Annotated in this window: 58 protein-coding genes, 22 tRNA genes, 2 rRNA genes, 2 riboswitches and 1 other annotated feature (1 of these 85 cut by a window edge); of the genes, 52 read left to right on the forward strand and 30 right to left on the reverse strand. The window is 41.5% G+C overall.

Annotation, left to right across the window (positions count from 1 at the left end; translation table 11 throughout):
* The 24 genes from ES017_RS03000 to ES017_RS03115 all read left to right on the forward strand — a co-directional run.
* A 23S ribosomal RNA gene (locus ES017_RS03000) occupies window positions 1–234 on the forward strand; the annotation flags it as partial.
* A gap of 118 nt (window positions 235–352) precedes the next feature.
* Window positions 353–469 (forward strand): 5S ribosomal RNA (gene rrf / locus ES017_RS03005).
* A 10-nt stretch (window positions 470–479) separates the two neighbouring features.
* Window positions 480–555 (forward strand) — tRNA-Val (locus ES017_RS03010).
* Between the two features lie 11 nt (window positions 556–566).
* A tRNA-Met gene (locus ES017_RS03015) sits at window positions 567–643 on the forward strand.
* A 5-nt stretch (window positions 644–648) separates the two neighbouring features.
* Window positions 649–724: transfer RNA gene (locus tag ES017_RS03020), tRNA-Asp, on the forward strand.
* 158 nt (window positions 725–882) lie between these two features.
* A tRNA-Phe gene (locus tag ES017_RS03025) sits at window positions 883–958 on the forward strand.
* A gap of 168 nt (window positions 959–1,126) precedes the next feature.
* Window positions 1,127–1,202: transfer RNA gene (locus tag ES017_RS03030), tRNA-Thr, on the forward strand.
* 9 nt (window positions 1,203–1,211) lie between these two features.
* Window positions 1,212–1,287 (forward strand) — tRNA-Lys (locus tag ES017_RS03035).
* A 4-nt stretch (window positions 1,288–1,291) separates the two neighbouring features.
* Window positions 1,292–1,372 (forward strand) — tRNA-Leu (locus ES017_RS03040).
* Between the two features lie 4 nt (window positions 1,373–1,376).
* A tRNA-Gly gene (locus ES017_RS03045) sits at window positions 1,377–1,451 on the forward strand.
* Between the two features lie 10 nt (window positions 1,452–1,461).
* Window positions 1,462–1,547, forward strand: a tRNA-Leu gene (locus ES017_RS03050).
* A gap of 5 nt (window positions 1,548–1,552) precedes the next feature.
* Window positions 1,553–1,629 (forward strand) — tRNA-Arg (locus tag ES017_RS03055).
* 20 nt (window positions 1,630–1,649) lie between these two features.
* A tRNA-Pro gene (locus ES017_RS03060) sits at window positions 1,650–1,726 on the forward strand.
* A gap of 7 nt (window positions 1,727–1,733) precedes the next feature.
* Window positions 1,734–1,809: transfer RNA gene (locus ES017_RS03065), tRNA-Ala, on the forward strand.
* A gap of 12 nt (window positions 1,810–1,821) precedes the next feature.
* Window positions 1,822–1,895: transfer RNA gene (locus ES017_RS03070), tRNA-Met, on the forward strand.
* 8 nt (window positions 1,896–1,903) lie between these two features.
* Window positions 1,904–1,980: transfer RNA gene (locus ES017_RS03075), tRNA-Ile, on the forward strand.
* A gap of 14 nt (window positions 1,981–1,994) precedes the next feature.
* Window positions 1,995–2,087: transfer RNA gene (locus ES017_RS03080), tRNA-Ser, on the forward strand.
* Window positions 2,088–2,170: 83 nt separating this feature from the next.
* Window positions 2,171–2,243: transfer RNA gene (locus ES017_RS03085), tRNA-Thr, on the forward strand.
* Between the two features lie 8 nt (window positions 2,244–2,251).
* A tRNA-His gene (locus ES017_RS03090) sits at window positions 2,252–2,327 on the forward strand.
* 173 nt (window positions 2,328–2,500) lie between these two features.
* Window positions 2,501–2,571, forward strand: a tRNA-Gly gene (locus ES017_RS03095).
* 5 nt (window positions 2,572–2,576) lie between these two features.
* Window positions 2,577–2,650: transfer RNA gene (locus ES017_RS03100), tRNA-Ile, on the forward strand.
* Window positions 2,651–2,814: 164 nt separating this feature from the next.
* Window positions 2,815–2,889: transfer RNA gene (locus ES017_RS03105), tRNA-Asn, on the forward strand.
* Window positions 2,890–2,892: 3 nt separating this feature from the next.
* Window positions 2,893–2,984: transfer RNA gene (locus ES017_RS03110), tRNA-Ser, on the forward strand.
* 11 nt (window positions 2,985–2,995) lie between these two features.
* A tRNA-Glu gene (locus ES017_RS03115) sits at window positions 2,996–3,067 on the forward strand.
* A 38-nt stretch (window positions 3,068–3,105) separates the two neighbouring features.
* Here ES017_RS03115 and ES017_RS03120 read toward each other — a convergent pair.
* Window positions 3,106–4,062 carry a cation diffusion facilitator family transporter gene (locus ES017_RS03120; RefSeq protein WP_042534687.1) on the reverse strand — a complete coding sequence of 319 codons (957 nt, stop codon included), beginning with the start codon at window positions 4,060–4,062 and terminating at the stop codon, window positions 3,106–3,108.
* Between the two features lie 241 nt (window positions 4,063–4,303).
* Between ES017_RS03120 and glgB the strand changes: the two genes are divergently transcribed.
* The 5 genes from glgB to ES017_RS03145 are packed head-to-tail and all read left to right on the forward strand — an operon-like array spanning window position 4,304 to window position 12,205.
* Complete coding sequence (gene glgB, locus ES017_RS03125) at window positions 4,304–6,250, forward strand: 1,4-alpha-glucan branching enzyme (protein ID WP_035063427.1); 1,947 nt, start codon at window positions 4,304–4,306, stop codon at window positions 6,248–6,250.
* Window positions 6,198–7,370, forward strand: coding sequence for a glucose-1-phosphate adenylyltransferase (locus tag ES017_RS03130; RefSeq protein ID WP_021095523.1), 1,173 nt, complete (start codon window positions 6,198–6,200; stop codon window positions 7,368–7,370). The genes glgB and ES017_RS03130 overlap by 53 nt, the downstream gene beginning before the upstream one ends.
* The gene (locus ES017_RS03135) at window positions 7,358–8,380 is read left to right on the forward strand and encodes a GlgC family sugar phosphate nucleotidyltransferase (RefSeq protein WP_021095524.1); all 1,023 of its coding nucleotides are present in this window, start codon (window positions 7,358–7,360) and stop codon (window positions 8,378–8,380) included. The genes ES017_RS03130 and ES017_RS03135 overlap by 13 nt, the downstream gene beginning before the upstream one ends.
* On the forward strand, window positions 8,377–9,831 hold the full coding sequence (gene glgA / locus ES017_RS03140; protein WP_171334766.1) for a glycogen synthase GlgA: 1,455 nt from the start codon (window positions 8,377–8,379) through the stop codon (window positions 9,829–9,831). Before ES017_RS03135 ends, glgA begins: the two co-directional genes overlap by 4 nt.
* Window positions 9,818–12,205, forward strand: a complete 2,388-nt coding sequence (locus tag ES017_RS03145) for a glycogen/starch/alpha-glucan phosphorylase (protein WP_021095526.1) — start codon at window positions 9,818–9,820, stop codon at window positions 12,203–12,205. Before glgA ends, ES017_RS03145 begins: the two co-directional genes overlap by 14 nt.
* Before the next feature lie 37 nt (window positions 12,206–12,242).
* Here the strand turns inward: ES017_RS03145 and ES017_RS03150 are convergent, their stop codons facing one another.
* A complete protein-coding gene (locus ES017_RS03150; RefSeq protein WP_021095527.1) occupies window positions 12,243–12,965 on the reverse strand; it encodes a yteA family sporulation protein in 723 nt (240 codons plus the stop codon).
* 86 nt (window positions 12,966–13,051) lie between these two features.
* Window positions 13,052–13,987, reverse strand: coding sequence for a 1,4-dihydroxy-2-naphthoate polyprenyltransferase (locus ES017_RS03155; protein WP_021095528.1), 936 nt, complete (start codon window positions 13,985–13,987; stop codon window positions 13,052–13,054).
* A gap of 157 nt (window positions 13,988–14,144) precedes the next feature.
* Between ES017_RS03155 and ES017_RS03160 the strand changes: the two genes are divergently transcribed.
* The 5 genes from ES017_RS03160 to ES017_RS03180 are packed head-to-tail and all read left to right on the forward strand — an operon-like array spanning window position 14,145 to window position 20,352.
* On the forward strand, window positions 14,145–15,500 hold the full coding sequence (locus tag ES017_RS03160; protein ID WP_021095529.1) for an isochorismate synthase: 1,356 nt from the start codon (window positions 14,145–14,147) through the stop codon (window positions 15,498–15,500).
* Window positions 15,497–17,230: a 2-succinyl-5-enolpyruvyl-6-hydroxy-3-cyclohexene-1-carboxylic-acid synthase gene (menD, locus tag ES017_RS03165; RefSeq protein ID WP_021095530.1), complete on the forward strand. Its 1,734-nt coding sequence runs from the start codon at window positions 15,497–15,499 to the stop codon at window positions 17,228–17,230. Before ES017_RS03160 ends, menD begins: the two co-directional genes overlap by 4 nt.
* 2 nt (window positions 17,231–17,232) lie before the next feature.
* The gene (gene menH, locus ES017_RS03170; protein ID WP_035063429.1) at window positions 17,233–18,060 is read left to right on the forward strand and encodes a 2-succinyl-6-hydroxy-2,4-cyclohexadiene-1-carboxylate synthase; all 828 of its coding nucleotides are present in this window, start codon (window positions 17,233–17,235) and stop codon (window positions 18,058–18,060) included.
* Window positions 18,050–18,868 carry a 1,4-dihydroxy-2-naphthoyl-CoA synthase gene (gene menB, locus ES017_RS03175; protein WP_021095532.1) on the forward strand — a complete coding sequence of 273 codons (819 nt, stop codon included), beginning with the start codon at window positions 18,050–18,052 and terminating at the stop codon, window positions 18,866–18,868. The genes menH and menB overlap by 11 nt, the downstream gene beginning before the upstream one ends.
* A gap of 56 nt (window positions 18,869–18,924) precedes the next feature.
* Window positions 18,925–20,352, forward strand: a complete 1,428-nt coding sequence (locus tag ES017_RS03180) for an o-succinylbenzoate--CoA ligase (RefSeq protein ID WP_021095533.1) — start codon at window positions 18,925–18,927, stop codon at window positions 20,350–20,352.
* Between the two features lie 23 nt (window positions 20,353–20,375).
* Here the strand turns inward: ES017_RS03180 and cydB are convergent, their stop codons facing one another.
* From cydB to ES017_RS03195, 3 genes are all read right to left on the reverse strand, one after another.
* Window positions 20,376–21,404 (reverse strand): cytochrome d ubiquinol oxidase subunit II, encoded by a 1,029-nt coding sequence (gene cydB / locus ES017_RS03185; RefSeq protein ID WP_021095534.1) that lies wholly within the window; start codon window positions 21,402–21,404, stop codon window positions 20,376–20,378.
* The gene (locus ES017_RS03190; RefSeq protein WP_021095535.1) at window positions 21,394–22,743 is read right to left on the reverse strand and encodes a cytochrome ubiquinol oxidase subunit I; all 1,350 of its coding nucleotides are present in this window, start codon (window positions 22,741–22,743) and stop codon (window positions 21,394–21,396) included. The genes cydB and ES017_RS03190 overlap by 11 nt, the downstream gene beginning before the upstream one ends.
* Window positions 22,744–22,921: 178 nt before the next feature.
* Window positions 22,922–23,077, reverse strand: a complete 156-nt coding sequence (locus ES017_RS03195; protein ID WP_069201719.1) for a DUF1540 domain-containing protein — start codon at window positions 23,075–23,077, stop codon at window positions 22,922–22,924.
* Window positions 23,078–23,252: 175 nt separating this feature from the next.
* On the opposite strand from ES017_RS03195, the gene ES017_RS03200 reads away from it, so the two are divergent.
* Both ES017_RS03200 and ES017_RS03205 read left to right on the forward strand, forming a co-directional pair.
* Entirely contained in the window at window positions 23,253–23,552 is a 300-nt protein-coding gene (locus ES017_RS03200) for a DUF2325 domain-containing protein (RefSeq protein WP_021095537.1), read from the forward strand.
* Between the two features lie 13 nt (window positions 23,553–23,565).
* Window positions 23,566–24,012 carry a hypothetical protein gene (locus tag ES017_RS03205; RefSeq protein WP_021095538.1) on the forward strand — a complete coding sequence of 149 codons (447 nt, stop codon included), beginning with the start codon at window positions 23,566–23,568 and terminating at the stop codon, window positions 24,010–24,012.
* Between the two features lie 27 nt (window positions 24,013–24,039).
* Here the strand turns inward: ES017_RS03205 and ES017_RS03210 are convergent, their stop codons facing one another.
* The 8 genes from ES017_RS03210 to yidD form a co-directional block, all read right to left on the reverse strand.
* Window positions 24,040–25,077, reverse strand: coding sequence for a ribonucleotide-diphosphate reductase subunit beta (locus ES017_RS03210; protein ID WP_021095539.1), 1,038 nt, complete (start codon window positions 25,075–25,077; stop codon window positions 24,040–24,042).
* Window positions 25,031–25,522: a flavodoxin domain-containing protein gene (locus ES017_RS03215; RefSeq protein WP_021095540.1), complete on the reverse strand. Its 492-nt coding sequence runs from the start codon at window positions 25,520–25,522 to the stop codon at window positions 25,031–25,033. The genes ES017_RS03210 and ES017_RS03215 overlap by 47 nt, the downstream gene beginning before the upstream one ends.
* Window positions 25,523–25,533: 11 nt before the next feature.
* Window positions 25,534–27,813 carry a ribonucleoside-diphosphate reductase subunit alpha gene (locus ES017_RS03220; RefSeq protein WP_021095541.1) on the reverse strand — a complete coding sequence of 760 codons (2,280 nt, stop codon included), beginning with the start codon at window positions 27,811–27,813 and terminating at the stop codon, window positions 25,534–25,536.
* 111 nt (window positions 27,814–27,924) lie between these two features.
* A riboswitch (cobalamin riboswitch) is annotated at window positions 27,925–28,125 on the reverse strand.
* A gap of 94 nt (window positions 28,126–28,219) precedes the next feature.
* Complete coding sequence (locus tag ES017_RS03225) at window positions 28,220–29,257, reverse strand: cytochrome d ubiquinol oxidase subunit II (protein ID WP_021095542.1); 1,038 nt, start codon at window positions 29,255–29,257, stop codon at window positions 28,220–28,222.
* Window positions 29,258–29,271: 14 nt separating this feature from the next.
* A complete protein-coding gene (locus ES017_RS03230) occupies window positions 29,272–30,600 on the reverse strand; it encodes a cytochrome ubiquinol oxidase subunit I (protein WP_171334767.1) in 1,329 nt (442 codons plus the stop codon).
* Window positions 30,601–30,695: 95 nt separating this feature from the next.
* Window positions 30,696–31,703 (reverse strand): metal ABC transporter substrate-binding protein, encoded by a 1,008-nt coding sequence (locus tag ES017_RS03235; protein WP_021095544.1) that lies wholly within the window; start codon window positions 31,701–31,703, stop codon window positions 30,696–30,698.
* Between the two features lie 89 nt (window positions 31,704–31,792).
* A complete protein-coding gene (locus tag ES017_RS03240) occupies window positions 31,793–32,974 on the reverse strand; it encodes a GTP-binding protein (RefSeq protein WP_171334768.1) in 1,182 nt (393 codons plus the stop codon).
* A gap of 77 nt (window positions 32,975–33,051) precedes the next feature.
* Window positions 33,052–33,276 (reverse strand): membrane protein insertion efficiency factor YidD, encoded by a 225-nt coding sequence (yidD, locus tag ES017_RS03245; RefSeq protein WP_009361626.1) that lies wholly within the window; start codon window positions 33,274–33,276, stop codon window positions 33,052–33,054.
* A gap of 128 nt (window positions 33,277–33,404) precedes the next feature.
* On the opposite strand from yidD, the gene ES017_RS03250 reads away from it, so the two are divergent.
* Window positions 33,405–33,878, forward strand: a complete 474-nt coding sequence (locus ES017_RS03250) for an S-ribosylhomocysteine lyase (protein WP_009361625.1) — start codon at window positions 33,405–33,407, stop codon at window positions 33,876–33,878.
* Window positions 33,879–33,896: 18 nt separating this feature from the next.
* Here ES017_RS03250 and ytzI read toward each other — a convergent pair whose 3' ends face one another.
* Entirely contained in the window at window positions 33,897–34,037 is a 141-nt protein-coding gene (ytzI, locus tag ES017_RS03255; protein WP_081957620.1) for a YtzI protein, read from the reverse strand.
* A gap of 109 nt (window positions 34,038–34,146) precedes the next feature.
* On the opposite strand from ytzI, the gene ES017_RS03260 reads away from it, so the two are divergent.
* From ES017_RS03260 to ytkD, 3 genes are all read left to right on the forward strand, one after another.
* Complete coding sequence (locus ES017_RS03260) at window positions 34,147–34,584, forward strand: Dps family protein (protein ID WP_171334769.1); 438 nt, start codon at window positions 34,147–34,149, stop codon at window positions 34,582–34,584.
* Window positions 34,585–34,713: 129 nt separating this feature from the next.
* Window positions 34,714–35,022: a hypothetical protein gene (locus ES017_RS03265; RefSeq protein ID WP_021095550.1), complete on the forward strand. Its 309-nt coding sequence runs from the start codon at window positions 34,714–34,716 to the stop codon at window positions 35,020–35,022.
* A 63-nt stretch (window positions 35,023–35,085) separates the two neighbouring features.
* Window positions 35,086–35,559 carry an RNA deprotection pyrophosphohydrolase gene (gene ytkD, locus ES017_RS03270; RefSeq protein WP_021095551.1) on the forward strand — a complete coding sequence of 158 codons (474 nt, stop codon included), beginning with the start codon at window positions 35,086–35,088 and terminating at the stop codon, window positions 35,557–35,559.
* 30 nt (window positions 35,560–35,589) lie between these two features.
* Here ytkD and ES017_RS03275 read toward each other — a convergent pair whose 3' ends face one another.
* From ES017_RS03275 to ES017_RS03295, 5 genes are all read right to left on the reverse strand, one after another.
* Window positions 35,590–36,396, reverse strand: a complete 807-nt coding sequence (locus ES017_RS03275; RefSeq protein WP_021095552.1) for an ABC transporter permease — start codon at window positions 36,394–36,396, stop codon at window positions 35,590–35,592.
* Complete coding sequence (locus tag ES017_RS03280; RefSeq protein WP_075039526.1) at window positions 36,383–37,153, reverse strand: ABC transporter ATP-binding protein; 771 nt, start codon at window positions 37,151–37,153, stop codon at window positions 36,383–36,385. The genes ES017_RS03275 and ES017_RS03280 overlap by 14 nt, the downstream gene beginning before the upstream one ends.
* A 5-nt stretch (window positions 37,154–37,158) precedes the next feature.
* Window positions 37,159–38,139 (reverse strand): ABC transporter substrate-binding protein, encoded by a 981-nt coding sequence (locus tag ES017_RS03285; RefSeq protein ID WP_021095554.1) that lies wholly within the window; start codon window positions 38,137–38,139, stop codon window positions 37,159–37,161.
* A 164-nt stretch (window positions 38,140–38,303) separates the two neighbouring features.
* The gene (locus ES017_RS03290; protein WP_021095555.1) at window positions 38,304–38,735 is read right to left on the reverse strand and encodes a type II toxin-antitoxin system HicB family antitoxin; all 432 of its coding nucleotides are present in this window, start codon (window positions 38,733–38,735) and stop codon (window positions 38,304–38,306) included.
* Window positions 38,736–38,762: 27 nt separating this feature from the next.
* The gene (locus ES017_RS03295; protein ID WP_209428834.1) at window positions 38,763–38,966 is read right to left on the reverse strand and encodes a type II toxin-antitoxin system HicA family toxin; all 204 of its coding nucleotides are present in this window, start codon (window positions 38,964–38,966) and stop codon (window positions 38,763–38,765) included.
* A 121-nt stretch (window positions 38,967–39,087) separates the two neighbouring features.
* On the opposite strand from ES017_RS03295, the gene ES017_RS03300 reads away from it, so the two are divergent.
* The 4 genes from ES017_RS03300 to ES017_RS15860 all read left to right on the forward strand — a co-directional run bounded on the left by ES017_RS03300 (window position 39,088) and on the right by ES017_RS15860 (window position 40,190).
* On the forward strand, window positions 39,088–39,606 hold the full coding sequence (locus ES017_RS03300) for a polymorphic toxin type 50 domain-containing protein (protein WP_253263347.1): 519 nt from the start codon (window positions 39,088–39,090) through the stop codon (window positions 39,604–39,606).
* Window positions 39,585–39,779: a hypothetical protein gene (locus ES017_RS03305; protein WP_021095557.1), complete on the forward strand. Its 195-nt coding sequence runs from the start codon at window positions 39,585–39,587 to the stop codon at window positions 39,777–39,779. Before ES017_RS03300 ends, ES017_RS03305 begins: the two co-directional genes overlap by 22 nt.
* A 131-nt stretch (window positions 39,780–39,910) precedes the next feature.
* Complete coding sequence (locus ES017_RS03310) at window positions 39,911–40,054, forward strand: hypothetical protein (protein ID WP_021095558.1); 144 nt, start codon at window positions 39,911–39,913, stop codon at window positions 40,052–40,054.
* Window positions 40,044–40,190, forward strand: a complete 147-nt coding sequence (locus tag ES017_RS15860; RefSeq protein WP_235045449.1) for a hypothetical protein — start codon at window positions 40,044–40,046, stop codon at window positions 40,188–40,190. Before ES017_RS03310 ends, ES017_RS15860 begins: the two co-directional genes overlap by 11 nt.
* 268 nt (window positions 40,191–40,458) lie before the next feature.
* Here the strand turns inward: ES017_RS15860 and ES017_RS03320 are convergent, their stop codons facing one another.
* Window positions 40,459–40,701 carry a DUF2584 domain-containing protein gene (locus ES017_RS03320; RefSeq protein ID WP_035063434.1) on the reverse strand — a complete coding sequence of 81 codons (243 nt, stop codon included), beginning with the start codon at window positions 40,699–40,701 and terminating at the stop codon, window positions 40,459–40,461.
* Between the two features lie 243 nt (window positions 40,702–40,944).
* Between ES017_RS03320 and desB the strand changes: the two genes are divergently transcribed.
* Complete coding sequence (gene desB / locus ES017_RS03325; RefSeq protein ID WP_021095560.1) at window positions 40,945–42,030, forward strand: Delta(10) desaturase DesB; 1,086 nt, start codon at window positions 40,945–40,947, stop codon at window positions 42,028–42,030.
* 22 nt (window positions 42,031–42,052) lie between these two features.
* On the opposite strand, the gene ES017_RS03330 is transcribed toward desB, so the two are convergent.
* The 5 genes from ES017_RS03330 to pckA form a co-directional block, all read right to left on the reverse strand.
* Window positions 42,053–42,781 (reverse strand): energy-coupling factor ABC transporter ATP-binding protein, encoded by a 729-nt coding sequence (locus tag ES017_RS03330; protein ID WP_035063435.1) that lies wholly within the window; start codon window positions 42,779–42,781, stop codon window positions 42,053–42,055.
* Entirely contained in the window at window positions 42,778–43,515 is a 738-nt protein-coding gene (cbiQ, locus tag ES017_RS03335) for a cobalt ECF transporter T component CbiQ (RefSeq protein WP_021095562.1), read from the reverse strand. The genes ES017_RS03330 and cbiQ overlap by 4 nt, the downstream gene beginning before the upstream one ends.
* Window positions 43,512–44,474: an energy-coupling factor ABC transporter permease gene (locus tag ES017_RS03340; protein WP_021095563.1), complete on the reverse strand. Its 963-nt coding sequence runs from the start codon at window positions 44,472–44,474 to the stop codon at window positions 43,512–43,514. The genes cbiQ and ES017_RS03340 overlap by 4 nt, the downstream gene beginning before the upstream one ends.
* Before the next feature lie 50 nt (window positions 44,475–44,524).
* Window positions 44,525–45,496, reverse strand: coding sequence for an N-acetylmuramoyl-L-alanine amidase (locus tag ES017_RS03345; RefSeq protein ID WP_021095564.1), 972 nt, complete (start codon window positions 45,494–45,496; stop codon window positions 44,525–44,527).
* 113 nt (window positions 45,497–45,609) lie between these two features.
* Window positions 45,610–47,196, reverse strand: a complete 1,587-nt coding sequence (pckA, locus tag ES017_RS03350; RefSeq protein WP_171334770.1) for a phosphoenolpyruvate carboxykinase (ATP) — start codon at window positions 47,194–47,196, stop codon at window positions 45,610–45,612.
* A gap of 175 nt (window positions 47,197–47,371) precedes the next feature.
* Window positions 47,372–47,480, forward strand: a riboswitch (SAM riboswitch).
* Between the two features lie 120 nt (window positions 47,481–47,600).
* Here pckA and metK point away from each other — a divergent pair.
* Window positions 47,601–48,806, forward strand: coding sequence for a methionine adenosyltransferase (gene metK / locus ES017_RS03355; protein WP_021095566.1), 1,206 nt, complete (start codon window positions 47,601–47,603; stop codon window positions 48,804–48,806).
* A gap of 46 nt (window positions 48,807–48,852) precedes the next feature.
* Here the strand turns inward: metK and ES017_RS03360 are convergent, their stop codons facing one another.
* The gene (locus ES017_RS03360; protein ID WP_021095567.1) at window positions 48,853–49,371 is read right to left on the reverse strand and encodes a phosphatase PAP2 family protein; all 519 of its coding nucleotides are present in this window, start codon (window positions 49,369–49,371) and stop codon (window positions 48,853–48,855) included.
* Between the two features lie 73 nt (window positions 49,372–49,444).
* A complete protein-coding gene (locus tag ES017_RS03365) occupies window positions 49,445–49,975 on the reverse strand; it encodes a gamma carbonic anhydrase (RefSeq protein WP_021095568.1) in 531 nt (176 codons plus the stop codon).
* A gap of 82 nt (window positions 49,976–50,057) precedes the next feature.
* Here ES017_RS03365 and ES017_RS03370 point away from each other — a divergent pair, with 82 nt between their 5' ends.
* The 3 genes from ES017_RS03370 to ES017_RS03380 are packed head-to-tail and all read left to right on the forward strand — an operon-like array spanning window position 50,058 to window position 52,529.
* Entirely contained in the window at window positions 50,058–50,876 is an 819-nt protein-coding gene (locus tag ES017_RS03370; RefSeq protein WP_021095569.1) for an alpha/beta hydrolase, read from the forward strand.
* Entirely contained in the window at window positions 50,851–51,921 is a 1,071-nt protein-coding gene (locus ES017_RS03375) for a tetraprenyl-beta-curcumene synthase family protein (protein ID WP_021095570.1), read from the forward strand. The genes ES017_RS03370 and ES017_RS03375 overlap by 26 nt, the downstream gene beginning before the upstream one ends.
* Window positions 51,922–51,965: 44 nt before the next feature.
* Window positions 51,966–52,529, forward strand: coding sequence for a Uma2 family endonuclease (locus ES017_RS03380; protein ID WP_021095571.1), 564 nt, complete (start codon window positions 51,966–51,968; stop codon window positions 52,527–52,529).
* Between the two features lie 41 nt (window positions 52,530–52,570).
* Here the strand turns inward: ES017_RS03380 and mnmM are convergent, their stop codons facing one another.
* Both mnmM and mnmL read right to left on the reverse strand, forming a co-directional pair.
* A complete protein-coding gene (mnmM, locus tag ES017_RS03385; protein ID WP_021095572.1) occupies window positions 52,571–53,143 on the reverse strand; it encodes a tRNA 5-(aminomethyl)-2-thiouridylate-methyltransferase MnmM in 573 nt (190 codons plus the stop codon).
* Window positions 53,140–54,093, reverse strand: a complete 954-nt coding sequence (gene mnmL / locus ES017_RS03390; protein WP_021095573.1) for a tRNA modification radical SAM protein MnmL/YtqA — start codon at window positions 54,091–54,093, stop codon at window positions 53,140–53,142. Before mnmL ends, mnmM begins: the two co-directional genes overlap by 4 nt.
* Before the next feature lie 124 nt (window positions 54,094–54,217).
* Between mnmL and ES017_RS03395 the strand changes: the two genes are divergently transcribed.
* From ES017_RS03395 to leuS, 3 genes are all read left to right on the forward strand, one after another.
* A complete protein-coding gene (locus ES017_RS03395) occupies window positions 54,218–54,481 on the forward strand; it encodes a YtzC family protein (protein WP_003397789.1) in 264 nt (87 codons plus the stop codon).
* Between the two features lie 10 nt (window positions 54,482–54,491).
* Window positions 54,492–54,632, forward strand: a complete 141-nt coding sequence (locus ES017_RS03400; RefSeq protein ID WP_009361597.1) for a hypothetical protein — start codon at window positions 54,492–54,494, stop codon at window positions 54,630–54,632.
* A gap of 286 nt (window positions 54,633–54,918) precedes the next feature.
* Window positions 54,919–55,131: a binding site (T-box leader), on the forward strand.
* A gap of 62 nt (window positions 55,132–55,193) precedes the next feature.
* Window positions 55,194–55,762 carry the 5' end (the start) of a leucine--tRNA ligase gene (leuS, locus tag ES017_RS03405; RefSeq protein WP_021095574.1) on the forward strand. The gene runs 1,849 nt beyond the window's last position, so only the first 569 of its 2,418 coding nucleotides appear in the window; it begins with the start codon at window positions 55,194–55,196; its stop codon lies beyond the right edge, outside the window.

Here is a 55,762-nt window from a genome sequence, read left to right on the forward strand (position 1 = left end):
CGGGATGGACGCACCGCTGGTGTACCAGTTGTTCCGCCAGGAGCACAGCTGGGTAGCTATGTGCGGAAGGGATAAGCGCTGAAAGCATCTAAGCGTGAAGCCCCCCTCAAGATGAGATTTCCCATCGCGTCAAGCGAGTAAGATCCCTTGAAGATGACAAGGTAGATAGGTCCGAGGTGGAAGCGTGGCGACACGTGCAGCTGACGGATACTAATCGATCGAGGACTTAACTAAACACATGAGAAAAGCGTAGGCGACTACGCAACCCCTGTTATCTAGTTTTGAAGGAATAAAAAAATGCTTGACAACAAAAAATATTCCTTTATAATAACATTTGTCTAAAGCATTATTGCTCGGTGACGATGGCGGAGAGGCCACACCCGTTCCCATCCCGAACACGGAAGTTAAGCTCTCCAGCGCCGATGGTAGTTGGCGGGACACCGCCTGCGAGAGTAGGACGTTGCCGGGCAAGATGTAATGGAGGATTAGCTCAGCTGGGAGAGCACTTGCCTTACAAGCAAGGGGTCGGCGGTTCGATCCCGTCATCCTCCACCATATGTTATCATCGCGGGGTGGAGCAGCCAGGTAGCTCGTCGGGCTCATAACCCGAAGGTCGCAGGTTCAAATCCTGCCCCCGCAACCAATATTGGTCCCGTAGTGTAGTGGTTAACATGCCTGCCTGTCACGCAGGAGATCGCGGGTTCGAGTCCCGTCGGGACCGCCATTGTATGGCTCGGTAGCGCTCAGTCGGTAGAGCACGTTTGAATCGACTTCTTTGGCAAGGCTACAGCGTACCGCTCGAGCAACATCTTGAGTAAGCAAACGGAGAGCGGGACGAAGGACGTTTTCCATCTGAATAATTTAAGGATATACTATCTATATGGCTCGGTAGCTCAGTCGGTAGAGCAAAGGACTGAAAATCCTTGTGTCGGCGGTTCGATTCCGTCCCGAGCCACCATTTTAAAATATATGGTATCATGCCGGCTTAGCTCAATTGGTAGAGACGAGCAAAGCTTCAACGAATAAGCTACGAGTTGCCTCGACGCATCCATCATCATTGAGTATGCGAGTAGAGGAAGAGGCACAACTGACAAACGATCTAAAAATTTGATGCACTTCATATTTTGCCGGCTTAGCTCAATTGGTAGAGCAACTGACTTGTAATCAGTAGGTTGCGGGTTCAAGTCCTGCAGCCGGCACCAGATTGTTTTGAGCCATTAGCTCAGTAGGTAGAGCATCTGACTTTTAATCAGAGGGTCGGAGGTTCGAGTCCTCCATGGCTCACCATGATGCGGGTGTGGCGGAATTGGCAGACGCACCAGACTTAGGATCTGGCGCCTCTGGCGTGGGGGTTCAAGTCCCTCCACCCGCATAATGCGGAAGTAGTTCAGTGGTAGAACACCACCTTGCCAAGGTGGGGGTCGCGGGTTCGAGTCCCGTCTTCCGCTCCAACATGCCTATGCCGGGGTGGCGGAATTGGCAGACGCACAGGACTTAAAATCCTGCGGTAGGTGACTACCGTGCCGGTTCGAGTCCGGCCCTCGGCACTTATGCGCCCGTAGCTCAATTGGATAGAGCATCTGACTACGGATCAGAAGGTTAGGGGTTCGAATCCTCTCGGGCGCGCCATGTTTATATCGTAGTGAGGACGGGAAGTAGCTCAGCTTGGTAGAGCACATGGTTTGGGACCATGGGGTCGCAGGTTCGAATCCTGTCTTCCCGACCATTTTTAAGGGGCCTTAGCTCAGCTGGGAGAGCGCCTGCTTTGCACGCAGGAGGTCATCGGTTCGATCCCGATAGGCTCCACCATATATTTATAATGGCGGCGTAGCTCAGCTGGCTAGAGCGTACGGTTCATACCCGTAAGGTCGGGGGTTCGATTCCCTCCGCCGCTACTAGCTTAGGACCTTTAGCTCAGCTGGTTAGAGCAGACGGCTCATAACCGTCCGGTCGTAGGTTCGAGTCCTACAAGGTCCACCATGTTCATATTATACGGAGGAGTACCCAAGTCTGGCTGAAGGGGTCGGTCTTGAAAACCGAGAGGCGTCGAAAGGCGCGCGGGGGTTCGAATCCCTCCTCCTCCGCCATAAATTGATTTTAGTTCCTTCTTCTTAATTAAGAAGGGACACGACTGACAAACGGTATAAAAATTTGATGCACTTCATATTTTGCCGGCTTAGCTCAATTGGTAGAGCAACTGACTTGTAATCAGTAGGTTGCGGGTTCAAGTCCTGCAGCCGGCATCGTTGTGGCGGCTATGGCGAAGTGGTTAACGCACCAGATTGTGGCTCTGGCATTCGTGGGTTCGATTCCCACTAGTCGCCCCATAAATTTTATGTTATGCGGGTGTAGTTTAGTGGTAAAACCTCAGCCACGAGCGACACTTCGCTGAATAAGCTACGAGTTGCCTCGACGCATCTAACATCCTTGAGTATGCTGGTAGAGGAAGAGGCATGAAAAAGCGTAGAAGTAAAAAATAGATATGTGAGTAATTTATTGCGCGGGTGTAGTTTAGTGGTAAAACCTCAGCCTTCCAAGCTGATGTCGTGGGTTCGATTCCCATCACCCGCTTACGTGGGCCTATAGCTCAGCTGGTTAGAGCGCACGCCTGATAAGCGTGAGGTCGGTGGTTCAAGTCCACTTAGGCCCATTATGGTGTTTATTCCGCAGTAGCTCAGTGACGAGCAATGCATCATTGAGTAAACTGCGAGTTGCCTCGACGCATTTATCATCGTTGAGTGTGCTATTAGAGGAAGAGGCAGTAAAGTTAAACTATAATATTGGTTAGGAAGTATGAATCACTTTTATTATTGTTCCGCAGTAGCTCAGTGGTAGAGCACTCGGCTGTTAACCGAGCGGTCGTAGGTTCGAATCCTACCTGCGGAGCCATTTGGAGAAGTACCCAAGTGGCTGAAGGGGACGGTTTGCTAAACCGTTAGGTCGCGTTTTGCGGCGCGCGGGTTCAAATCCCGCCTTCTCCGCCATTGCCACACACGGCCCGTTGGTCAAGTGGTTAAGACACCGCCCTTTCACGGCGGTAACACGGGTTCGAATCCCGTACGGGTCACTAGTAAAAAGGACATCTCATGATATGAGATGTCCTTTTTACATTTCATCGAAATTTATATGCGTTTTATTTTTCTTCTCCAAAAATTTTTTTCCATATTCCCCGTGTTGATGAATAGAAGGATGTTCAACTTGAATGGTGACGTGGGAAAGGTTATATCTTTCTTTTAACATTTCATTAATAGCTAAAATAACACAAAATGGTTGAATATGCTCGTGAATAAGAACGTGTGCTGTTAAGGAATAATGATCTGTTGAAATGGACCAAATGTGTAACTCATGTACATCTTCTACTCCTTCAATAGAAAGAATATCAGCACGAATACGATCCACGTCAAATTCATGTGGCACTGCATCCATTAAAATAAAATACGATTCCCGAACAATTTTTGCCCCACCTATAAAAATAATGGTACCGATGACGACGCTAATGAGTGGGTCGAACATGTATAGTCCTGTAAAGTAAATTAAAATAGCTGAGATGATGACGCCAATGGAGCTAAGTAAGTCGCCAATAAAGTGCCATAAGGCGCTTTTTACATTTAAATTTTCTTCCTCTTTCATGCTCCGACTTAAAACGATTGTTAATACGAGATTAACAACAAATCCGATCGTTGCGATGGTTAGCATGAGGGAAAATTGAATGCTTTCAGGATGAATAAAACGACGAATTCCTTCAATGAAAATTCCAATAGAAATGATGACAAGCGCGAGCCCATTTAAAAATGAAGCGATAATTTCAAACCGTAAATAGCCAAATGTAAATGTTTTATTTGGTGGGCGAGAAGCTAAATAAATGGCAACCATACTTAAGCTTAATGCAATGACGTCAGAGGCCATATGTGCTGAGTCTGACAATAGAGCAAGCGAATTAGACAAAATGCCTCCTACAATTTCAACAATGGTGAAAAAAGTCGTTAATAACAGTGTTATCCAAAGCGCTTTCTTTGATGTTGCTTGTACTTTCATATGCGGTAAATGATGAAAATCATACATATGCATTCCCCTTTATTTAAAATTAATATTAAAAAAAATAAATAATAATTACTATAAACTATTTTATATAATTATCATTTGTTACTCAAGCGACAAATTTATGGACGTTCGTATTGATTTTCATTTAACATGTGATTTGTTGAACATTGTCGAAAAATATCTTAATTTTCTTACAGGAATTTTATATGACTTTGTGTAATATATTCAGTACGGAATTGTTTCCGCACCCATTGAAGAAAGGATGGATGAACATTTGTTGACAATGAGTCCAACCGATTTGCAGATGCATTTATTTCACGAAGGAACGTTTTATCAAAGTTATCACTTGTTTGGCGCACATCTTGTAAAACAAAACGGAATGATCGGAACGCGTTTTTGTGTATGGGCCCCAAATGCAAAAGAAGTTCGTCTTGTTGGAACGTTTAATGATTGGAACGGAGAAAAGCACAAGTTAACAAAAATAAACGAACAAGGAGTATGGATGATTGTCGTCCCTGAAAATTTAGAAGGACATTTATACAAATACGAAATAATGACAAGAGATGGACATATCGTTCTGAAAGCAGATCCATATGCTTTTTACGCAGAAGAACGCCCCAATACGGCCTCTATTGTATATGATTTAAAAGGATATAAATGGAATGATCAAGCGTGGCAAAGAAAAAAGAAGCGAAAACCTATTTATGAGCAACCGATGTTTATTTATGAAGTTCATTTTGGTACATGGAAAAAGAAAGACGATGGGAAATTTTATACATATAAGGAAATGGCGGATGAGTTAATTCCTTATGTTGTCGAACATGGATTTACTCACATTGAACTTTTGCCGCTTATTGAGCACCCGCTCGATCGTTCCTGGGGATATCAAGGAACAGGTTATTATGCTGCAACAAGCCGTTATGGAACGCCTCATGATTTAATGTATTTCATTGATCGTTGTCATCAGGAAGGAATTGGAGTCATTTTAGATTGGGTACCGGGACATTTTTGTAAAGATGCACATGGGTTATATATGTTTGATGGTGAGCCGACGTATGAATATATGAATATGCAAGATCGCGAAAATATTGTGTGGGGAACAGCAAATTTCGATTTAGGAAAACCAGAAGTGCATAGCTTTTTAATTTCGAATGCTTTGTTTTGGTTAGAGCATTATCATATTGACGGTTTTCGTGTTGATGCGGTTGCAAATATGCTTTATTGGCCGAATAGCGATGTACTGCATCCAAATCCATATGCCATTTCATTTTTAAAGAAATTAAATGAAGTTGTATTTGCTTTTGATCCGAATGTATTAATGATTGCAGAAGATTCAACAGATTGGCCGAAAGTGACGGCACCTACGTACGATGGTGGGTTAGGATTTAACTACAAATGGAACATGGGATGGATGAACGATGTATTAAGTTATATGGAAACGAGCATGCATGATCGAAAATATATGCATCATAAAATGACATTTTCTTTGTTGTATGCTTACACGGAAAATTTTATTTTACCTTTATCCCATGACGAAGTGGTGCATGGAAAAAAATCGTTATTAAATAAAATGCCAGGCGATTATTGGGATAAATTTGCTCAACTTCGCCTGCTTTATGGATATTTTATGACGCATCCCGGAAAAAAACTGTTGTTTATGGGTGGAGAGTTTGGACAGTTTGATGAATGGAAAGATTTAGAACAACTCGATTGGGTGTTGTTTGATTTTGATATGCATCGAAAAATGGATGACTACGTGAAATCTCTCACTCATTTTTATAAAAAGCAAAGAGCATTATATGAATGTGATCATGATCCAAATGGGTTCGAATGGATTGATGTGAACAACGCTGAACAAAGTATTTTTTCTTTTATTCGACGAGGAAAAAAAGAAGAAGATGCGTTAATTGTCGTTTGCAATTTTACTAATATCGTGTATGAAGATTACAAAATTGGTGTGCCATTGCTTACATCGTATCGAGAAGTATTTAATAGCGATGATGTGATGTACGGTGGTGCGGGACACATAAACAAAAAACCGCTTGTGGCACACGAAGAGCCGTATCACGGAAAGCCGTATCATATTCGAATGACGATTCCGCCGTATGCTATAACAATTTTACGACCAACAAGAAAAAGAGAAGGGAAGGAAAGCCATGGTACGAAAAAAGTGCGTCGCTATGCTACTCGCAGGGGGACAAGGGAGTAGATTAAGTTCGCTAACAAAAAATTTAGCTAAACCAGCTGTTCCGTTTGGAGGAAAATACCGCATTATTGATTTTACATTAAGCAATTGTGCTAATTCTGGCATTGATACTGTTGGGGTGCTCACCCAATATCAGCCGTTAGAGTTAAATACGTATATTGGAATTGGAAGTGCATGGGATTTAGATCGAAAAAATGGGGGGGTAACCGTTCTCCCTCCGTATGCTGAATCATCAGAAATGAAATGGTACAAGGGAACAGCGAATGCCATTTATCAAAATCTAAACTATTTGAAGCAATATGATCCGGAGTATGTCCTCATTCTTTCCGGCGACCATATTTATAAAATGAATTATGCGGATATGCTACAATACCATATCGAAAAAAAGGCGGATGTTACAATTTCTGTTATTGAAGTACCATGGGAAGAAGCGAGCCGTTTTGGAATTATGAACACAAATGACGAGATGGAAATCGTAGAGTTTGAGGAGAAACCAGCTCATCCGAAAAACAATTTAGCGTCTATGGGCATTTATATTTTTAAATGGTCTATTTTGAAAGAGTATTTAGAAATGGACAATCGAAATGACCGTTCAAGCCATGACTTTGGTAAAGATATTATTCCTTTACTGATCGAAGAAAAAAAGCGGCTCATTGCCTATCCATTTAAAGGATATTGGAAAGATGTTGGGACGGTAAAAAGTTTATGGGAAGCAAATATGGATTTACTAGAAGATACCCCAGCATTAAATTTATTTGACCATACATGGCGTATTTATTCTGTGAACCCGAATGAACCACCGCAATATATTGCTCCATACGCACAAGTGAAAGAATCTTTAGTGAATGAAGGATGCATCGTTGAAGGGAATGTGGAGCATTCTGTTTTGTTTCAAGGGGTGTACGTTTCACAAGGTGCGAAAGTAAAAGATTGTGTTGTTATGCCTAATGCAGTGATTGGGAAAAATGTATACATTGAAAAAGCGATTGTTCCTCCGAATGTGGCAATTCCTGATGGAACGTTTATTTGTGCGGATCAATATGAAGGGGAAGTCATTCTTGTGACAGAGGAGATTTTGGGACATTTTTCTGAGAGAGAGGATGAGAAAACGTGGGAAAATTAATGCTTGGGGTCATTGATGCGACGACATATACACCGGAAATGAGTGATTTGACATTTCAGCGTTCTATCGCAGCCGTTCCGTTTGCTGGTCGCTATCGGCTAATTGATTTTGTTTTATCAAATATGGTGAACTCAGGTATTGAAAGTGTCGCCATTTTCCCAAAGTATCAATATCGTTCGTTAATGGACCACCTTGGTTCAGGAAAGAATTGGGATTTGAATCGGAAACGTGATGGATTGTTCTTCTTCCCTTCGCCTGATCTCCCGATTTCTCATATCGGTTCGTTTCAACATTTTCAACAACATATTGACTATTTTTTGCGAAGCACACAAAAGTACGCTCTTATTTGCAACAGTTATACGGTGTGCAATATTGATTATGAGGAAGTATTGCGACGTCATATGGCTAACGGGTGCGATATAACCCGTATACGTTATCGTGGAAAGTCGCTTGATATGTTTATTTTAGAAACATCGTTGTTGCTTGATTTAATCGCCAACCAACAACGAAATCAATATCGAAGTATTGTTGATGTTGTGAATGATGAAGGAAATGGTTTAACCGTATGTGATTATGAATATAACGGGTATGTCGCAGTTATTGATAGCGTCGAACGTTATTTTCACCATAGCTTAGAACTTCTTAAACCAGAAGTGTGGAAGCAGTTGTTTTTAAAAGGAAGACCGATTTATACGAAAGTAAAAGATGAGCCACCGACGAAATATACATCATATGCTTGCGTGCGTAATGCGATGATTGCGAATGGATGTATCATTGAAGGAGAAATTGAACATAGTATTATTTCTAGAGCAGTAAAAATAGGAAAAGGAACTGTTGTCCGCAACAGTATTATTATGCAAAAAAGTCAAATTGGGGATAATTGTCATCTTGAATATGTGATCGTTGATAAAGATGCTCGCATTGGTGATGGAGTGAAATTAATTGGAACACCGAATCAGCCAATCGTCATTCGAAAAGGGACAATACAAGGAGCGCTGATGAAATCGTGAAAGTATTATTTGTCGTATCAGAGTGTGTACCGTTTGTGAAAACAGGTGGTTTAGCTGATGTTGCTGGCGCATTGCCGAAAGAGTTGAAAAAGCTTGGGACGGATGTGCGTGTGATGCTTCCTAAATATGGGGTCATTCCGCAACATATGCGCCGAAAAATGAATAAAATTGCTGAGCTTGTCGTTCGTGTTGGTTGGAGAAGACAATATTGTGGAATTGAACAATTAGAATACGAAGGAATGACATACTATTTCGTCGACAACGAATATTACTTTAAGCGAGATTCGTTATACGGGCATTACGATGACGGTGAGCGTTTTTCATATTTTTGTCGAGCGGTTCTCGATTCTCTGCCTGTCATCGGCTTTCAACCAAATGTCATTCATTGTCATGATTGGCACACAGGGATGATTCCATTTTTGTTGCGTGGAGAATATGCGAAAAATTCATTTTACGCGCAAATGAAAACGGTATTTACCATCCATAATTTGCAGTTTCAAGGCATTTTTCCACGCGAGATTTTAGGGGATTTGCTAAATTTAAGCGACCGTTATTTTTCGATTGAACATTTAGAGTTTTACGGGCATGTTAGTTTCATGAAAGGGGCTCTCGTCTCCGCACATATGATTACGACAGTTAGCCCAACGTATAAAGAAGAAATTCAAACTCCATATTATGGTGAACGGCTTGACGGATTATTGCGCGCGAGAAGTTCGCACTTAGTTGGAATTTTAAATGGAATTGATGATGACATATATAACCCGAAAAAAGATCCGTATATTGCAGTGCCATACGATGTGACGACAATTGCACGAAAAAGTATTAATAAGCGAGCGTTACAACAACATTTTTCATTGCCGTCAGAAGAAGATGTCCCAGTCATTGCCATCGTTTCACGGTTAACGAAACAAAAAGGATTAGATTTAGTAAAATGCGTATTTCACGAAATGATTGCTGAAAATGTGCAAATGATCATCCTTGGAACAGGAGAATGGGAGTTTGAACATTTCTTTCATGAGATGGCGCTGACATATCCAGAACGTGTGCGTGTATATATTGGGTTTTCAGAACAGCTTGCACATCAAATTTATGCTGGAGCAGATATGTTTTTAATGCCGTCTAAATTTGAACCGTGTGGTCTTGGCCAAATGATTGCGATGCGCTATGGAGCTGTACCGATCGTGCGAGAAACGGGTGGATTAAACGATACAGTGCAGTCGTTTAACGAATTTACAAAAGAAGGAACCGGATTTACGTTTAAAAACTTTAATGCACACGACATGTTATATACGATTCAACGTGCCCGTTCATTTTATGAACAAAAAGAAGTATGGGAAATGATAATGAAGCAGGCAATGAGTCGGGATTACAGTTGGGCAAAGTCAGCATTTAAATATAACCAACTATACGACGAACTAATGACTGGGAGTGGCATCTATGTTCACGAATAAGGAAGAGTTTAAACAAACGTTTTTGAAGCGACTAGAAATGATGTACGGAAAACGTTTTTGGGAATCGACTGTTCTCGATCAGTACAATACGTTAGGCCATATGATTCGCGAGTATATTAGTAAACATTGGATTCAGACGAATGAACGATATCGTGCCCAACATAAAAAGCAAGTATATTATTTGTCGATTGAGTTTTTATTAGGACGTTTGCTAGGGAACAATTTAATGAATCTTGGCATACGTGATGTCGTGGAAGAAGGATTGAAAGAGCTAGGCATTGAGTTAGCTCATATTGAAGAAGTGGAAATTGATGCAGGTCTAGGGAATGGGGGGCTTGGGCGTCTCGCTGCTTGTTTTTTAGACTCTCTCGCTTCTCTTGACCTTCCTGGACATGGACAAGGTATCCGTTATAAACACGGTTTGTTTGATCAAAAAATAGTGAATGGTTATCAAGTGGAACTCCCGGAACAATGGTTACGTCATGGTAATGTTTGGGAAGTAAAAAAAGAAGATTTAGCGGTAGAAGTGAATTTTTGGGGGAAAGTAGAATGCTACGAACAAGATGGTCGGTTAGCGTTTCGACATTATGATGTCGAAAAGGTAATGGCTGTTCCTTATGATATGCCTGTCATTGGATATGATACGACGACTGTAAATACGTTACGATTATGGAGTGCCGAGCCTGCAAAATTTCCGCTTCATAAACATGTCATGCAGTATAAGCGAGAAACGGAAGCGATTTCTGAATTTTTATACCCAGACGACACACATGACGAAGGAAAAATTTTAAGACTAAAGCAACAGTATTTTCTCGTTGCTGCAAGCATTGGGAGCATCGTACGCGATTATCGGCAACGGTACGGGCATTTGCAACATTTTCACCGCCATGTAGCCATTCATGTGAATGATACCCACCCTGTGTTAGCCATCCCAGAGCTTATGCGTATTTTGTTAGATGAGGAAGGAATGGGATGGGACGAAGCATGGCATATTACGACAAACACGATCTCTTATACAAACCATACCACATTGTCGGAAGCGTTGGAAAAATGGCCAATTTATATTTTTCAACCGCTATTGCCGCGCATTTATATGATTGTGCAAGAAATTAATGAACGCTTTTGTCGCGACTTATGGAATCGATATCCTGGTGATTGGAAAAGAATCGAGGAGATGGCCATTATTGCCCATGGGCTTGTCAAAATGGCTCATTTAGCGATTGTAGGGAGCTATAGTGTGAACGGTGTGGCGAAAATACATTCTGAAATTTTAAAGCATCGTGAAATGAAGCTGTTTTATGAATACTTTCCTGAAAAGTTTAATAATAAAACGAACGGCATTACACATCGCCGTTGGTTGTTAAAAGCCAATCCACAGCTTTCTTCTCTTATTACAGAAGCGATCGGAGCGGAATGGGTAAAGCAACCCGAACAGTTGATTCAACTAAAAAAGTATGCAAATGATCATTCATTTCAAGACGAATTAGCAAAAGTGAAACATTACCATAAACAACAGTTGGCGACGTATATTTATGAAAAAACAGGTGTTGTCGTGGATGACTCATCCATTTTTGATGTACAAGTAAAACGGCTGCATGCGTATAAAAGACAGTTGTTAAATGTGCTACACATTATGCATTTATATAACCGATTAAAAGAAGATGAGCATTTCGACATGCATCCACGCACGTTTATTTTTGGTGCAAAGGCATCACCGGGATATCATTATGCGAAACGGATCATTAAGTTAATTAATTCCGTTGCACAAAAAGTAAATAGCGATGAGCAAATTAACGGGCGATTAAAAGTCATTTTCCTAGAAAATTACCGTGTCTCATTAGCGGAAAAAATTTTTCCGGCTGCTGATGTAAGTGAACAAATTTCGACCGCTAGTAAAGAAGCATCTGGAACTGGGAATATGAAATTTATGATGAACGGAGCTGTGACGATCGGAACGTTGGATGGAGCAAATATTGAAATTTTAGAGCGGGTTGGTCATGATAATATGTTTATTTTCGGGCTTACGGCAGAAGAAGTGTTGCACTATTACGCGAATGGCGGATACCATTCTTACGAATATTATCATCATGACCAACGTATTCATCAAGTTGTTAATCAACTGGTGAATGGCTTTTTTCCTGATGCGTACGATCATTTTGAACCGATTTACGATTCATTGCTCGCTCATAATGATCAATACTTTGTTTTACGCGATTTCGCATCGTATGCCGATGCGCAACAACGTGTTGGTGCAACGTATGAAGATCGGAGAAAATGGTTGGAAATGAGCGTTACGAATATCGCCTGTTCAGGATATTTTTCAAGCGACCGAACGATTGAAGAGTACGCTCATGATATTTGGCATATTCGTTAATAGAAAAGTCCTGTAAGCATATGCTCACAGGACTTTTTTAAGAAGTATAAGGATCTTTTTCGTATGCAGGGAGGTCGCCGAGCGGAGACATAAGCTGCTCGTCGTCAAGCACTTGTTCATATTGTTCGTGTACAATGTTCGGATAAATCGTAATACCTGTTCCGTAAAGGTCTGTCGCCGCAAATGTTTCAAACGGCTCGACATAGCCGATTTGTTCTCCGGCGTCAATATACATTCGATCATAATGCACGGTGTCTTCTTGAACATCTGAAGGTGTTTCTGATGTACCGAAACGCGCAACTTTTTGCCAACTATCTTCGGCATCAAATGTTTCTGCTTCTTTATGAACGACAAATTCACCAAATGGAGGAGACAAGACGCTTTCTTCGATCGGGCGTTGTTGCGAAACAACTTGGTCAGGGCTATGTTCTTTACAAAATGTTGTTGTTGGAATAGCTTCAAGACGTTCGAATGGGATCGGCTTTCCGCATACTTCACAAATTCCGTATGTCCCATCTTCCATCGCTTGAAGCGCCCGTTCAATATCGTGAAGTTCCCGTTTCGTATGTTCGTTTAAGGCGATATCTTTTTCTCGTTCATATAGTTCTGTTCCACTATCAGCAGGATGATTGTCATAATTCGATAGTTCCCCAACTGAGTCATGAACAGACGCTCGTATGAGACCGAAATGATCGTTTTGTTTTAGCCGTTGTACAATTTGCCGCTTTTGTTGTAATAACCGTTCACGTAAAGTTTGCATATCATCCCTCCTTCAAATTAGACTACACATAGTATGGACTAAAAAGAAAAAACCATAGCGCAAAGGCTATGGTTTTTTCTGGACAATTATTGTAGCCAATAATGAATGAACAGACCAACGACAAGTAAAAATCCAAATTGTGTATTTGTCTGAGCTGTCGCTTTCATCGCTGGCATCATGTCTATTGGTTTTGTCTTTCCAATAAATCCTTTTGTTGCTTTCCATGCTTTCGGAACGCTAAACAATACAAGCAATGTCCATGGTGAAATCGTTTTTGTAAAAACGAGCAATACGATCCATAAAAATGATGTCACAAACATGCCACCTAATAGCCAAATGGCACGCTTTCTTCCAAGTAAAATCGCTAACGTTTTTCGACCGCTTTTTTTATCCCCGTCTAAGTCACGAATGTTATTCGCTAATAAAATGGCTCCGACTAAAATGGAAATTGGAACAGAGACAAGAACAGGTGTTGTTGTCATTGTGCCTGTTTGAATAAAGAATGAAATTAAAATAATGGTAAGTCCCATGAAAAAACCTGCCGCTAATTCACCGAATGGAGTATAAGCGATCGGAATAGGACCACCTGTGTAAAAATATCCTGCTGCCATGCAAATCGTGCCGATGACGGCTACCCACCAACTACTATTGACGCAAATATAAACACCAAGTAGCATAGCGACTGCAAAAAAAGACCAAGCAAGCAATAACACAGTTTTTGGGGAGATCCCATCACGAACGATCGCACCACCAATTCCGACAGATTCAGGTGTATCGAGACCGCGTTTATAGTCGTAATATTCATTGAACATATTTGTTGCTGCTTGGATAAATAACGAAGCTACGAGCATGGCAAAAAATAAAGGAAAGTGAATTGGTGCTTCGTCTACTGCAAGCACAGTACCAATAGAAACAGGAACAAACGCTGCAGTCAGCGTGTGTGGCCGCAATAAGCGCCACCAAACGCGCCAGTCTCGTTTATAGTGAACAGTTTGAGCATTTGAACGTACTGGTGTTGGCATACCATTCTTCTCCTTTGATTAAAATGTCGTTCACAATAAGTGTAGGGAAGTGGGGAAAATGTGTCAATGTCTTGACAATATAAATTGTTTCCTATCTCTAACGAACAATATTATAATGGAAAAGGGAAAAAAAGATTAAGTATAGGCGTGATACAAGGTGGTTACTTTATATCAAAACAAAGTTATTGACCAATTGCGTGATGCGTTAAAGAAAAAAAAGCATATGGTTAGTGTCACTGTAAGAGTGGGGCAAATCGATCCTCTTTCCTTTTTTGCCGCTGGTGAAACGTTATTTCATGGCCAGCGCTTTTATTGGTCAGACTGCTTTCACGAGCACACGCTTGTTGGACTTGGACATGCACAAGTGATAAAAAGTGAAGAAAAGACGAAAAAGCGTTTTCGGGAAGTGGAGAAAGCTTGGCAACAAATTGTAGAAGGCGCTTTCATCGAAGGGGAAGGGCCATTGATGTTCGGGGGGTTCGCTTTTGATCCGATGAAACGTTCTGCTGAGCATTGGAGCCATTTTCCTTCCGCTCAGTTTGTGATCCCGAAATTTTTGTTAACAAAGCGCGGTGAGGAAACGTGGCTCACAGTTAATGTTGTTCATGAATCGTTTGCGGAACTTGAGAAAATGATCGATTCGTTATTTATCATACATGATGAAATCGATAGCTACGATGTGGAAGTTGTCGAAAAAGAAGAAGTCGCTCGTGATCGTTGGTTTCATGCTGTTCGTCATGCAACCGATCTCATTCAAGACGGAGAGATTGAAAAAGTCGTTTTAGCACGCGAGCTATTTCTTTCTTTTTCTCATCGGATTGATCGCTCTCATGTGTTGTGCTCTTTGCGGGAACAACAACCAATGAGCTACATTTTTGCGTTTGAAAACGGCTCATCTTGTTTTATCGGTGCTTCTCCCGAACAACTTGTGAAAAAGAACGGGTACATGTGTGAAACAGCTTGTCTAGCTGGTTCCATTCGTCGTGGACATACGATGAAAGAGGATGAGGAGCTCGGACAATGGCTGCTAAAAGACGATAAAAATCGTCGTGAGCATGCGTTCGTTGTCGACATGATTGAACAAGCGATGCATGAAATATGCACAGAAGTGATTGTTCCAAGTGAGCCGACTCTTTTAAAAATGCGACATATTCAACATTTGTACACACCTGTTCAGGCGAAAATAAAGGAAGGAGTTTCGATTTTTTCGCTCGTTGAACGGCTCCATCCAACGCCAGCGCTTGGAGGATTCCCGAAACAAAAGGCGGTACAAACGATTCGGGACATTGAGCCGCTTGATCGTGGATGGTATGCTGCTCCGATTGGTTGGGTTCATGCGAACGGAAACGGAGAATTTGCTGTAGCCATTCGTTCCGCATTGCTTGAAGACAATGAGGCGCATTTGTTTGCCGGGTGTGGAATTGTTGCTCATTCTGATCCGCTTAGCGAATATGAGGAAACGAATGTAAAGTTTAAGCCGATGTTACTAGCGTTAGAGGGGGGACGACGATGAATGAAATGACCGCATATGTTGCCGCTTTTGTTGAGCAATTCGTTCATACGGGGATACAGCAAGTGGTGATTAGCCCAGGATCTCGTTCCACTCCTCTTGCGATGGTGATGGCTGAACATCCTCAGTTAAATATTCATGTCCATATTGATGAACGTTCTGCTGCTTTTTTTGCGTTAGGCATGGCGAAAGCTTCTGGAAAACCGGTTGCCCTTGTTTGTACATCAGGTACTGCGGTAGCGAATTATTATCCAGCTATCGTTGAAGCATATTATGCACGCGTTCCGCTCGTTGTCATTACAGCTGATCGACCTCATGAATTGCGCGATGTCGGAGCACCGCAAGCGATTGATCAACTGCATATGTACGGGTCATATGTGAAATGGTTTGTTGATATGGCACTTCCAGAAGGAAATGAGCAAATGCTTCGTTATGCAGAAATGGTAGCTGCTCGTGCGGTATGTGTTGCAACATCTGTTCCTGCAGGACCGGTTCATATTAACGTACCGTTACGTGAACCGCTTGTTCCAATGCTCAATGAGTCGCTATTTTCCACACCGTCCGCAACTCGCACGGTGTATAGAGGAAATAAACACCTTTCACAAGAAATGATCGATGAATTATATGAACAACTACGTCATGTCGAAAAAGGGGTCATTGTATGTGGAGATTTGCACGTGGAAGGGTTTGCTGATGCGGTGGTCGAGCTAGCGGAAGCGTTGCAATATCCTATTTTAGCTGATCCTCTCTCTTCATTGCGAACAGGTGTACATCGAAAGCAGCTCATTATTGAATCGTACGATGCGATGTTGAAATGCGAAACGTTTGCAGATGCGTTCATTCCTGATGTCGTTATTCGTTTCGGAGCGATGCCTGTATCGAAGTCGCTTTACCTTTGGCTGCAACGCCATAAACAAGTAAAACAAATAATTGTCGATGAAGCGGGGCAATGGCGCGACCCGACTTTATCACTTCACGTGCTTATTGAAGCGAACGAGGTGCAATTTTGTCATGAGTTAGCTCAGCGCGCTTCTACTACATCTCGTTCGTCACAATGGGTCAACCAATGGAAAAAAATGAATGAACGAGCGAAACAAATGTTGTTACAGGCAAAAGAAGAAGAAAATATGTTTGAAGGAAAAATATTCATTGAACTCGCTCAGTTATTACCAGATGAAGCGACTCTTTTCGTCGGAAACAGTATGCCTATTCGCGATGCGGATACGTTTTTTATGTCATCGCATAAGCGAATTCGTTTATTGGCGAATCGGGGGGCAAACGGTATTGATGGAGTTGTATCGAGCGCTCTTGGAGCGAGCTGTGTTGCACAACCACTTGTACTAGTCATTGGTGACTTGTCATTTTATCATGACTTAAATGGTTTACTTGCAGCTAAATTGCAACAGCTACATGCGACAATCATCGTTTTAAACAACAATGGGGGAGGTATTTTCTCCTTTTTGCCGCAGGCGAATGAGCCGAAACATTTTGAACGGTTATTCGGCACACCGACACATTTATCGTTTCATCATGTTGTAAACATGTATGATGGACATTATGAAAAAGTAGAGACGTGGGATCATTTTCGTCGTGCGGTGGTAGATGCGCTCGCACGCCCGACGTTAAATGTAATTGAAGTTTCTTCATCTCGTGAATATAATGTCGGAGTTCATCGGAAATTGTGGAAAGATGTTTCCCAGGAAATGTCCAACTTGTTGAACAAAGGGGAATGAACATGAAGTTTGTCGTTCGAGGGCAAACGTATTATGTAGAAATGCACGGAAAGGGACAGCCCATTTTGTTGTTGCACGGATTTACAGGTAGTTGTCAAACGTGGCATCCGCTTGTTTCGATGTGGGAACAACATATGCAATGCATAGCAATTGACATTCTCGGTCATGGACAAACGGATGCTCCTTCTTCTGTACAACGATATCATATCGACATGGTTGCCCAAGATGTTGCTATGCTTTTGGAACAATTAGGTATAAAAAAAGCCCATGTGTTAGGGTATTCGATGGGTGGTCGGCTTGCATTAACATTTGCAGTCCGCTATCCTCAGTATGTACAAACGTTAATATTAGAAAGTAGCTCTCCGGGGCTAAAGACGGAAGAAGAGCGCGTGAAGCGTCGGGAAGAAGATGAACGATTAGCGCAGTTTATTGAACAACATGGTGTCGCTTCGTTTGTTGATCGGTGGGAGAACATCCCATTGTTTTCTTCTTTAAAACGATTGTCCGAAGATGTACAACAGCGGTTAAGAGAAGAAAGATTACAGCATACAGCGATTGGATTAGCGAACAGTTTGCGTGGCATGGGGACAGGAGCGCAACCTTCTTGGTGGGAAGCGTTGCCTCAATTGATGTTCCCGACATTGTTGATTTGTGGTGAAGATGATGAAAAGTTTTGTCGAATTGCGTCAGAAATGGTACAATTATTACCAAACGGGACGCTCATCACCGTTCCGAATGCTGGGCACGTTGTGCATCTAGAGCAGCGTGAACGATTTTGTACACTTGTTCAACAATTTGTGTTAAGAGGAGGTTTATTGCATGGCGATTGAATGGGTAAAAGAAAGAGAATATGAAGATATTTTGTATGAAACGTATAATGGCATTGCAAAAATTACAATTAACCGTCCACAAGTACATAATGCGTTCCGGCCAAAAACCGTTATGGAGTTAATTGATGCGTTTGCGTATGCTCGTGACGATGCAAATATTGGAGTCATTATTTTAACAGGAGCAGGTGGCAAAGCGTTTTGCTCAGGTGGCGACCAAAAAGTGCGTGGGCATGGTGGATATGTAGGTGACGACCAAATTCCGCGTTTAAACGTATTAGACTTACAACGCTTAATTCGCGTCATTCCAAAACCAGTTATTGCGATGGTTGCAGGTTATGCGATCGGCGGTGGCCATGTGCTACATGTTGTTTGTGATTTAACTATCGCAGCAGACAACGCGATTTTCGGTCAAACAGGGCCGAAAGTTGGCAGCTTTGATGGAGGATATGGTGCTGGTTACTTAGCGCGTATTGTTGGACATAAAAAAGCTCGCGAAATTTGGTATTTATGTCGTCAATACAACGCTCAAGAAGCGTTAGAAATGGGATTAGTCAACAAAGTTGTTCCACTTGAACAATTAGAAGAAGAAACGGTGAAATGGGCGGAAGAAATTTTAGAAAAAAGTCCGACGGCTATTCGTTTCTTAAAAGCTGCGTTTAATGCAGATACAGATGGACTTGCAGGCATTCAACAACTTGCAGGGGATGCAACGCTCCTTTATTACACAACAGACGAAGCGAAAGAAGGACGCGATGCATTTAAAGAAAAACGGAAACCAGACTTTAAACAATTCCCGCGTTTTCCGTAAAATGAAGACAGCTTGATGTATGCACATCAAGCTGTTTTTTTGAAGGTGGTGTTAAGATGATTCCAAACTGGTTGCTTCAACGTGCATATTTAACGCCGAATCGTATAGCGATATATGATGAAACAGAAACTATTTCATTTGCTGAACTTCACGAACGGACGGCAAAAAGAGCAAGACAGTTTGCTTATCTCGGTGTAAAAAAAGGGGATGTTGTCGCTATCTTAATGAAAAATAGCGCACATATGGTTGAAGTCATTCACGCCCTTCATTATATTGGTGCGATTGTTTTATTACAAAATGTACGTCTATCTGTGGAAGAAGTAAAATGGCAATTAGAACATAGCGGGGCGCGATTTGTCATTTGTGATGAACCGTTTCGAGATGAACGAGCGATCGAATGGGCGGAGTTTGCCAAACTTCGTGAACGAGATGAAAAATGGCAAACGATGTACAATCTAGATGATGTCGCAACAATTATGTACACATCGGGAACGACAGGAAAGCCAAAAGGGGTTATGCAAACGTACGGAAATCATTGGTGGAGTGCAATCGGTTCTGCTCTGAATCTCGGATTACGTGAAGATGATTGTTGGCTTGCAGCTGTTCCATTTTTTCATGTTAGCGGCTTATCGATTTTAATGCGGAGCGTTATTTATGGGGTTGGTGTTTATATTATGTCGTCATTCGATGCGAAACGCATTAATGAGCTCATTTTTCAACAAAACATTACGATGATGTCCGCTGTAAGCACAATGGTGCAACAAATGATTCAAGAGTTAAAATATCCGTATCCTTCATCGTTTCGTTGTATGCTCGTTGGTGGTGGTCCTGTGCCACTTCCTTTGTTGCAATCATGTGCTGACTGGAATATACCGGTGTATCAAACGTACGGCATGACAGAAACCGCTTCGCAAGTAGCTACATTATCCCCAGATGCTCGCCATAAACACGGTTCAGCAGGAAAGCCGCTTTTCCATATGAACGTTCGTATTGAAAAAGAGGGGAAACCGCTGAATGCGAATGAAGTGGGAGAAATTGTTGTAAAAGGTCCGAGCGTCATGAAAGGGTATTGGAACAATGAGCAAGCAACAGCCGCTGTGTTAAAAGACGGTTGGTTATATACCGGAGATATCGGATATATGGATGACGAAGGGTTTTTATATGTGCTTGACCGACGTTCAGACTTAATTATTTCTGGTGGAGAGAACGTATACCCAGCTGAAATTGAATCGGTGCTTTTGCAACATGAGGCAGTAAAAGAAGCAGGTGTAGTCGGAGTTGCTGATGAAACATGGGGGCAAGTGCCATGTGCGTTTGTCGTATTGCATGATGTAACAGCAACAGAAGAGCAATTAAAGCAATTTTGTATGAATAAACTAGCGAAATATAAAGTGCCGAAGCGAATTTATATCGTTGATCATTTACCGCGCAATGCCGCAAACAAACTGATGCGCCATAAGTTGAAAAACTGGATCAATGAATAAGAGGAGGCAGCCGACGCCTCCTCTTATTGATATCCTTTTGCTGTTTCTTTCGTAATTTTTTCTTTAAACAATTTATAACTCCAAAGCTGATAGCCCACTACGATCGGCACCATGACGATGGCGACACCGAGCATAATTTTTAAGTTTAATTCACTTCCTGCGGCTTCAAAAAGCGTTGTACTATATTCATTATCGATGCGCGAAGGGAGCATGTTTGGGAACATGCCGATAAAGCCGGTGGCCATAAGCGTGAAAATGGTTAAGCAAATGTTTGTAAACGCAAGTCCAATTCGTTTTTGCCAGACGAACAATAGCATGAGCAATGCACATACGAAAGCTAGTGCGGGTACGATCCAAAGAATTGGTGCTTTCGTGAAATTATTGAATAGCGGCGTACGATTGCTTGTTGCAACGAAGAAAAGAGATAATACGACCGTTGCAACGACAGAAGCTGGACGAGCCACTTTATAAGCTCGTTCTGCTACATCTCCAACTGTTTTTAGCATGACCCATAGGGCACCAGAGACAGCAAATAAGCTAATAAATAATAAGCCGCCTAAAAGACCGTACGGATGAAGCAAGCTGAACAACGTTCCTTCATATCCAGATGGACCAATTTTTAAACCGTAAAACAAATTAGCAAAGGCAACACCAAACAGAAGCGCTAAAGCAAAACTACTAATAGTGAATGCCCATTTCCAGCTTTTTTGCCAAAGCGGTGCATCATCTTTATGCATAAACTCTAATCCGGCTGCGCGGAAAAAGAGCGCGAATAAAATGAGCATCATCGGCGTATATAAGAAGCTGAATAAATCTGCATAAACGGCTGGAAATGCGGCAAACGTTGCCCCTCCAGCTGTAATTAACCAGACTTCATTTCCGCCCCAAAACGGTCCAACCGCTTCTTGCAACTGATTTCGCTCTTGACGGTTTCTTGCTAAAAACGGAAACAACATGCCTGTGCCGAGCGTATATCCATCTAACACAAAGTATATCGTCCAAATGAGTCCCCATAAGCCGAACCAAATGATTGCAACTGTTTCATGAGACATGTTGAATTTCCCCACCTTTCGTAGCCGTGGATGTGTACGGTCCTTTTTTCGCATATTTCAACATTAAGTACACGTCTGCAATAAGTAAAATAGTATAAAACAAAACTAAGCTGACGAGTGAGAAAACAATTTGTGAAAGCGAAATAGGTGATACGGCTTCAGCTGTGCGCATTAATCCATATACTGTCCACGGTTGACGCCCGACTTCCGCAACGACCCAGCCGGCATTGATAGCGACATACGGGAGCAATACAGAATACATGACAAGTTTTAAGAAACGTCGTGATTCAACTAATTTATTTTTACGATATAAGTAAAATCCGTACCAAAATAGAGCGACAAAGTATAGACCGAGTGCTACCATTAAACGAAATGAATAAAAGACGATGTTGACATTCGGACGTTCATCTTTTGGAATTTGATCAAATCCAACGACTTTCCCATCAAACGAGTGCGTATAAAAGTAGCTTCCGAGCTTTGGAATCGTTAAAAATTCAACGATGTTACGCTCGTTTTCTGGGTCAGGAATTTGAATAATGTGAAATGGTAAACTTTCTTTTGTTTCCCACACGGCTTCGAGAGCTGCCCCTTTGGCAGGTTGCATTTTTGCCGCAAATGATGCGGATTTATGACCAATAAACGGCGTAGCTGTTGCCGCGATTAATCCTAAAATGAGCGCATATTTAAACGATTTTTCGAAAAACTCGACATGTTGTTTACGCAACAAATGCCAAGCACTAACCGCCATCACAAAAAATGCCCCAACGATATAACAGCTAACAACGGTATGAACGAACATATGCCATGCATATGGATTTGTTACAACTTCCCAAAAGTTTTGTAGTTCGATGCGGCCGTTTCTTTCAATATATCCGACCGGATTTTGCATAAAGCCGTTTGCTGTGATAATCCAAAGCGCTGAAATGTTTGTACCAAGCGCCACCATCCAGATAGAGAAGGCACGAAGTTTTGGTGAAATTTTATCCTTCCCAAATAGCCAAATGCCCATAAATGTTGACTCTAAAAAGAAAGCAACGAGCGCTTCAATGGCTAGCGGAGAGCCGAAAATATCCCCCATATATTTCGAATACTCCGACCAGTTTGTCCCGAATTGAAATTCCATTGTGATTCCTGTCACAACACCGAGGACAAAGTTAATGGCAAACAGTTTCCCCCAAAAGTCTGCCATTTGTCGATAAAGCGGATTTTTTGTTCGCACATGTTGTGTTTCCATCCATGCAATCAAAACAATAAGACCAATTGTTAACGGGACGAATAAAAAATGATAAAAAACCGTAATGGCAAATTGAAAACGGCTAAGTAAAAGTACGTCGCTCATATATCCCCCTCCGATATACTAAATATTTTTCATATGTATAAGAGTAACCTCCATACGTGAAGAAGAGATGAGAGAAATGTTGCAAAACTGTGGCGATAATTTTAAAAAAATGTGTCTATCCACGATTATTAACATGAAAAAAGAGAAAACCTCTTGCGATGAGCAAGAGGTCGTGCTGTTATTCGGTCGGTTGGAACGTTTTACAGTCTGTTTCTGTGGAGCTTGTTGCCGTTGCACCGGCATGGCTTACGACATAGATTGCGTCTGCACTACATCGATTGCCTTGTGACCAAAACTGGCAGTTTTGCACTTCACAAAGAACATCTTTTGCCATCATACTCCCCTCCTTTCTTTATACTGATGTTAGTGTAGACAAAACGTTGACAAGACATAACATGAAAAAATGAGCAAAAATAGCGAGAATTTTTATCAATAAATGTTGACATAGATAATCATTCTCAATTAGAATGAAATTGTGCAATATAAGACAAAAAGTTGGAGGGAGTTATATGTCATCGTTATTAGTTGTTGGTGCGGATCATTTAGGAAACATTACAGATAAATTAAAAAGCTCAGGATTTAAGGAAATTATTCATTTAGATGGTCGAAAAGTGAATATGGTGAAACGACAAATACCGGAGCACGTCGATATCGTATTTGTTATGACTGATTATATTAATCATAATTTAGCGAAAGTCATTAAACAAAAAGCAAAAGATCAGCATAAACCCATTTACTTTGTCAAACGTTCATGGAGTTCCATTCAATCTGTTATCGAGCAAATGGGGGAGCCAAAACGAGTGAACTAAGGAGGAGAGGACATTGTGGCAATCGTTTTTAAATGAAGTATTAGCTTACCATTACAGCATATCTCCACCTCATCGTTCATCGCTTACGTTGCTAAAAGGAATTGAACGGGCAACATCATCGTTTCCGATCGCTTCTTGTGACTCTCCCGTTACATACTATAAAATGATTGCAAAAATGACGGATTACTTGCTTCGCTTTGTTGCCAATGATCGGTCATTTGTTCACATATTAGACGAGCACGATGCGTTAATTACTGCATCATGTACGTCTGACACATGCGTTGTCCCATCATGTATGAACGTTTTTGTTGTTGACCGCATTCCTTCATTGCGTGCTATACAACAATTTGAAAATAAATTCGGCCAAACACCGAAAACGGTTCGAGTATATCATGTGATGAAAAATCGCTTATCTTATGTTACGCTGACAAGTGACACATATTGTACACGCTTGTTGTAAAAAAACCGGGTCAATCACCCGGTTTTTTTACAATTCGTCAAATCCATTAATATCCGTTGTTTTCGTGTATGAACGTGGACGAGCTTCGAAAAAGTCAGTTTTGCCTAAGTTCACATTTTCATCGCTAAAGGCGCGAATCCAAGGCATAGCGTTTTCATCCGCATCGTAACGGTCTTCTAAGCCAAGCATGCGCAGCCGTTTGTTTCCGAGATATTCGATATATTTCTCCATTTCAATTACATCAATGCCATCAATGTCGCGCAACACAAAGCGCGACCATTCTGTTTCATAACGAATCGCTTCATCGATGTAATCATATATCCATACTGAAAACGATCCGTCTTCGTCCAAATGAGGATTTTCCCATAATACAGCGCGTACGAGTTGGGAAATGAAGTAGCTATGGCATAGTTCGTCTTTATTAATATAGCTAATCATCGTTGATGTTTTCAGCATCTTTTGATTTCGCGCTAAGTTGTAAAAAAAGGCAAACCCGGAATAAAAATTAATTCCTTCTAAGACGAGCGAAGCGACAAGGGCACGGCAAAACGTTTCAACAGTTGGTCGTTCACGAAACGCTTCGTATACGCGAATGACGTGTTCGTTTCGCTTATAAATGTGCGGATTCGTGCGCGCCATTTCAAAGGCACGGTTTTGCTCGGATAGTTTCTCAATAGACGCAAGCACATACGAGTACGACTGATTATGGACGACTTCTTGTTGTTCGATAATCGAAAAAATCGCTTTGACGCTCGGATCGGTAATGTATTCTTTCATCGCTCCGATAAAGTTCGGTTGCACAGAGTCTAAAATCGAAAGCAACCCGATAATGTGTAAAAATGCATCGCGTTCCCGCTCACTTAAATGATGCCATTGTTTAATATCATCAGACATGTTAATTTCAAACGGCGTCCAAAAGTTGCCGAGCAACATTTTGTATATATCATAAAAATGGCTATATTTAATATCGTTCCAGTTTAAAATGCCGCTTGCTTTTCCGTTAATAATGCTTGTTGCTTTATTTGGATGCGACGGCTCGAGCAATTTTACTTTCGTCAATAACAAAACGTTCAACCTCCTTGAGTAGTTGGTGGACGAAAACAGCCGGCAAATGTTGTTGATGGCCGCGCGGGGATTGTTCAATTTTTAACGTGCCGAGCACCGTCGTCACTTTTCGTAAATGGTACGCCATTTCATCGACAGCGCGGCAATAGTATGGCCACATTTGATCTCCTGTACCAAACAGCGCAACAGGAGGCAAAGAAAGGTTTCGCTCTTTAATAAGAAAACGAAGTAACCTTCTCATTTCATCCGGAAGTTGTCCATTTCCCCACGTATATGAACCGAATAAAAGAAGTTGTGCTTCATGAATGAGCGATTCGATCGCAAACATATGTTCAACATTGATCGTTTTCACTGCATGTCCGGATGAGCAAAAAGCTTCTTCTATTAACAGTGCGACTTCTTTTGTGTTCCCTGTTTTCGATGTATAACAAATAAGCACGTTCATTTTTTATCCCCCTACGATGAACAAACGTCGCATTCTTCAATCGTTACTGCGGTACTACGCACGTAATACGTCGATTTTAACCGCTCTTTCCATGCGGTGAGATGCAAGTCAAGCAAGTCTTTCGCTTTGATCGTGTTATATACATATAGATTAAAACTTAACGATTGATCGACATGTTTTTGTCTTGCTGCATTTTGACGAATGCTCATCTTTTGATCCACTTCATAGGCGTTATCGTAAAACCAAAACGTTTTTGCGTTTAAATCAGGGACGGTCACAGGAATTTTATAATTTTTCTTTTCTTCAAAGTATAAACGGTTAAAGACAGGGTCGCACGATGCCGTTCCGTTTGCTAAAACGGATGTGGAAGCGTTTGGTGCAGGCGCCATTAAATAGCCATTACGCATACCATATTGCATGACTTGCTTCTTCAATCCATCCCAGTCTAACTCATCATGGGAGGAATATCCACGAAGCCCAAAGTATTTTCCTGTGTGCCAATCGGAGCCTTCAAATGCTGGATATGCTCCTTTTTCTTTCGCAAGTTCCATGCTCGCTTTGATCGTGAGGTAAGCAATTTTCTCGAACAACCGATCAGCAAGTTGTACACTTTCTTCGCTGTTCCATTTGATCCCTTTTAACGCTAATAAATGATGCCAAGAAAATGCTCCTAAGCCGATGGCACGATATTTTTTATTTGTGATGACAGCTTGCAACACTTCAATTCGTTTTTCGTTTAAGTCGATAACGTTATCGAGCATGCGCACTTGAATCGGGATTAGCCGTTCTAACACATCATCTTGTACAGCGCGTGCTAAATGAATGCTCGATAAGTTGCAAACGACAAAGTCGCCCGGTTTTTTATGAACGATAATCTCTCCATCTTCTGTATATTCTTTTGTGACGATCGTTGGGCTCATGTTTTGCATAATTTCTGTACATAAATTGCTAGAATAAATCATGCCTGCGTGTTTATTCGGGTTCATGCGATTCGCTTCATCACGATAGAACATATAAGGCGTGCCCGTTTCTAACTGAGACTTTAATATTCGTTTCATAATTTCGATAGCAGGAACACGCTCTTTACTTAACGCTGGATGATTCACACACTCCTCATATTTTTCACGGAACGAACCAGCTCCGCGTTCTTCATCATAAAAGTCTTCCAATCCTAATGGGTTTCCATTTTTATCTTTCCATCCCATTACTTTTTTCACTTCATGTGGGTCAAATAAATACCAATCGCCACGCTTTTCGACTTGTTCCATAAATAAGTCAGGAATGCATACGCCGTAAAATAAATCATGAGCTTTTGTTCGTTCATCGCCGTTGTTTAGCTTCGCGTCTAAAAACGAGAAAATGTCTTTATGCCAAACGTCTAAATATACCGCGATGCTTCCTTGTCGCGTACCGAGTTGGTCAACCGATACAGCGGTATTGTTTAATTGGCGCATCCAAGGAATGACGCCAGAGGAGACGCCTTTAAATCCTTTAATATCGGAATTGCGCGCACGAATTTTTCCTAAATATACGCCAATTCCTCCCCCGCCTTTTGATAGACGAGCGACATCTGTATTCGACTCATAAATGCCAATTAAACTATCGTCTACTGTATCAATAAAACAACTCGACAATTGACCATATGACTTCCCAGCGTTTGCGTAAGTTGGCGTAGCGACGGTCATATATTGATTAGATAACGCCCAATACGCTTCTTTCGCTAGTGCCATTCGTTTTGTCGGATGTTCATATGCCATTAATGTTAAAGCAATCGTTAAAAAGCGCTCTTGCGGCAGTTCGTAAATTTCGCCGCTATACCCTTTCGCTAAATAGCGGTCAACGAGCGTTTTTAACCCGATGTATGTAAATAGCTCGTCTTTTTTCACATCAATCCATGTGCCCGCTTCTTGGAGCTCTTTTTTCGTATATCGTTCCAGTAAAAACGAGTCGTAAATGCCGAGATCGACAAGCATTGTTTGCAATTCATAAAAGTAGCGATATGTGTCGGATACATCATAGCCGCGATTTTTAGCTGCTTCGTCGTATAGCTGTTGCAAATAAAGACGAGCTGCAACAAACGTCCAATCCGGCTGTTCTACTGTGATTTCATCAAGCGCATTTAAAATGAGTTTATTCATCATATCGTTGTATCGCTGCGTATGGGCAAGTGCTCGGACAGTACGTTCGATGTATCGCTCGCTCGCTAAGTGCGGAAAGTCTTTGAAAATAGGAAACAATAATGTGCGGATTGTTTCTTCATTTACTTCTGTTTGTTGTTTTATGTACACCATATAACATCCCTTCCCCTAAAAAAATAAAAACATCCGCTCTCGTTGAGCGGATGAAACGATGGAAAAAGGCATGCTTTCACCATCGTTTCATCTTCTCAATCCCCGAAGAATATGAAACGATACAAGGAAGGCAGGTCTCCTGACTCGCGCTTCTTCCTACTTTGGATTCCTTCCCATATATGCGCCTGAAAAGCTGACATATACAGTGGTGTTGTTTCCATTTCGTCTGCGCACACAGTTGCGGGGACAGCTCTGGATTCGCACCAGATTCCCTATTAAGTCCGTTCGGACACCTTCACTTGTCGGTTTCAATATATAGTTGTTGTTTTGTTTATTCATCACAATATGTTGTATAAAAAAGGTTTACGTTTAAAACTATAACGAAAAATTTCAACATTTGCAATCATTATTTTTCATCATTTGCTAAATAGCGCCGGTCTTTCATAAACAGCCGCCAAAAATAAATGAAACCTGGAAATAAAATTGCAAAGCCAACGATATACGTCACAAAAAGAGCACGAAACGTATTCGGATGCGTAAATCCGGATTCGATTGTCACATTCGGATAAATCATATACGGTAAATGAGCTTTTCCGTATGCGTAACTTGCACAAAAATATTGCAAGACGATGGCTACAACCGCAAGGCGTGGCATTCCGCGTCCGTTTTTCTTTTTCCATGATGGGAGAAAAAGCGCCCCACCAGCTAAAAGAAATAACATGACAGAAGCGGCAAGCCACGGCCAACGTGCAATCATTCCGTCATATAGCCAACGCGCTTCATTTCGCATCGTGACCATAATGAGAATAGAGGAGAGCAAAGCGAACGGACCGATGATGAGCGCATCGCGGCGATAAATCGTATACGCTTCGATTTCATTTGCTTCGTTTGAGTAGTCTGCTAATAAAAGCGACGAAAGAAAGAGTGTACTTGTAATCGCAAAGGCGATAAATGCATATTCATGTGGGCTTGTAAATAGGCGATCGAGCCGAAGACGACTGACACCATTCATTGTTTCAACAAAAGACCCATGTGTAATTGGCAACACGCTAATTAAAAACGCTGGAATAAGCAAACCGCTTATGCCAGAAATGTAAACGAGCACTTTTTCATATTTAGGAGCAACGTGCGAAAAGACGAGGAACGCACTACGTACAGTAAGCAAAAGTAAAATAATGCTTCCCGGGATAAGTAAAATGGTTCCAAGCATAAACGTTGCTCCAGGAAAAAAGCTGACGAGCGCCACGACGATGGCAACGATAAAGACGTTCGTCACTTCCCATGTCGGCGACAAATATCGGTTTGCGATTTTCGTTGCTTTCGTTTGTGGACGATTGATATATACCATTGACCAAAACCCTGCTCCAAAGTCCATTGTCGCCATGACCGCGTAAATAAAAATAAATCCCCATAAAATTGAAATGGCAATTAATTCATCTGTCATCATCTTGCTCCTTTCTACATGTGCGTAGATAAGTGTTGTTCAATCGGATGGCGGCGGAAATACGAGCGCAAGACGAGCACGACCGCGATGAGTAAAAATACGTAAATGGACGTAAACAGAAGAAAAAGCGTTCCTAAATTTGTTGATTGTGTTACAGCTTCTGCCGTTGTCATCATGCGATAAATGACCCAAGGCTGTCTCCCTGTGCAAGCAAAAATCCAGCCAAATTCAATGCCGAGAAGAGCGAGCGGTCCAGCAGCAACAACTGTCCACATAAACCAGTTCGGAAATATGTGTTGTTTTCTTATGCGATGCCAAACGAATCCGACAATCGAAAGAAGGAGAAGAAACATGCCAATTCCGACCATTGCATTAAAAAGTGTATGGACAAACAACGGTGGCCACCATTCTTCTGGAAAATCATTTAACCCGACAACGACGGTATCGAAACGATTGCCTGCTAAAAAGCTAAGCAACCATGGAATTTCAATTCCCCATTTGACTGTTTGTGTTTCGCGATCTGTAAAACCGCCGATGACGAGCGGGGCGTGCGACTGTGTTTCAAACAATCCTTCAGCAGCAGCTAATTTTTCTGGTTGATATTCATGAAGAAGTTGAGCCGATTCGTGCCCGTTTATGGCTGTTAGTAAAGAAAATACGCCGCCAACTGTTAAACCGAGCATGAGCGCTTTTTTATGAAAAAGTTGGATGCGTTCATGGTGTCTATTTTTCAACATGTGATATGCTGCGATTGAAGCGATCGTAAACGCACCTGTCATATACGCTGACAAAACGACGTGTGTTGCTGTGACGGCAAAGCTTGGATTAAAAAATGCTTCCCACGGATTAACGTCAACAATTTGCCCATTTTCGATACGAAAGCCTGTCGGTGTTCCTTCAAAAGCGTGAACGTTCGTAATTAAAATGGCAGAAGCGGCTGCTCCGATGGCAACAAGCGTCAAGCTGATGATGCGCATCGTTGGGGAAATGCGGTCAGCTGCGTATACGTAAATAGATAAAAATAACGCTTCGACGAAAAACGCATAAATCTCGATTTGAAACGGCAGCGCCATCACTTTACCGACCACTTCCATAAAGCCTGGCCATAAAAGTGAAAGTTGTACTCCTGCGATAGTACCAGACGGAATCGCTACGCCAAGCAAAATAGCGAGCGCTTTTGTCCAACGATTTGCCATAAGGGCATAGTCATTGTCTTTCGTTTTTTGATATAGTAGCTCGGCCAATAAAATCATAAGCGGGATACCGACCCCAAGCGTCGCAAAAATAATATGAAACGCCATCGTTGTGCCAAATAACGTTCTTGCTGTTAATACGTGATCCATACCGAAATGTTCATCCCTTTCCATACATTGTCGTTTCATAGTTTGATTTGAAAAGGGAAAAAATATGCAAAAAAATAAGCGACCGTAACGATCGCTTATTGTAATGCTTTTTTTAATGCGGATATATTGTCATTCATGATCGCAAAGTAATCTTTGTTGTTTGCGATATCATCGTTTGTGCGCGCCTCTAAGTTGTGAAGGATGAGTACATCCGCTCCAATTTCATTTTTTACGACTTCAGCAATTTTTGATGTAACATTTTGTTCAAAAAAGATATACTGTATGTCGTGCTCTTTTGCTTTTTTAATGATAGAAGTAAGCTGTTTTTGTGACGGCTCATTTGTCGGTGATAGTCCAGTCACGCTTATTTGTTTTAAGCCGTATCGTTTCTCCCAATAGCCATATGCGGCATGAGCAACAAGAATATCTTTTCTTTTCGCCTCTTTCATCAATTGTTGAAATTGTTGATCGAGTTGTTCAAGCTGCTGTTTTAACGAAGTGAAGTTTTGTTCAAAATCGTCTTTCGCTTCAGGTTTAAGTTCTGTTAACGTTTGTTTAATCGTTTCGGCCATTTGAATGGAATAAATCGGATCTAACCAGACGTGTGGATCGATATCTCCGTGAACATGTTCATCTTCATGGGCATGTTCATCTTCATGGGCATGTTCATCTTCATGGGCATGTTCGTCTTCATGGGCATGTTCGTCTTCATGATTATGATTGGATGGAAGCAATTGTATGTTTTCCGTTGCTTGTACGAACTTCACACGCTCATTTTCTAGCGTTTTGCTCATACGATCGACAAATCCTTCCATTCCTTGACCGATGTAAATGAGAGCGTGCGCATCAGCAATTTGTTGCATCGTTTTTGCTGTTGGCTCATATGTGTGTGCATCGACGCCAGGAGGGTATACACTTTCGACACGAACGTGCTCGCCACCAATTTTTTCGGTAAAGTCTTGAAGTGGGTACACCGTTGTATAAATGATAAGTTGATCGTCTGTTTCTTTGCTAGTTGATGGAGTTGCATTGTCCTTTTGATTGCAACCAAATAATGTGAGTGTGCTTGCGAGTATAATAGTTAACATTGCACGTAATTTCATATTTTTTCCTCCTCTCAAAAAAGAAGGATGTTTATGAAAACATCCTTTTTCTCCTAGCTTATTATATCGTAATCGTTACGATTTGAAAATTATAATGCACTTGTAAATGGTGGAAGCGGATCAACAAAAGTAGACCAATCTTGTTTCATTTCTTCGTCTGTTAATAAACATGCATCAAGAGAAGAAGCAATCGTTTGTTCATCCATATCAATGCCGATCAATACGAGCTCTGTCATGCGATCGCCGTACGTATCGTCCCATTTTGCACGCAACTCTGGTTCTTCTTGCAAAATTTGTTCCCGTTCATGTGGAGGATATGTTGCAATCCATTCCCCAGCCCCTTGAATCATAATGGACGGTCCAGCTTGTGAAAGAAGTCCGCACATATTGTTGCGGGAAGCGAGCCAGAAAAAGCCTTTGGCGCGAACGATTTCAACTGGCCATTGTTCGAGCCAATGCATAAGCCGTTCTGGATGAAATGGGCGACGGCGGCGATATACGAAAGAAGAAATGCCGTATTCCTCTGTTTCTGGTGTATGCTCTTCATTTAGTTCTTTGATCCATCCGGCCGATTGGCTTGCTTTTTCGAAGTCAAATAAACGAGTGTTTAAAATGTCATGAAGCGCCACTTTTCCGTATGTTGTTCGAATGATTTTTGCTTCTGGGTTTAATTTACGAAGGAGCGCTTCTAATTCGTCTGCATCTTCTTCAGAAATGCAGTCGATTTTATTTAAAATAAGCACATTTGCAAATTCAATTTGATCAATTAGTAAATCGACAACTTCACGCGTATCTGTTTCATCGACTGCTTGTTTACGATCTAATAACGTTTCACCGGAGGCAAAATCATGCCAAAAACGATTGGCATCTACAACGGTGACCATCGTATCTAACCGACATGTTGACGTTAAATCAATGCCAAATTCCTCATCGATATACGTAAATGTTTGAGCGACAGGAATCGGTTCGCTAATGCCGGATGACTCGATGACAATGTAATCAATGTTTCCAGCCTCAACGAGTTTTTGAACTTCTTTCATTAAATCTTCTCGCAACGTACAACAAATACAGCCGTTTTGAATTTGTACAAGCTTTTCTTCTGTACGTGAAAATCCACCTTGTTTAATGAGCTCAGCATCGATATTCACCTCGCTCATGTCGTTGACGATAACAGCAATTTTTAATCCTTCACGATTGTTTAAAATATGATTAAGCAATGTCGTTTTTCCTGAACCTAAATATCCGCTTAATACGGTAACAGGTACTTTCATATAGGTTTCTCCTTTCCCAAAACGTAATTATTACGATTTACAACGTTTATCATATCGAAAAAAAAGAGAAAGAACAACTATTTTTGCTCTTTCTCTGGAACAGGATCAAATCCACCGGGGTGAAACGGATGACATTTTAAAATGCGTTTTATTGTTAAATATCCGCCTTTGAGCGCGCCAAAACGGCGAATAGCTTCGAATCCGTAATGCGAACAAGTCGGATAAAAGCGACATGTCGGTGGTTTTAATGGGGAAATGACACGTTGATAAAAGCGAATAAGTAAAAGAAGTATATGTTTCATATCATACACCTACCCCTATTTTTTCTTATTGTAACATAGCTGGACGAAATGATACTAACAAAAAAAGATGAAAAAAGTCGGACTTTTGTGTATGATAAAGACGTAACAATTGAAAAGAGGTGAGAAGTATGCCTTCAGTAGAAAGCTTTGAGCTTGATCATTGTGCGGTCAAAGCACCGTACGTTCGCCATTGCGGCGTTCATAAAGTCGGCAGCGACGGTGTTGTGAATAAATTTGATATTCGTTTTTGTCAGCCTAATAAAGAAGCAATGCAGCCAGCAGCTATTCATACGCTCGAGCATTTGCTAGCGGTGCACATTCGTAAGCACGCCGAAAAATACGACCATTTTGATATTATTGATATTTCGCCAATGGGATGTCAAACAGGCTATTATTTAGTCGTTAGCGGCACGCCAACCGTTGAAGAAATTATTGACTTGCTAGAGGCAACGATGAATGAAGCGCTAACCGTCACAGAGGTGCCAGCCGCAACAGAAAAAGAGTGTGGTCAAGCGAAGTTGCATGATTTAGAAGGAGCAAAGCGACTCATGCGCTACTGGCTATCGCAACCAAAAGAAGAATTGAAAAAAGTGTTTGGCTAAACAACAAAGGTTCAGGCGTTACATGTCTGAACCTTTGCTTTTTTCATTTGGCAACTCATCAATGGTGTGTTTGTATTTGTATGCTTTTGAAATCGTTAAAACGCTTAAGATGAGCACGACGAATACGATGATGATGGAAATGATAAAAGTGAGCAACATATGCAATCCTCCATATTCTATATTAATGTAAAAGCGTATTATTTTCCAAAATTTTTTTTGTTTGCTACAATAGAGAAGGGGAAAGTTTATACTTGAGGAGGGAATGAAAATGAAGGAAAAATTAATTGACATTGTAAACAAACAAATTGCGAATTGGAACGTATTGTATGTGAAACTGCACAACTACCATTGGTATGTGAAAGGTCCGCAATTTTTTACGTTGCATACAAAATTTGAAGAATTGTACAATGAAGCTGCGCTACATATTGATGAATTAGCGGAGCGTTTATTGGCGCTAGGTGGAAAGCCGTTAGCGACGATGAAAGAGTATTTAGCGGTAGCATCTGTACAGGAAGCCAAAGGAAATGAAACAGCCGAGGAAATGGTGGCAGAAATCGTGCGCGATTTTGAAACGATGATTCATGAGCTCAAAGACGGCATGGATTATGCTGGAGAAATTAATGATGAAACGACAGGTGATATGCTTTTAGGCATTCATCAAAGTTTAGAAAAACACGTGTGGATGTTAAAATCGTTTCTTGGATAAGGTGGGATTCCCCACCTTTTTCTTGTTCCATCACTTTGAAGGTAATAGGGGATTGTCCTATGCTTTTTTTGCATGAAAACAAATGGATCGACTCACACTAACCGTAATAAATGGAAAAGAGGTGGGTCGATGAAAAAAACGTATTATGTGTCGGTGGCACGCGGTGAAATTTCGCAGGTAAAAACTGCTTCGCCGTGGGAATTTCGAATTGAAGCGACTGATGAAGAAATTATTCAATTGCGAGAGTATTTTGATGAAATGTATTCATCCGATTGGCAATCGTTTTGGCGCGCACATGTGCCATATGTGCAATATCATTATGACCGTCCGAATGATGGGTACGATCATGCGATAAAAAAAGTGTACGAACTCATTTATGAGCTTGGAGATGAAGAAGCGAGACAACAAATTGAAACGATGGGAGTCATACAGTCATAAAAGCTGTCTGCCGTTTGATTGTGTGGTACAATGAAGAAAACATGCAGTTGAGGGTAGACGGTGATGATTGTATTTCAAGATGACTACGGATACGACGTTCGACTTTCTTTTTCTGACCATCCTTTTTCACGACATCCGAAACATGTTCTTGTTATTTGTCGATACAACGGTCGTTGGTTATTGACCAATCACGCTGTACGAGGCTGGGAATTCCCGGGGGGTAAAGTAGAAGAGGGAGAGACGGCGGAACAAGCAGCGATTCGTGAAGTAAGGGAAGAAACAGGAGGAATTGTTCAAAAGATCATGTACATCGGGCAGTATGAAGTCAAACGTCCGAATGAAACGATTGTAAAAAATATTTATTTTGCTCGTGTTGAGTCTTTGGAACAAAGGGAGTCGTATTTCGAAACAAATGGTCCTGTGCTCATTGAGCATATGCCAGATGACATAGCGAAAGATGAACGATTTAGTTTTATTATGAAAGATGGCGTATGGGCATATACGAAACAACAGTTAGAGCGGCGGGGAATGGTTTAAAGCCCCACCGCCTTTTCTTTGCATGTGGGGCTATGCACGTTTGATTAGCTTTTTTTCAAACCAACTGACAAGTTGATACATGATGCTTGAAAGTAATGCAATCATAAGCAAACTTAATAAAACGAGCGTAAAGTTAAACACTTGGAATCCGTAAATAATCATATAACCGAGCCCTTGTTTCGAAACGAGAAATTCCCCGACAATGACACCGACCCAAGATAAACCGACGTTCACTTTTAACGTTGAAATCATTGTCGGAAAGGAAGCGGGTAAAATGGCTTCTGTAAACCATTGTCGTTTCGTTGCACCGAATGTTTGAAGCACTTTCATATAGTTTGCATCTACTTCTTTAAACGATGTGTAAACGACAATCGTTGTAATAATGATGGAAATGATTGCTCCCATCGCGACGATCGACGTTATATTCGGTCCGAGCGCCACAATGAGAATCGGTCCAAGCGCCACCTTTGGCATCGCATTTAAAATCACTAAATACGGATCAACAATTTTAGATACGCGTGGAAACCACCAAAGTAGCGCAGCGAAACAAATGCCCGCGATCGTACCAACAATAAAACCAAGTACGGTTTCTGTTAATGTGATAGTTGTATGTGAAAGCAATGTGTGATCGCGCACTTTCGTGATAAATAAATGCCAAATGGAAGACGGTGAGCTAAATAAAAGAGGATCAATCCAATGAAAACGGCTTGCGATTTCCCATAGGCTAAAGAAGGCAATGACAATGATCGTTTGGAAAAAACGAACGATTCGTTTTTCGCGTTTTTCATATGCTATATGTTGATCGTATATACGTTGCAACCATTCATGTTTGTTCAATGCTCTCTAACTCCTTCCAAATCATTTGAAAAATCGGTGAAAAATCTGGATGTTGGCGAGCTTGGAACGGTGTACACGCTTTTAATGAATCGGGGACGGAAACAATTCGTTTAATTTTTCCTGGTCTTGCGGTAAATAAAACGATGCGATCGCTCATCGCAATTGCTTCACCGATGTCGTGCGTGACGAGAAGCACTGTTTTCCGATATTGTTTTAACGTCTCCCATACGAGATCCTCTAGTTTAAGTTTTGTTTGATAATCAAGCGCTGAAAACGGTTCATCCAACAATAAAATTTTCGGGTCGGTTGCCAAGGTGCGAACGAGTGCAGCGCGCTGACGCATCCCTCCTGACAATTCGTAAGGATAGCGGTCATCGACGTCGCGTAGACCAATTTGATGTAAAAGGGCGAGCGTTTGTTTTCTCGTTTTCTCGCTATATTTGCCTGTCAGTTTTAATCCGAGTGTGACGTTTTGTTCAATTGTTTTCCACGGAAACAAATAATCGTGTTGTAGCATATACCCAATCGTTTGACGCATCGATTTTGCTTCTTTTCCTTCGATAAGCACACGTCCTTTCGTCGGCTCGATTAGTCCAGCGATAATGGAAAGAAGCGTCGTTTTTCCACAACCGCTTGGGCCGAGAAAGGAGAGAAATTCTCCCCTCTCGACAGTTAGCGACAGATGATCAAGCGCCAAGACAGCCGATTGGTTTGTCACGTAGGCATGCATCACTTGATCAATCGTTAAAATGGGCATGGGGTTCACCTCTTTTGTGCGTTTTCGGCAAACGATGTATTCACTAAAATCGAGTGATCAATGTACGATGGCAACTCATTTGCTTCTTTCATGATGTTTTGGAGATGGTTCCATTCTTCTTCATCTAAAATAGGGTCTGTTGCATAGGAGCCTTGTTTTTTATAGCGATCGACGACTTTTTCAATGAGAGCGATATCTGTATTTTCAAAGTACGGTTGAATGACTGTTGCGATTTCTTTGGCCTCGTGTGTTTGCACCCATTGTTGGGCTTTATAAAGAGCGCGTGTAAATTTTTCAATGACATCTTTATTTTTCTCAATAAAACTTTGTTTTGCCATGAACGTTGTGTATGGGAGATGGCCGGATTCCGTTCCAAAGGAAGCAACAATATACCCTTTTCCTTCTTGTTCAAAAATGCTAGCAGTCGGTTCAAATAACTGGACGAAATCGCCTGTTCCGCTTGCAAATGCATTGGCGATATTAGCAAATTCAATGTTTTGAATGAGGTTTAAGTCTTTATGTGGATCAATTCCATGTTGTTTTAAAACGTACTCTCCGACCATTTGGGGCATGCCGCCTTTTCTTTGACCTAAAAATGTACTTCCTTTCAGTTGATCCCACGTGAAGTTAGCGATCGGTTCGCGCGAAACTAAAAATGTGCCGTCCGTTTGTGTCAATTGCGCAAAGTTGATGACAGGATCAATGGCTCCTTGACTATACACATAAATAGACGTTTCCGAACCGACGAGTGCAATATCTGCTCCGTTCGATAAAAGCGTCGTCATCGTTTTATCGCCGCCCCACGTCGTATTTAGTTCAATATGAAGCCCTTCTTCAGCAAAAAAGCCTTTTTCAATTGCGACGTATTGAGGCGCGTAAAAAATAGAACGAGTCACTTCCGCAACGCGCAACGTTTTTACATCATGGGATGAGCATGCTGAAAGTAAAAACATAAAAGCAACGACCAAAAACCCCCATTTTCGCATTGTTTTCCCCTCTTTCGTTTCGTTTGCTTTATCGTATGCGCCTAATAAAAATGTGTGAATGACCTAAAAAGAAAACCGCCGAGCATATCGCTCGACGGTCCATATCAACAAAGTCGACAAGCTGAAAACCTCTTCTGCATGCGTAGCTGAAGATACTTTTGCGTTCATCGTTTGAAATCAAAATCGTTTCGAACGTTGATTCCTAGACGTTCTTTAATCGCAAATTGCAACAATTGTGAAAAATTGATTCCCTCTGCTTCTGCGGCATCGTTTAGCCATTTTGGAATCGTTAATGTTTTCTTAATAGCTTTGTTGGCCATTTCTTCGCGAATGTAGTCGGTTCTTGCTTCGATGACAGAAACGAAAGCCCCTTTTGGCAATTCAATATCTTTCGGATTGGAGGGAGAAGGGATGAATTCGTTATCTTCTTCCATTCCATATAGATAACCTTCCAAAGCGTCCTTTGCCATGCGAAAAGCTTCTTCAAGCGTTTCACCTTCTGTGATGCATCCTGGAAGGTCAGGAAAAGTAACAGTATACCCTTCACTTCCGTCAGTACCAGGGTCGAAAATCGCTGGAAAATAATATTTAGCCAATACAAAAAACCTCCTTTCACAGGAGGGCTATTTCAGCCCTGCCTGCTTTAGTATTGGGTGTAATGTCCCGGGTTTTAAATCTTTGCGCGGATGGGGAACGGTTACCGTTCCTTTTTTCGTTGGGTGTTTGAAATGGTGATGGCTACCGACTATTCTATGTAAGTACCATCCGTCTTTTTCCAGTAATTTAATCAGTTCTTTCGATGAAATGTTTATTCCCCCTTCCCACATTTTTATTATAACACGTATAAAAAATACGTGTTAAGTGATTTTTGCTTTATTTTTTGCTGTGTAAATGCCACTAATATATAGAAGTGCTCCTTTTTGAGTATCTAGTCAAACACGTCAGTTGATGAATGGATTGGTGGATTCTATTTCGTATGATAAGTGGTATAATAAAAATGTATTGAAACCAAAGATTGAGGCTCAACGTAAAGAAAGAGAGAAAGGACAAGCGCTAGAAGAGCAGATACGGGCTGATATTCGTAATGGTGTTTATAAGTTGGAGCACAGTCGAAACCATTATGACAAGCATAATCCATCTCATAAACGCTATCTTGACTATGTTGAGCGTAATGCAGCAAAAGGTCTTCACCCGCCAAGCTATTTAACGATTTCTTACGAGGAAGCCAATGAATTAGTGAAGAAATATGCTGGTACTAGCATACTTCAATTCAGCGGCAAAGGAAAATGGATAAATAAAGAACTCATAAAAGGTGATAAATATATCGGGGTATATGTGGATCAAACAATGGGAGAAGAAGTAAAAACAAAAGACTTTAAAATACATTATAGTAAGACAGGAACTCATATTGTTCCAACTTTAATAAAAGAAAGGGGGATGAAGCATTGGGATTATGGGAATATGTAGGGAAGAAAATAAGGGTTACTCTCAAAGATGGTGAAATATTAGAGGGGATTGTCCAAGATTACACCGACCAGGAAGATACTGATGATGATTATGACAGCCTCGACATGTTTGTTGAGGGGAAATATATCGGTGTCGGTGAACCAGAAATTAAGTCAATCGAAATCATAGAATAAGCACCTAACCAGTTAAAAAAGGTTACGTGCTTTTTTATTTATCCTCGTCTTTTTACTATTTGTAGACGTTAAAGAACAAAAGGGTTCGTGGCCGTAACCACGTTAAAAAACGTAACCAAAGGAGGAATACCATGAAACGCGAATTTCTCGAAAGTTTGGGTCTTGAAAAAGACGTTATTGACAAAATTATGGATTTAAATGGAAATTCGGTGGAGGCACAAAAAGCGAAAGTGGATGACTTCGAAGTAAGATACGATGAGTGTCATGGAAGCTAGGAAGGCACTTGCACGTCAAATTGGTGAAGTCGTTGTTCCAGAGGTGGATATTTATCGTTTTGCGGTCATTTGCACAAACGCAGGCACAACAGCGACAGCATCAATTACAAAGAATAACTCCTGTGAAGCGCTCTAGGATTACAGATTTGAAAGTTCCGTTAGTTGGGCGTATAGCTTATTTTGATCATTCTTTTCATCAAATCGTCTGATATCGCACAAGATGCCCTGATGAAAGGGCGAGTTTAAATGGATAGGATTCCGTTGATTATTGTTCCATCTTCGTATTTATCGGCAAACGCCGAATTTTTCATCACACACAAGAAAAAGTTCACGAGAGAAGTGAACTTTTTCTTGACAACATACTTTTTCAACATCTTGAACCGCCGAGCATATCGCTCGACGGTTTAATTAATCGAATGTAAAGCAATTAATTCGTATGTAACGATCGTTGTTCCGTTCTCAAGGACAAGTTTTTTAACGACAGCTTGTCCGGTTGCTTCTCCGTGTTTTGTTCGTCTTACTTCTAACGGCACATCAAGTGGATATAAGCGATAGCCTTCTTTTTGCAACAAAAATAAGTTGTGTTCAATTCGTTTTTCTTTTCCGTTTGTGACGATCATCGTTTGTATTTCTAACGGCATGCCCATCTGTTTCACCCCAAACTTTCTCGGTATGTTCACTTTCATTGAAACACATTTATCGTTGTTATACAACTGTATTCAAGAGATTTATACTACATAATATAAATAAATAATATGATCAGGTAATAAATGTTGTTGACAGGACAAGAATATAAGTGATACGATGACAGTAAGCTTTAGAGGGAGATGTTTGAATATTCATTTCTTTTTGAAGCGAAGTTTTTACGTATGAGGGGAGTTTTTTGTTACATGAAACAATTTCATTCATTCGGGTGGTACGCGGCTCGCATTGCCCCGTATTTGCCTGAGGAAGCGTTCCGTCCTGTTCCGTCTCGTCTGTTTGGTGGCCTTGCTTACATGCTCGTTTTAGTTAGTAGCATTGTAACGATTTCTTTATTTGATCTCCATTGGTTATGGAACGGATTGCTTTCAGTTGTTATTGGATTTTGTTTTGCTGGATTAGGGTTTTTAGGGCATGAAATTTTGCATGGGACGGTAGTCAAACGGGCATGGCTTCGTGATTTGTTAGGTGGCATTGCGTTTTTACCGCTTTGCACAGGTCCGAAGCTATGGCGAAAGTGGCATAACGCGACACATCATGTGCATACGCAACATGAGGAGCTCGATCCTGACGCGTGGCCAACGATAAAACGTTTAGCTCAAAGTCGTTTCCTCCGTTGGATTTATCGCATTCCGTTTCCGATTCGTGCGGCTTTTTCGTTTTTGTCTTTAGCAGGGATGTTTACCGTTCATTCGCTTCATATGCTTCTTCATTTTTGGAAGGAGTTTGAAAAAGGAAGTCGTCGCGCAGTATTTTGGCAGTTTGTATTGCCATGGTCGGTATGGATTGGGTTATTGCTGATGATCGGAGTGGAAAAATGGCTCTTTGCGTTCGTTATTCCGTTGCTCATTGGAAATGCAATCGTTATGGGATATATTTCGACGAACCATCGTTTAAATCCGCTCGTTCCAGTTAACGATCCACTAGCTAATAGCTTAACGGTCATTGTTCCAAAGTGGGTGGATGTGTTGCATTTTAACTTTTCACACCATACAGAACATCATTTATTCCCAGCAATGAGTTCAAAATATTACCCGCTAGTCAAACAATATATTAAACAACTATGGCCGGAACGGTATCATGAAATGCCGATGACAAAAGCGTTAATTGCGCTATGGAAAACGCCACGGCTTTATTATGAACAAACAGAACTCATCGAGCCTCGCGAAGGATATGTATACGGAACGCTCGGAAATGGATTAAACATAGATGATCTTTCGTACAAAACGAAAGAAAATGTTGTAGTCAAACAAAAAATGGTGAAGCAAAAATAAAGCGTGGCCAATGAGCCGCGCTTTATTTTTTCCCTTGCAACATAAGGGGAAGTTCTAAATGATGTTCGTGTAAAAACGGTTCGTTCGTTAATACAGCTTCTGTTGGACCGTCATATGCGATCGTTCCGTTTGCGAGTACAATTGTTCGCTCGCAACATTCAAGCACAAAGTCGAGATCGTGCGTTGTTATGATTTTTGTATGTGATAACGATTGAACGAGATGAATGAGCGTTCGTCTTGCTCTCGGATCTAACGCTGCCGTCGGCTCGTCCATCAGCAATATTTTCGGTTCCATCGCAAGCACAGTTGCTAAAGTAACGAGCCGCTTTTCTCCTTCTGATAAACGATAAGGTGGGCGGTCTTTGACATGAATCGCACCGACAAGCGTTAAAGCGTTTATTACTCGTTGGCTTACTTCATTTTCATTCATCCCGTCATTTCGAAGCGCAAACGCGACGTCATCGTAAACGGTTGGCATAAATAATTGATCATCGGCTTGTTGAAATGTAAAGCCAACGATGCGACGAATGTGTCGTAACGTTTGTTTCGACATGTGCATATTATCGATGACGATATGTCCCTTTTGTGGCATATATAAACCGACGAGCAGTTTTAATAACGTTGATTTTCCTGCACCGTTTGCTCCAATGATGCCGATGCATTCTCCTTGTTGAACAGAAAAAGAAATATTACGAATGGCTTCATGACCATCTGGGTATATGTAACAAATATTCGATACGTTTATCATCATATGACCACCAAACGATAAACGATGAACAATATAACTGTGACGTACGTGTAAATTCTCTCTTTTGTTGTCCATCGTTTTATTTTTATATGCATACGTTGAATAGAAAACCCGCGCAACGTCATCGCTTCATACACGCGCTCGGCACGTTCAAATGTTCGCAGTAACAAATGTCCAACGAGCGATCCCCAAACGGATAATTGGATGGCGCGATGGTTCGGTGCGCGCAACATATACGCTTGACGAAGTCGTTTTGCTTCTTCTAAAAATAAAAAAATATATCGATATGTCAAAAGCAATTGTATAACGAGCAGACGAGGAATGCGCAACGAAAGGAGCGCACCTGCAAGTTGCTCGATCGGTGTCGTCAAAAACAACACTGTTGCAGCAAGAACGGCAAGCGTGTTTTTTACAAGCAAAGTAGCGAATGACAGCCATCCTGCTTCTATACGCCAATGAAAAAACGATACGTGTTCATGAATGAAAAACAGCTGTGAAGCCCCTATAACTGTAATAAATGGTAGAGAAGCGAGCAGTACGCGTTTAATATGGCGAATAGAAAGACGATAAAAAACGATCATTGTGATTGGATAAAGCGATAATGGAACGAGTTCAATAAACGCATACGTGTGAAACGAGGCGACGACGAAGATGTATGTAAACGTTATAATGAGCATGCTTAACGGATGAACATCATGTCGTCGCTTTTTCATATTTGACATATGTGCATGGATCACGCTTCTTTTCTCCATTTTTTCATGATGTATGGTACGAGCATTGCTATTGCAACGATAAATACACCGACGATGCCAGAAACGCTTGTGCCGATGTCTAACCAACCGATCGAAGCGCCCCCATTTTTCAAATTGTAATCAGGCAACAAAGCGAGCGATTGTTGGAGACGTTCTAGTGCGGTGTGGAGTGCTGTTGTTGCATGTAGTTCCTCCGTACCTGCTGTGCGTAAAATAGACCATTCTAATCCATCTGGTTTGGACGAAGCGATGGATGAAAAAATGCCACCGATGAGAAGCGCAAGCAAACCGAGTGTCCCGATGAGACGATTTGTCGGTGTATTTGTTGTTGAAAGTTCTGGCTTTGCTTTCATCACAAATGAGATGACAGCTGCTGTAGCCATTCCTTCTACAATGCCAATCGCCAAATGAATCGGTTGCATAAATAAAGCGAACGTCGTAAATGGTAATTCGACTTTTCCGGATAACAACGTTTGAACGACGACGCTAAATGCCCCAAGTTGCAATCCAACGACGGCAGCGATGATGGAAGCAAACCAGATGTTTGTTCGGCGAATGAGTCGTCTGTAAAGTGGATATGCGATAAAACATGTGTAAAAGCCGAGATTGAACACGTTGCATCCGAATGCTAACAGTCCGCCATCTGCAAAAAAGAGTGCCTGAATAAATAAAACGACGGCTAACGTTAAAAAAGCTGCATAAGGACCTAGCAAAGCGGCAAGTAACAATCCACCACCTAAATGTCCGCTCGATCCTGTACCAGGAATGGTAAAGTTAATCATTTGCGCTGCAAATACAAATGCTCCAAGCACCCCCATCAGCGGCAGTTTTTTTTCATCTGCTTCCATGTTTAATTTTTTTAATGAGTAGCTTGCTACACCCGCCGTAGCCCCCCACATCGCCATTCCTACTGCAGGTGAAATAAGTGCATCTGCCATATGCATAAAAATATCCCCCCTTACACCTTATTATAGGGGAGATATGTTATGGAAAGCTATTTCATTTTTTCTCTAAGTTTGCTTATTATATAATTTTTCGTCTTTTCGTCATAAACACCATTTTTATTTCCGCCTGAAAACATAAGGTTCACTCGTTTCACGGCATCTAACGTTTTTTTGCCAAATACTCCGTCTTCTGCTCCGCATTTAAAATTGATCATATTTAGCGCTTGTTGTAAGGTGCGAACGTCTTCGCCGCGATCGCCATATCGCAATACTTTATTTGGAAGCTTACTGATCAGTTGTTCGACTATGTTTTGTTGTTTCGGTGTTTGATTGGATGGTTGTGATGGAGTTTTCACTTCTTCTTTTTTTACTAGTTTTTCAATGATTATTTGTTGCCCGGGCTGTAACGCTCTTGGATCCACGTTTGGATTTAGGCGCAATAACGTTTTTACACTTCCCCCTGTTTTTTGACTAATGGCCCATAGCGTATCTCCTCGTTCGACGGTATACAGTTTGACTTCTTCTTTTATTTCGATGTTTTCTTTTTCTGCTAATACTTGCGCATAGTTAAAACAAGGGCATTGTTTCCATTCATATCCTTTTAGCTCATTATGTCCTTTCACATCTTTATAGTTCGGCAAGATGTTTACCAGCGTTTTATATAACGTTCTCAATGATTGTTTTTGTTCATCCGTCGGTTGTTGTGTGCGAAAATCGCCCGTTAAACAAATGCCGATGCAATAAGTGTTATGGTTGCCGACATGGTAACTAATCGTTTCTAAGTCGTTACAAAAATGAATCGTTCCGTCTTGTTCAATGACAAAATGGTATCCGATGCCTGGCCATCCTTTGCTTACATGATAATTGGCGAACGCAAATGCCGAGCCTGTTTTCGTTAAACTATGATGAATAATGATGTGCGTTTTTTGTTCAAGTGTTGTTTTTTTATACGATTGGCCAGAGCGAGTGGGAAGAAGGTGGCGTATATCTTTTAATTGAGGAATCGCAAATAGTTCATTCATTTTTAGCCTCCTTTTCTTTATTTCTATGTACTACTATATGTTTCATTGAATGAAATGGTTTGTACGAACATATGAAAAATGAAAAAGCTGCCGAAAACAGGCAGCCTTTTCATTTATGCGATCGGTCCCCCGAATTGTTCAATGCGTGGATCAACGTTTGTGAATTTTTTAAAGTTTTCACGGAACTTCGCCGCAAGTTCTTTTGCTTTTTGTTCATATGCTTCTTGATCTGCCCATGTGCTTTTTGGTTGCAATACTTCATCAGGTACACCTGGGACGTGAAGCGGAATATGCAGACCGAAAATTGGGTCTTGAACGGTTTCTACGTTGTTTAATTCGCCTTCCAACGCAGCTTTGACCATTGCGCGCGTATAAGACAGTTTCATCCGTTCACCAACACCGTATCCGCCTCCTGTCCAACCGGTGTTGACTAAAAATACTTGCACGCCATGAGCGTCAATTTTTTGTCCGAGCATGTCTGCATAGCGTGTTGCAGGAAGCGGTAAAAACGGTGAGCCAAAGCAAGTAGAAAACGTTGCTTCAGGTGCCGTAATTCCGCGCTCTGTGCCCGCTAACTTGCTTGTATAGCCGCTTAAGAAATGATACATTGCTTGTTCTTTTGTTAATTTGCTAATTGGAGGCAATACACCAAACGCATCGGCCGTTAAAAAGACGATCGTATGCGGATGACCTGCAACGCTCGGTTGGACGATATTGTCCATTGCTTCAAGCGGGTATGCTGCGCGCGTATTTTCGGTTAACGTCGCATCGTCATAGTTTGGTATGCGTGTGTCTGGATCAATCATGACGTTTTCTAATACGGAACCGAAGCGAATCGCATCGAAAATTTGCGGCTCTTTTTCGCGTGATAAGTTAATGCACTTCGCATAACATCCGCCCTCAATGTTGAACACGCCGTTATTTGACCAACCGTGCTCGTCATCGCCAATTAGGCGACGGTTTGGGTCAGCAGAAAGTGTTGTCTTTCCTGTGCCCGATAAACCGAAAAAGAGCGCCACATCTCCTTCTTGACCTACGTTTGCTGAACAATGCATCGGAAAGATTCCTTGTTCTGGCAATAAAAAGTTCATGACCGAGAAAATCGATTTTTTCATTTCCCCTGCATATTCTGTTCCACCAATCAGCACGGTACGACGTTCAAATGAGATGATAATAAACGTTTCTGAACGCGTGCCGTCTACAGCTGGATCAGCTTTAAATGTCGGTGCAGAAATGACTGTAAATTGCGGCTCGTGTGTTTTTAGTTCCTCTGCTGTTGGACGAATGAATAATTGATGAGCGAATAAATTATGCCAAGCAAACTCATTCACTACTTGAATAGGTAAACGATAAGCTGGATCGGCACCCGCAAAACCGTTAAATACGAACACTTCTTCTTTTGTCATTAAATAATCAACGACTTTATTGTAAAGACGATCAAACACTTCTTCGGAAATTGGTTGATTAACTGTTCCCCAGTCAATTTTATGTTTAACAGATAGTTCTTCAACGATATATTTATCTTTTGGGGAACGGCCTGTATATTTTCCGGTCGTTGCGCAAACAGCACCGGATGAAGTGAGAATGCCTTCTTGACGAGTTAACACTTTTTCTACTAATCGTGGTACAGATAAGTTATGAAAAACCCCATCCCTTTGCAAGAGTGTTGATAATTTGTTTGTCAGTTCAATGGAATTCATTGGACAAAACCTACCTTTGTTTGATTTATTCTTCATGTAAAAAGTATAACACATTTTAATAAATAATCCATACTAATTCATGTATTTTTCTTGAATTTATTTTCAAGATCGTTGTGGCATAAAAAACATTGACTCGCTTCATACAGATGTGATATGATGCTGAAATGAACGGATACTCTTATCCCGAGTTGGTGGAGGGGGACAGGCCCGATGAAACCCAGCAACCGTCACATGCGTGAAAAGGTGCTAACCTGTGGCAAGGGAACGCCCTTGAACGATAAGAGTGAAAGGCGCAGACAAATGCAAAAACCTTTCCTCTGAGGGAAAGGTTTTTTTCACGATAGACCATAATAAGAGGGATGAGTACCGTATCATTTGCCATTATACTGAGGAGGAATGTTTAAATGCCTAAACGTCGTCTGTTTACATCTGAATCTGTAACGGAAGGGCATCCGGATAAAATTTGCGACCAAATTTCCGATGCGATTTTAGATGCGATTTTAGCGAATGATCCGAATGCGCGTGTCGCGTGCGAAACGAGCGTAACAACAGGACTTGTGTTAGTGAGTGGAGAAATTACAACATCTACATATGTAGATATTCCGAAAATTGTTCGTGAAACAATTCGTGAAATTGGCTATACGCGTGCAAAATACGGCTTTGATGCAGATACGTGCGCAGTGTTGACGTCAATTGATGAACAGTCGCCAGATATCGCAATGGGTGTTGACAAAGCGTTAGAAGCTCGCGAAGGACAAATGACAGATGAAGAAATCGAAGCGATCGGTGCAGGTGACCAAGGATTAATGTTTGGCTTCGCGTGCAACGAAACGAAAGAACTTATGCCGCTACCAATTTCTCTTGCACACAAACTTGCACGTCGTTTAGCGGAAGTGCGTAAAGAAGACATTTTACCGTACTTACGTCCAGACGGAAAAACGCAAGTGACAGTCGAGTACGATGAAAACGGCAAACCTGTACGTATCGATACGATCGTTGTTTCTACACAACATCATCCAGAAATTACACAAGATCAAATTGTACGCAACATTAAAGAACATGTCATTCAACCTGTCGTTCCGGCAGAATTGATCGATGAAAACACAAAATATTTTATCAACCCAACAGGACGTTTCGTCATCGGTGGTCCACAAGGTGACGCAGGGTTGACAGGACGTAAAATTATCGTTGACACATACGGTGGTTATGCACGTCACGGCGGCGGGGCATTCTCAGGAAAAGATCCAACGAAAGTAGACCGCTCAGCAGCGTATGCGGCACGTTACGTAGCGAAAAACATTGTTGCAGCGGGTCTTGCAGATAAATGTGAAGTGCAGTTAGCATATGCGATCGGTGTTGCAAAACCTGTATCGATTTCAATTGATACGTTCGGCACGGGCAAAGTATCTGAAGATGTATTAATTGAAGTGGTGCGCAACAACTTTGACCTTCGTCCGGCGGGCATTATTAAAATGCTTGATCTTCGTCGCCCGATTTACAAACAAACAGCTGCTTACGGTCACTTTGGTCGCACAGATATTGATCTTCCTTGGGAACGTACAGATAAAGCAGAAGTGTTAAAACAACAAGCGTTACAGTTGGCGAAGTAAAGAAAAAAGGGAGAGTTACAAGATGTAGCTCTCCTTTCTTACTTTTTTAAGTAAGAACAGAAAATGAAGCGACGCCAAACAACGTACCGAGCATACAGCCTGCAAGCACATCAGATGGATAATGGAGTCCTAAATAAATGCGCGAAATCGCGACGCTACACGCGATGGGCAAGAGCCAAATCGTTAATGCCGGAGCGTATAGTAAAAATGGAATGATGACAGAAAATACTGCGGTTGTATGTCCGGATGGAAATGAATGATCAGTTAACGGATTTTTTGTTACTTTCGTGTTATGAAGTGAAATATACGGTCGTTTGCGTGGGTACATTTTTTTCATCATTGCGACAGGAATATGGCTAAGTGCTAATGCGATGGCACTGGCGATAGCAGCATCCCGCCATTCGTCACGCAACAGCCAAACAGCTAGCATGACAGCCGTAATTGAACATGTCGCTCCGCCAGCGTGTGTAATCGAACGAAAATATGCGTTAAGCCACTTGCGATCAAAATAACGATTAATGCTGTAAAACAACTTGCATTCCCAATCGTACCATTTTCGCAACATAAGCAAATCCCCCTGAACTTATGATAAAATATATATGTTAAGTCAATAATAAAGCAATGTAAAAATACCACGCTTATTTATCGCGTGGTTTGTTTAATTGAAGCGATTTATAATATTGACCTTTTTCAACATATTCGCGGCGAATTCGTGCCATTTCACGCTCATCTTCTTCGGTTAATTCTCGGATCACTTTTGCCGGACGTCCGAATGCAAGTGTGCGAGGGGGAATTTTTTTCCCTTGAGGCACAAGACTGCCAGCACCGATAAAAGCTCCTTCACCAATTTCAGCACCGTCTAAAACGATAGAGCCCATACCGATGAGAGCGCCTTTTCTTATAATGGCACTATGCAAAATGACTTGATGGCCAACGGTGACATCATCTTCAATGATGAGTGGGTTGTTTGGACTTTGGTGAAGGACGGAGTTGTCTTGAATGTTTACACGGTTGCCGATGATCGTTGGGGCGACATCTCCGCGAATGACGGTGTTAAACCAAACGCTCGTTTCCTCTCCAATGGTTACATCACCTGTAATAGTGACGTAATCGGCGATGAAAGCGGAAGGTGCAATGTTTGGCGTATGTTCTTTATATGGATAAATCATTTGGCTCGTCCCTTTCGTTTCATTTTGTTATATTTAGTGTACAAATTTTTCGTTTATTCGTAAATAACAAGGAGGGGTGTATATGTGGAAATGGGAAGGAGAAAACGCAAAAGGTACCATTGTCATCGTTCACGGTGCTGCTGAACATCATGGTCGGTATAAATGGCTCATTGAAATGTTTCGTATGCACGGTTTTCATGTTGTTGCAGGGGATTTACCAGGGCAAGGGACGACATCGCGTAGCCGACGAGGACATATTGATTCATTTGACGAATATATAGAAGCGGTGGCAAGCTGGGTGCATGAAGCGAGCGTGTACGAACAGCCCATTTTTTTACTCGGCCATAGCATGGGAGGGCTTGTCGTCATTCGCACATTGCAAGAAAAGCGACTGCCTGTCCGCGGTGTCATTTTATCGTCCCCATGTTTAGGGCTCGTTCATTATCCGGCGAAAGCGCTTGAGATCGCCTCACGCATTTTAAACGTCATTCATCCGAAAAAACGGTTTCCATCGGGGCTAACGGTAGAGATGGCGACTCGAAATGAAGAAGTGCGCGAGATGGATAAAAACGATTCATTATATGTGACGAAAGTGTCTGTTCGTTGGTATCGCGAGTTAGTGAAAGCGATTCGCATCGCTCATGAAAAAATTGCACAATTACCAGATGTTCCGATGCTTGTCATGCAGGCGGGGGATGACAAAATTGTGGATAAAAGTGCAGTGAAATCATGGTTTGATCAGTTGATGGTTAGTGAAAAAGTGTATAAAGAATGGCCAAAACTATATCATGAAATTTTTAACGAACTTGAACGAGAACAAGTATTTTTATATGCCCATACGTTTTTAACGTTGCAACTGCAAAGAGGTGAGCTTATTGAGCGTTCCAACAAATCCTTTTAGTTTAATGCGAGCTGTATATCGTCGCGTTTTTCCGATCGTTCATCACGAATTAGCTATTTGGAAAAAAAGAGCGGAGGCTATTCCAAACGAGGAACTGCGCAAACAAGCGTTAGCAAGCATCGCGACAAAAACGTTCCATTGCGAAGGGGGAGCGATTTTGTCGTTGCTGGCTGGAAAAGAGATGGAGCGATGCATTCGTTTTATCGTTGCTTATCAAACAATTAGCGATTACTTAGATAATTTATGCGATCGAAGCACATCGCTCGATCCGACTGATTTTCGTGCACTGCACGATTCGATGATGCATGCATTAACTGTCGGGGCAAAAAAAGAGGCATATTATCGTTATCGAGTGGAACAAGATGATGGTGGTTATTTGCACGCCCTTGTCGATACGTGCCAACAGGTGTTAGCGGAAGTTCGGCATTATCATATCATCGCCCCGTTTTTACATGAACTTGCATCATATTATTGCGACTTACAAGTACATAAACATGTGAAAAAAGAAGAACGCATTCCGCGTTTGAAGCAATGGTTTGCCCAACATGAAGCATTGTTGCCGAAAATGGAATGGTATGAATTTTCCGCTTGTTCTGGGTCAACGCTCGGTATTTTTTGTTTAGTCGCTTATGCTTGTACCGATTCGTTTGATCAACGTCTTGCTGAACGGGTACGAAATAGCTATTTCCCGTACGTGCAAGGGCTGCACATTTTACTTGATTATTTGATTGATCAAGAAGAAGATCGGCAAGGTGGGGATTTAAATTTTTGTTTTTATTATCCGAATGAAGAAACGTTATTCGCTCGTTTATGTCATTTCGTTGAAGAAGCAGATCGGCATATCGCACAGTTGCCACATCGCGAATTTCATCGTTTTATTCATCGGGGGTTGCTCGGGCTATATTTATCGGACGAAAAAGTGCACGAGCAAGACGCGATTCGTAAGCTGGCAAAACAATTGTTGCGCTCAGGTGGCGTAACATCTCATTTCTTTTATTGGAACGGGCGAATGTATCGAAAATGGCAAAAATGGATGTATGCGTGAAGAAAAACGGATGTATAATGGAAGAAAAGAAGAGAGGGATGAATATGTCGTTACCTCGCTCTTCAGACGTCACGTATGAACAATATTTAATTATGCGTCAACATAGTGACGAAAGATTAGAATACATTGATGGCGTCGTTTATATGACACCTTCACCTAGCATCCAGCATCAACTCGTATCAAGCAATCTTCATACAATATTCGGGAATTATTTGAAAGGAAAGACATGTAAAGTATTTGCCGCTCTCACAGACATTGAGCTAGTGAGTGAAACATGTTCTGAAAGAAAACTCGTCATTCCTGATTTAAGCATTATTTGTGATCAAACAGGATTTACAGACACAAAATACGTCGGAGTTCCGACGTTAATTGTTGAAATACTCAGTCCTTCGAATCAAGCGCACGATTTAGTGACGAAGTTTAATTTATATATGGAATATGGTGTAAAAGAATATTGGATTGTCAATCCGATGAAACAAGCCGTGACCGTTTATGCATTAAATGAAGATAGGCTATACGAGCAGGCGGATATTAAAGTAAGTGTTGGAACTGTTCAATCTGTTTGCTTTCCAGGTTTGTTTGTTCATTTAGAAGAAATATTTCACTAACAAAGCAAAAGTAGCGATAGGAAAGACCGATCGCTACTTTTTTATCTTTTCTCGATAGCAACGATAAACGGCGGATGATTGATTTGATTCATAAATTCGTATCGAATGACGTGTGCACGTTGTTGGTCGATCGTTGAGACGTATTGTAAAAGGGCATCGCGCTCAATCGCTCCTTCAGGATGACCGTGGTAAATGACGAGGACAATAATTCCTTCAGGAGCCATGATTTCAAGCAATTGCTCAATGGCGGCAATCGTTGAGTTTGGTTTTGTTACAATTTGTTTATCCCCTCCAGGCAAATAACCGAGGTTAAACATCGCGCCAGTTATGCGTCCTTTGTATTGTGGAGGGATGTGAACGAGCAGCTCCGCGTGGCTTGCTTGCACGAGCGTGACCCGTTCTTCCATGTGGTGTTCACGCAATCGTTTTGTTGTGTTTTCGATCGCTTGTGCTTGAATGTCGAAGCCGAACACATGCCCAGACTCTCCGACACGTTCAGCCAAATAAAGCGTATCATGGCCGTTGCCGACCGTTGCATCGACGACGACATCGCCTTCTTTCACAGCGAAGTCGATGAGCGAACGGGCAAATGGCAAAATGCGCATCAGCTTCATCGTCTGTCTTCCTTTCGCACATATTTTTTTCCTTGATAACTATTGCGACGCTCTAATTCGGCATCGATGGCGTTTAACACTTCCCATTTATTGACGCTCCACATTGGACCGATCATTAAATCGATCGGACCGTCTCCTGTAATGCGATGAACGATCATTTCTGGCGGCAATACTTCTAACTGATCACAAACGAGTTGAACATATTCATCGAACGTTAAAAATTGAAGCATTCCTTTTTCGTATTGTTTCACCATTGGCGTTCCTTTTAGCAAATGAAGCAAATGAATTTTAATGCCTTGCACATCTAAATGAGCGACCGTTTTTGCTGTTTCCATCATCATGTCGTACGTTTCAAGCGGCAATCCGTTAATCATATGGGCACAAACGCGAATGCCATGTTTGCGTAGCTTCTCTACACCTTCCACATAGCATGAAAAGTCATGCGCGCGGTTAATTAAGGTAGCTGTTTGTTCATGAACCGTTTGCAAACCAAGCTCGACCCATAAATACGTTCGTTCATTCAATTCCGCTAAATAGTCGACGACGTCGTCCGGTAAACAATCAGGGCGTGTAGCGATCGATAAACCGACGACACCGTCTAAATGTAATACCGTTTCGTATTTTTCACGCAACACGTCAACGGGGGCATGTGTATTTGTGAACGCTTGAAAATAGGCGATATACTTCCCATCTTTCCATTTTGTATGCATTTTTTCTTTAATCGTATGGAATTGGGTGACTAAATCGTCTGTTCGTCTGCCAGCAAAATCACCAGAACCAGCTGCGCTACAAAATGTGCATCCACCGTATGCCACTGTACCGTCGCGATTTGGACAATCGAATCCTGCATCAAGCGACACTTTAAAAACTTTTTCACCGAACGTTTGGCGTAAATGATAATTCCATGTATGGTATCGTTTCTTGTCGTTCGTATATGGAAAAGGATTCATGTTCATCACCTCGCATCATTTTAGCATTGTAGCACGATTTAAGCGGGAAACTCAATGGCGCTGTGATAAATGACAAGAAAATGTACAAACTATAAAGCGATAAGGAAGAAAGGAAGGGATGCGTATGGCGACAAGACAGTCGATGGACGAGTTTTTGCAACATTGTGAAGATGTGCTTCGCTATGCAAAAGAACAATATACAGAAGCGAGCAAGCTTGAACATTATAACGATACAGAATATGTAAAAGCTCAGCAAATGCTTGAACATGCGGTGACCGATTTGGCGCATTTTTCGTTAAGCTGTAACGCCCAACAGCGCGAACAATTACACCGCATGCGTCTACAGCTTGAACAACTACAAAACGATATGATTTTACTTCGTCATTAGGAGGAAACAGATGAAAAAACGTTCGAAACAAAACAATCCAGAACAAAAAACGTTGCATGCGAAAGATTTCGGTGATCCGATAAAAGAAGTGAAACAAAGGAATGCAAAAAAAGGGCAAGAAGCGAAAGCGGAATATCATAACGAAACATAATTTCCCCACTCGGAGATGCTCCGAGTGGATTTTGTTCGACTTGCTTCATCTAATTAGACACATATCAAATGAAGGGAGGACACGGTATTTATGAATTAAATCCCGAAGAAATGTGGGCGAAGATCGAGGAATAGGTTTGTACAATAAACATTTTTTCATAGCATCTCAGTGGAACGAGTGTTTCTTTTTAACATCATATATGTATCTTACATATGATTCACTAACATGAATACACTTGCAACGAGGGCGTAAATTTTTTAAAATAATGTGTATAATGAAATAATGGAAAATGACGGTGAAAAGGAGTAGTAGTAAACAAATGGTCGGCAGAGAGTTGACGGACGGTGCGAGTCAACCGAAGTTTGTTTACGAACTCGCCTTGGAGTTGCGTGTGCGAATGAAGTAGCATGCGCCGTGAATCTGCGTTAATGATGAAAGTGAGTGCACCATTCGTGCGCTAACAAGGGTGGTACCGCGGGAGAATCCTCTCGTCCCTTTTTGGGATGGGAGGTTTTTTGTTTTTCATTTTTGTTTAAAATGGATAAAAAGGAGGTTTGTCACGTGAGTTTTAATCATCGTGAAATCGAGAAAAAATGGCAAAAGTATTGGGAAGAAAATAAAACGTTCAAAACGACGGAAGATGACGGAAAGCGAAAGTTTTATGCGCTTGACATGTTCCCGTATCCATCTGGTGCAGGATTGCATGTCGGTCATCCAGAAGGATATACAGCGACGGACATTTTAGCACGTATGAAGCGCATGCAAGGATATAACGTATTGCATCCAATGGGGTGGGATGCGTTCGGATTGCCAGCTGAGCAATATGCGCTAGATACAGGAAATGACCCGGCCGAATTTACGGAAAAAAACATTAACAACTTCCGCCGTCAAATTAAATCATTAGGTTTTTCGTATGACTGGGATCGTGAAGTGAATACGACTGATCCGAACTATTACAAATGGACACAATGGATTTTCTTAAAGTTATATGAAAAAGGATTAGCATACATGGATGAAGTGCCGGTGAACTGGTGCCCAGCGCTAGGGACGGTATTGGCGAACGAAGAAGTGATCGATGGAAAAAGTGAGCGCGGGGGACACCCGGTCATTCGCAAGCCGATGAAGCAATG

Origin of the sequence: Anoxybacillus sp. EFIL (assembly GCF_013096955.1) — a bacterium.
Taxonomy (GTDB): domain Bacteria; phylum Bacillota; class Bacilli; order Bacillales; family Anoxybacillaceae; genus Anoxybacillus; species Anoxybacillus ayderensis.

Coding starts and splice junctions, on each gene's coding strand:
- ES017_RS03145 (WP_021095526.1), top strand. CDS start 9,818: ATGTTCACGAATAAGGAAGAGTTTAAACAAACGTTTTTGAAGCGACTA.
- ES017_RS03330 (WP_035063435.1), bottom strand. CDS start 42,781: ATGATGATAAACGTATCGAATATTTGTTACATATACCCAGATGGTCAT.
- ES017_RS03250 (WP_009361625.1), top strand. CDS start 33,405: ATGCCTTCAGTAGAAAGCTTTGAGCTTGATCATTGTGCGGTCAAAGCA.
- menH (WP_035063429.1), top strand. CDS start 17,233: ATGAAGTTTGTCGTTCGAGGGCAAACGTATTATGTAGAAATGCACGGA.
- yidD (WP_009361626.1), bottom strand. CDS start 33,276: ATGAAACATATACTTCTTTTACTTATTCGCTTTTATCAACGTGTCATT.
- ES017_RS03260 (WP_171334769.1), top strand. CDS start 34,147: ATGAAGGAAAAATTAATTGACATTGTAAACAAACAAATTGCGAATTGG.
- ES017_RS03360 (WP_021095567.1), bottom strand. CDS start 49,371: ATGTTGCGAAAATGGTACGATTGGGAATGCAAGTTGTTTTACAGCATT.
- glgB (WP_035063427.1), top strand. CDS start 4,304: ATGGATGAACATTTGTTGACAATGAGTCCAACCGATTTGCAGATGCAT.
- ES017_RS03155 (WP_021095528.1), bottom strand. CDS start 13,987: ATGCCAACACCAGTACGTTCAAATGCTCAAACTGTTCACTATAAACGA.
- ES017_RS03395 (WP_003397789.1), top strand. CDS start 54,218: ATGGCGACAAGACAGTCGATGGACGAGTTTTTGCAACATTGTGAAGAT.
- mnmM (WP_021095572.1), bottom strand. CDS start 53,143: ATGAAGCTGATGCGCATTTTGCCATTTGCCCGTTCGCTCATCGACTTC.
- ES017_RS03310 (WP_021095558.1), top strand. CDS start 39,911: ATGAAACGCGAATTTCTCGAAAGTTTGGGTCTTGAAAAAGACGTTATT.
- ES017_RS03300 (WP_253263347.1), top strand. CDS start 39,088: ATGAATGGATTGGTGGATTCTATTTCGTATGATAAGTGGTATAATAAA.
- desB (WP_021095560.1), top strand. CDS start 40,945: ATGAAACAATTTCATTCATTCGGGTGGTACGCGGCTCGCATTGCCCCG.
- ES017_RS03235 (WP_021095544.1), bottom strand. CDS start 31,703: ATGAAATTACGTGCAATGTTAACTATTATACTCGCAAGCACACTCACA.
- cydB (WP_021095534.1), bottom strand. CDS start 21,404: ATGTCTCATGAAACAGTTGCAATCATTTGGTTCGGCTTATGGGGACTC.
- metK (WP_021095566.1), top strand. CDS start 47,601: ATGCCTAAACGTCGTCTGTTTACATCTGAATCTGTAACGGAAGGGCAT.
- ES017_RS03150 (WP_021095527.1), bottom strand. CDS start 12,965: ATGCAAACTTTACGTGAACGGTTATTACAACAAAAGCGGCAAATTGTA.
- ES017_RS03370 (WP_021095569.1), top strand. CDS start 50,058: ATGTGGAAATGGGAAGGAGAAAACGCAAAAGGTACCATTGTCATCGTT.
- ES017_RS03365 (WP_021095568.1), bottom strand. CDS start 49,975: ATGATTTATCCATATAAAGAACATACGCCAAACATTGCACCTTCCGCT.
- ES017_RS03195 (WP_069201719.1), bottom strand. CDS start 23,077: ATGGCAAAAGATGTTCTTTGTGAAGTGCAAAACTGCCAGTTTTGGTCA.
- ES017_RS03220 (WP_021095541.1), bottom strand. CDS start 27,813: ATGGTGTACATAAAACAACAAACAGAAGTAAATGAAGAAACAATCCGC.
- ES017_RS03190 (WP_021095535.1), bottom strand. CDS start 22,743: ATGAGCGACGTACTTTTACTTAGCCGTTTTCAATTTGCCATTACGGTT.
- ES017_RS03280 (WP_075039526.1), bottom strand. CDS start 37,153: ATGCCCATTTTAACGATTGATCAAGTGATGCATGCCTACGTGACAAAC.
- ES017_RS03200 (WP_021095537.1), top strand. CDS start 23,253: ATGTCATCGTTATTAGTTGTTGGTGCGGATCATTTAGGAAACATTACA.
- ES017_RS03345 (WP_021095564.1), bottom strand. CDS start 45,496: ATGAATGAACTATTTGCGATTCCTCAATTAAAAGATATACGCCACCTT.
- ES017_RS03380 (WP_021095571.1), top strand. CDS start 51,966: ATGTCGTTACCTCGCTCTTCAGACGTCACGTATGAACAATATTTAATT.
- ES017_RS03180 (WP_021095533.1), top strand. CDS start 18,925: ATGATTCCAAACTGGTTGCTTCAACGTGCATATTTAACGCCGAATCGT.
- ES017_RS03225 (WP_021095542.1), bottom strand. CDS start 29,257: ATGACAGATGAATTAATTGCCATTTCAATTTTATGGGGATTTATTTTT.
- ES017_RS03340 (WP_021095563.1), bottom strand. CDS start 44,474: ATGCATATGGCAGATGCACTTATTTCACCTGCAGTAGGAATGGCGATG.
- ES017_RS03320 (WP_035063434.1), bottom strand. CDS start 40,701: ATGGGCATGCCGTTAGAAATACAAACGATGATCGTCACAAACGGAAAA.
- menD (WP_021095530.1), top strand. CDS start 15,497: ATGAATGAAATGACCGCATATGTTGCCGCTTTTGTTGAGCAATTCGTT.
- ES017_RS15860 (WP_235045449.1), top strand. CDS start 40,044: ATGGAAGCTAGGAAGGCACTTGCACGTCAAATTGGTGAAGTCGTTGTT.
- ES017_RS03400 (WP_009361597.1), top strand. CDS start 54,492: ATGAAAAAACGTTCGAAACAAAACAATCCAGAACAAAAAACGTTGCAT.
- ES017_RS03240 (WP_171334768.1), bottom strand. CDS start 32,974: ATGAAAGTACCTGTTACCGTATTAAGCGGATATTTAGGTTCAGGAAAA.
- pckA (WP_171334770.1), bottom strand. CDS start 47,196: ATGAATTCCATTGAACTGACAAACAAATTATCAACACTCTTGCAAAGG.
- ES017_RS03285 (WP_021095554.1), bottom strand. CDS start 38,139: ATGCGAAAATGGGGGTTTTTGGTCGTTGCTTTTATGTTTTTACTTTCA.
- menB (WP_021095532.1), top strand. CDS start 18,050: ATGGCGATTGAATGGGTAAAAGAAAGAGAATATGAAGATATTTTGTAT.
- ES017_RS03130 (WP_021095523.1), top strand. CDS start 6,198: ATGGTACGAAAAAAGTGCGTCGCTATGCTACTCGCAGGGGGACAAGGG.
- ES017_RS03215 (WP_021095540.1), bottom strand. CDS start 25,522: ATGAACGTGCTTATTTGTTATACATCGAAAACAGGGAACACAAAAGAA.
- ES017_RS03295 (WP_209428834.1), bottom strand. CDS start 38,966: ATGTGGGAAGGGGGAATAAACATTTCATCGAAAGAACTGATTAAATTA.
- ES017_RS03120 (WP_042534687.1), bottom strand. CDS start 4,062: ATGTATGATTTTCATCATTTACCGCATATGAAAGTACAAGCAACATCA.
- mnmL (WP_021095573.1), bottom strand. CDS start 54,093: ATGAATCCTTTTCCATATACGAACGACAAGAAACGATACCATACATGG.
- ytkD (WP_021095551.1), top strand. CDS start 35,086: ATGATTGTATTTCAAGATGACTACGGATACGACGTTCGACTTTCTTTT.
- ES017_RS03230 (WP_171334767.1), bottom strand. CDS start 30,600: ATGGATCACGTATTAACAGCAAGAACGTTATTTGGCACAACGATGGCG.
- ES017_RS03265 (WP_021095550.1), top strand. CDS start 34,714: ATGAAAAAAACGTATTATGTGTCGGTGGCACGCGGTGAAATTTCGCAG.
- ytzI (WP_081957620.1), bottom strand. CDS start 34,037: ATGTTGCTCACTTTTATCATTTCCATCATCATCGTATTCGTCGTGCTC.